53 protein-coding genes and 9 pseudogenes (1 of these 62 only partly in view) are annotated in these 55,422 nt (G+C 58.5%); 33 read left to right on the forward strand and 29 right to left on the reverse strand.

The annotated features are described in order from the left end of the window. Positions 1–155: 155 nt before the first annotated feature. A pseudogene (locus AB4Z43_RS29230) lies at positions 156–979 on the forward strand (IS5 family transposase). A gap of 231 nt (positions 980–1,210) precedes the next feature. Here AB4Z43_RS29230 and AB4Z43_RS29235 read toward each other — a convergent pair. Together AB4Z43_RS29235 and AB4Z43_RS29240 are read right to left on the reverse strand one after the other, a co-directional pair. Beyond that, entirely contained in the window at positions 1,211–2,230 is a 1,020-nt protein-coding gene (locus tag AB4Z43_RS29235) for a glycosyltransferase family 2 protein (protein ID WP_441940153.1), read from the reverse strand. After that, a complete protein-coding gene (locus AB4Z43_RS29240) occupies positions 2,227–3,537 on the reverse strand; it encodes an oligosaccharide flippase family protein (RefSeq protein ID WP_441940155.1) in 1,311 nt (436 codons plus the stop codon). The genes AB4Z43_RS29235 and AB4Z43_RS29240 overlap by 4 nt, the downstream gene beginning before the upstream one ends. Positions 3,538–3,882: 345 nt before the next feature. On the opposite strand from AB4Z43_RS29240, the gene AB4Z43_RS29245 reads away from it, so the two are divergent. From AB4Z43_RS29245 to AB4Z43_RS29255, 3 genes are all read left to right on the forward strand, one after another. Continuing rightward, complete coding sequence (locus tag AB4Z43_RS29245; RefSeq protein ID WP_441940157.1) at positions 3,883–4,734, forward strand: FkbM family methyltransferase; 852 nt, start codon at positions 3,883–3,885, stop codon at positions 4,732–4,734. 110 nt (positions 4,735–4,844) lie between these two features. Then, on the forward strand, positions 4,845–7,664 hold the full coding sequence (locus AB4Z43_RS29250) for an AMP-binding protein (protein ID WP_441940159.1): 2,820 nt from the start codon (positions 4,845–4,847) through the stop codon (positions 7,662–7,664). A gap of 390 nt (positions 7,665–8,054) precedes the next feature. After that, complete coding sequence (locus AB4Z43_RS29255) at positions 8,055–9,071, forward strand: aldo/keto reductase (RefSeq protein WP_441940161.1); 1,017 nt, start codon at positions 8,055–8,057, stop codon at positions 9,069–9,071. Between the two features lie 190 nt (positions 9,072–9,261). Here AB4Z43_RS29255 and AB4Z43_RS29260 read toward each other — a convergent pair whose 3' ends face one another. Further along, a complete protein-coding gene (locus tag AB4Z43_RS29260) occupies positions 9,262–10,140 on the reverse strand; it encodes an IS110 family transposase (protein ID WP_441940162.1) in 879 nt (292 codons plus the stop codon). Between the two features lie 423 nt (positions 10,141–10,563). On the opposite strand from AB4Z43_RS29260, the gene AB4Z43_RS29265 reads away from it, so the two are divergent. Further along, a complete protein-coding gene (locus AB4Z43_RS29265) occupies positions 10,564–11,865 on the forward strand; it encodes a calcium-binding protein (RefSeq protein WP_441940164.1) in 1,302 nt (433 codons plus the stop codon). A gap of 404 nt (positions 11,866–12,269) precedes the next feature. On the opposite strand, the gene AB4Z43_RS29270 is transcribed toward AB4Z43_RS29265, so the two are convergent. The 3 genes from AB4Z43_RS29270 to AB4Z43_RS29280 form a co-directional block, all read right to left on the reverse strand. Further along, positions 12,270–12,485, reverse strand: coding sequence for a hypothetical protein (locus tag AB4Z43_RS29270; protein WP_441940165.1), 216 nt, complete (start codon positions 12,483–12,485; stop codon positions 12,270–12,272). A gap of 403 nt (positions 12,486–12,888) precedes the next feature. Beyond that, positions 12,889–14,196: a hypothetical protein gene (locus AB4Z43_RS29275; RefSeq protein ID WP_441940167.1), complete on the reverse strand. Its 1,308-nt coding sequence runs from the start codon at positions 14,194–14,196 to the stop codon at positions 12,889–12,891. Between the two features lie 71 nt (positions 14,197–14,267). Further along, complete coding sequence (locus tag AB4Z43_RS29280) at positions 14,268–14,591, reverse strand: acyltransferase family protein (RefSeq protein WP_441940168.1); 324 nt, start codon at positions 14,589–14,591, stop codon at positions 14,268–14,270. 352 nt (positions 14,592–14,943) lie between these two features. Between AB4Z43_RS29280 and AB4Z43_RS29285 the strand changes: the two genes are divergently transcribed. Beyond that, positions 14,944–15,645 carry a metalloregulator ArsR/SmtB family transcription factor gene (locus tag AB4Z43_RS29285; protein WP_441940170.1) on the forward strand — a complete coding sequence of 234 codons (702 nt, stop codon included), beginning with the start codon at positions 14,944–14,946 and terminating at the stop codon, positions 15,643–15,645. A 122-nt stretch (positions 15,646–15,767) separates the two neighbouring features. On the opposite strand, the gene AB4Z43_RS29290 is transcribed toward AB4Z43_RS29285, so the two are convergent. After that, a complete protein-coding gene (locus tag AB4Z43_RS29290; protein ID WP_441940172.1) occupies positions 15,768–15,947 on the reverse strand; it encodes a hypothetical protein in 180 nt (59 codons plus the stop codon). Positions 15,948–15,996: 49 nt separating this feature from the next. On the opposite strand from AB4Z43_RS29290, the gene AB4Z43_RS29295 reads away from it, so the two are divergent. Then, the gene (locus AB4Z43_RS29295; RefSeq protein WP_441940345.1) at positions 15,997–16,248 is read left to right on the forward strand and encodes a MerR family transcriptional regulator; all 252 of its coding nucleotides are present in this window, start codon (positions 15,997–15,999) and stop codon (positions 16,246–16,248) included. An 86-nt stretch (positions 16,249–16,334) separates the two neighbouring features. On the opposite strand, the pseudogene AB4Z43_RS29300 reads toward AB4Z43_RS29295, so the two are convergent. The 3 genes and pseudogenes from AB4Z43_RS29300 to AB4Z43_RS29310 form a co-directional block, all read right to left on the reverse strand. Continuing rightward, positions 16,335–16,566, reverse strand: a pseudogene (locus AB4Z43_RS29300) (GlsB/YeaQ/YmgE family stress response membrane protein). 179 nt (positions 16,567–16,745) lie between these two features. Continuing rightward, positions 16,746–17,525, reverse strand: a complete 780-nt coding sequence (locus AB4Z43_RS29305; protein ID WP_441940174.1) for a PRC-barrel domain-containing protein — start codon at positions 17,523–17,525, stop codon at positions 16,746–16,748. Positions 17,526–17,762: 237 nt separating this feature from the next. Continuing rightward, positions 17,763–18,719 carry a magnesium transporter CorA family protein gene (locus tag AB4Z43_RS29310; protein ID WP_441940176.1) on the reverse strand — a complete coding sequence of 319 codons (957 nt, stop codon included), beginning with the start codon at positions 18,717–18,719 and terminating at the stop codon, positions 17,763–17,765. 377 nt (positions 18,720–19,096) lie between these two features. Here AB4Z43_RS29310 and AB4Z43_RS29315 point away from each other — a divergent pair. Beyond that, a pseudogene (locus tag AB4Z43_RS29315) lies at positions 19,097–19,296 on the forward strand (damage-inducible protein); the annotation flags it as partial. A gap of 413 nt (positions 19,297–19,709) precedes the next feature. Here the strand turns inward: AB4Z43_RS29315 and AB4Z43_RS29320 are convergent. Both AB4Z43_RS29320 and AB4Z43_RS29325 read right to left on the reverse strand, forming a co-directional pair. Further along, complete coding sequence (locus AB4Z43_RS29320; protein WP_441940177.1) at positions 19,710–20,108, reverse strand: type II toxin-antitoxin system VapC family toxin; 399 nt, start codon at positions 20,106–20,108, stop codon at positions 19,710–19,712. Continuing rightward, positions 20,105–20,371, reverse strand: a complete 267-nt coding sequence (locus tag AB4Z43_RS29325) for an AbrB/MazE/SpoVT family DNA-binding domain-containing protein (protein WP_441940179.1) — start codon at positions 20,369–20,371, stop codon at positions 20,105–20,107. The genes AB4Z43_RS29320 and AB4Z43_RS29325 overlap by 4 nt, the downstream gene beginning before the upstream one ends. Before the next feature lie 427 nt (positions 20,372–20,798). On the opposite strand from AB4Z43_RS29325, the gene AB4Z43_RS29330 reads away from it, so the two are divergent. Then, the gene (locus tag AB4Z43_RS29330; protein ID WP_441940181.1) at positions 20,799–21,104 is read left to right on the forward strand and encodes a hypothetical protein; all 306 of its coding nucleotides are present in this window, start codon (positions 20,799–20,801) and stop codon (positions 21,102–21,104) included. Between the two features lie 389 nt (positions 21,105–21,493). Here AB4Z43_RS29330 and AB4Z43_RS29335 read toward each other — a convergent pair whose 3' ends face one another. Continuing rightward, positions 21,494–22,012, reverse strand: coding sequence for a L,D-transpeptidase (locus tag AB4Z43_RS29335; RefSeq protein WP_441940183.1), 519 nt, complete (start codon positions 22,010–22,012; stop codon positions 21,494–21,496). Positions 22,013–22,118: 106 nt separating this feature from the next. Beyond that, positions 22,119–22,301 carry a hypothetical protein gene (locus tag AB4Z43_RS29340; protein WP_441940185.1) on the reverse strand — a complete coding sequence of 61 codons (183 nt, stop codon included), beginning with the start codon at positions 22,299–22,301 and terminating at the stop codon, positions 22,119–22,121. A 541-nt stretch (positions 22,302–22,842) separates the two neighbouring features. Between AB4Z43_RS29340 and AB4Z43_RS29345 the strand changes: the two genes are divergently transcribed. Beyond that, positions 22,843–23,166, forward strand: a complete 324-nt coding sequence (locus tag AB4Z43_RS29345) for a DUF427 domain-containing protein (RefSeq protein ID WP_441940347.1) — start codon at positions 22,843–22,845, stop codon at positions 23,164–23,166. On the opposite strand, the pseudogene AB4Z43_RS29350 reads toward AB4Z43_RS29345, so the two are convergent. Further along, a pseudogene (locus tag AB4Z43_RS29350) lies at positions 23,148–23,321 on the reverse strand (SMC-Scp complex subunit ScpB); the annotation flags it as partial. The gene AB4Z43_RS29345 and the pseudogene AB4Z43_RS29350 overlap by 19 nt on opposite strands. 397 nt (positions 23,322–23,718) lie before the next feature. Here AB4Z43_RS29350 and AB4Z43_RS29355 point away from each other — a divergent pair. The 3 genes from AB4Z43_RS29355 (at position 23,719) to AB4Z43_RS29365 (ending at position 27,058) form a co-directional block, all read left to right on the forward strand. Beyond that, the gene (locus AB4Z43_RS29355; RefSeq protein ID WP_441940187.1) at positions 23,719–24,027 is read left to right on the forward strand and encodes a hypothetical protein; all 309 of its coding nucleotides are present in this window, start codon (positions 23,719–23,721) and stop codon (positions 24,025–24,027) included. Positions 24,028–25,245: 1,218 nt separating this feature from the next. Beyond that, positions 25,246–25,836, forward strand: a complete 591-nt coding sequence (locus tag AB4Z43_RS29360; protein WP_441940189.1) for a helix-turn-helix domain-containing protein — start codon at positions 25,246–25,248, stop codon at positions 25,834–25,836. Beyond that, on the forward strand, positions 25,829–27,058 hold the full coding sequence (locus AB4Z43_RS29365) for a type II toxin-antitoxin system HipA family toxin (protein WP_441940191.1): 1,230 nt from the start codon (positions 25,829–25,831) through the stop codon (positions 27,056–27,058). The genes AB4Z43_RS29360 and AB4Z43_RS29365 overlap by 8 nt, the downstream gene beginning before the upstream one ends. 679 nt (positions 27,059–27,737) lie before the next feature. Here AB4Z43_RS29365 and AB4Z43_RS29370 read toward each other — a convergent pair. Next, positions 27,738–27,878, reverse strand: a complete 141-nt coding sequence (locus AB4Z43_RS29370) for a hypothetical protein (protein WP_441940193.1) — start codon at positions 27,876–27,878, stop codon at positions 27,738–27,740. Positions 27,879–28,073: 195 nt separating this feature from the next. After that, a pseudogene (locus AB4Z43_RS29375) lies at positions 28,074–28,181 on the reverse strand (MucR family transcriptional regulator); the annotation flags it as partial. Between the two features lie 201 nt (positions 28,182–28,382). Between AB4Z43_RS29375 and AB4Z43_RS29380 the strand changes: the two are divergent. Beyond that, positions 28,383–28,583, forward strand: a pseudogene (locus AB4Z43_RS29380) (hypothetical protein); the annotation flags it as partial. Between the two features lie 19 nt (positions 28,584–28,602). Here AB4Z43_RS29380 and AB4Z43_RS29385 read toward each other — a convergent pair. From AB4Z43_RS29385 to AB4Z43_RS29400, 4 genes are all read right to left on the reverse strand, one after another. After that, positions 28,603–29,124 (reverse strand): EF-hand domain-containing protein, encoded by a 522-nt coding sequence (locus AB4Z43_RS29385; protein WP_441940195.1) that lies wholly within the window; start codon positions 29,122–29,124, stop codon positions 28,603–28,605. Positions 29,125–29,550: 426 nt separating this feature from the next. Next, complete coding sequence (locus AB4Z43_RS29390) at positions 29,551–29,733, reverse strand: alpha/beta fold hydrolase (RefSeq protein ID WP_441940196.1); 183 nt, start codon at positions 29,731–29,733, stop codon at positions 29,551–29,553. Between the two features lie 18 nt (positions 29,734–29,751). After that, positions 29,752–30,561, reverse strand: coding sequence for an alpha/beta fold hydrolase (locus tag AB4Z43_RS29395; RefSeq protein ID WP_441940198.1), 810 nt, complete (start codon positions 30,559–30,561; stop codon positions 29,752–29,754). An 82-nt stretch (positions 30,562–30,643) separates the two neighbouring features. Beyond that, complete coding sequence (locus AB4Z43_RS29400; protein WP_441940199.1) at positions 30,644–31,051, reverse strand: hypothetical protein; 408 nt, start codon at positions 31,049–31,051, stop codon at positions 30,644–30,646. Between the two features lie 104 nt (positions 31,052–31,155). Here AB4Z43_RS29400 and AB4Z43_RS29405 point away from each other — a divergent pair. Beyond that, positions 31,156–31,364 (forward strand): annotated as a pseudogene (locus AB4Z43_RS29405) (Tn3 family transposase); the annotation flags it as partial. Here AB4Z43_RS29405 and AB4Z43_RS29410 read toward each other — a convergent pair. Beyond that, positions 31,339–32,115 carry a TetR family transcriptional regulator C-terminal domain-containing protein gene (locus AB4Z43_RS29410; protein ID WP_441940349.1) on the reverse strand — a complete coding sequence of 259 codons (777 nt, stop codon included), beginning with the start codon at positions 32,113–32,115 and terminating at the stop codon, positions 31,339–31,341. The pseudogene AB4Z43_RS29405 and the gene AB4Z43_RS29410 overlap by 26 nt on opposite strands. A 139-nt stretch (positions 32,116–32,254) precedes the next feature. Between AB4Z43_RS29410 and AB4Z43_RS29415 the strand changes: the two genes are divergently transcribed. From AB4Z43_RS29415 to AB4Z43_RS29435, 5 genes and pseudogenes are all read left to right on the forward strand, one after another. Next, positions 32,255–33,352 (forward strand): nucleotidyltransferase family protein, encoded by a 1,098-nt coding sequence (locus tag AB4Z43_RS29415; RefSeq protein WP_441940201.1) that lies wholly within the window; start codon positions 32,255–32,257, stop codon positions 33,350–33,352. Between the two features lie 30 nt (positions 33,353–33,382). Then, positions 33,383–33,566 (forward strand): annotated as a pseudogene (locus AB4Z43_RS29420) (alpha/beta fold hydrolase); the annotation flags it as partial. 238 nt (positions 33,567–33,804) lie between these two features. Then, positions 33,805–34,191 (forward strand): hypothetical protein, encoded by a 387-nt coding sequence (locus tag AB4Z43_RS29425; RefSeq protein ID WP_441940203.1) that lies wholly within the window; start codon positions 33,805–33,807, stop codon positions 34,189–34,191. Positions 34,192–34,613: 422 nt separating this feature from the next. Beyond that, entirely contained in the window at positions 34,614–35,000 is a 387-nt protein-coding gene (locus tag AB4Z43_RS29430) for an ArsR/SmtB family transcription factor (protein WP_441940205.1), read from the forward strand. Positions 35,001–35,436: 436 nt separating this feature from the next. Then, entirely contained in the window at positions 35,437–35,712 is a 276-nt protein-coding gene (locus AB4Z43_RS29435; protein ID WP_441940207.1) for an AraC family transcriptional regulator, read from the forward strand. 106 nt (positions 35,713–35,818) lie between these two features. On the opposite strand, the gene AB4Z43_RS29440 is transcribed toward AB4Z43_RS29435, so the two are convergent. Then, positions 35,819–37,621: a PAS domain S-box protein gene (locus AB4Z43_RS29440; protein ID WP_441940209.1), complete on the reverse strand. Its 1,803-nt coding sequence runs from the start codon at positions 37,619–37,621 to the stop codon at positions 35,819–35,821. Positions 37,622–38,110: 489 nt separating this feature from the next. Between AB4Z43_RS29440 and AB4Z43_RS29445 the strand changes: the two genes are divergently transcribed. Both AB4Z43_RS29445 and AB4Z43_RS29450 read left to right on the forward strand, forming a co-directional pair. Further along, the gene (locus tag AB4Z43_RS29445; protein ID WP_441940211.1) at positions 38,111–38,476 is read left to right on the forward strand and encodes a response regulator; all 366 of its coding nucleotides are present in this window, start codon (positions 38,111–38,113) and stop codon (positions 38,474–38,476) included. Between the two features lie 1,052 nt (positions 38,477–39,528). Beyond that, a complete protein-coding gene (locus tag AB4Z43_RS29450; protein WP_441940213.1) occupies positions 39,529–39,756 on the forward strand; it encodes a hypothetical protein in 228 nt (75 codons plus the stop codon). A 333-nt stretch (positions 39,757–40,089) separates the two neighbouring features. On the opposite strand, the gene AB4Z43_RS29455 is transcribed toward AB4Z43_RS29450, so the two are convergent. Then, positions 40,090–40,290, reverse strand: a complete 201-nt coding sequence (locus AB4Z43_RS29455) for a hypothetical protein (RefSeq protein WP_441940215.1) — start codon at positions 40,288–40,290, stop codon at positions 40,090–40,092. 87 nt (positions 40,291–40,377) lie between these two features. Continuing rightward, positions 40,378–40,623 (reverse strand): hypothetical protein, encoded by a 246-nt coding sequence (locus AB4Z43_RS29460; protein ID WP_441940217.1) that lies wholly within the window; start codon positions 40,621–40,623, stop codon positions 40,378–40,380. A 256-nt stretch (positions 40,624–40,879) separates the two neighbouring features. Here AB4Z43_RS29460 and AB4Z43_RS29465 point away from each other — a divergent pair, with 256 nt between their 5' ends. After that, the gene (locus tag AB4Z43_RS29465) at positions 40,880–41,173 is read left to right on the forward strand and encodes a hypothetical protein (protein WP_441940219.1); all 294 of its coding nucleotides are present in this window, start codon (positions 40,880–40,882) and stop codon (positions 41,171–41,173) included. Positions 41,174–41,579: 406 nt separating this feature from the next. After that, a complete protein-coding gene (locus AB4Z43_RS29470) occupies positions 41,580–41,825 on the forward strand; it encodes a hypothetical protein (protein ID WP_441940221.1) in 246 nt (81 codons plus the stop codon). 487 nt (positions 41,826–42,312) lie between these two features. Here the strand turns inward: AB4Z43_RS29470 and AB4Z43_RS29475 are convergent, their stop codons facing one another. Beyond that, a complete protein-coding gene (locus tag AB4Z43_RS29475) occupies positions 42,313–42,540 on the reverse strand; it encodes a hypothetical protein (RefSeq protein WP_441940223.1) in 228 nt (75 codons plus the stop codon). Positions 42,541–43,308: 768 nt separating this feature from the next. On the opposite strand from AB4Z43_RS29475, the gene AB4Z43_RS29480 reads away from it, so the two are divergent. Next, positions 43,309–43,701: a LysR family transcriptional regulator substrate-binding protein gene (locus AB4Z43_RS29480; RefSeq protein WP_441940225.1), complete on the forward strand. Its 393-nt coding sequence runs from the start codon at positions 43,309–43,311 to the stop codon at positions 43,699–43,701. A gap of 950 nt (positions 43,702–44,651) precedes the next feature. Here AB4Z43_RS29480 and ampH read toward each other — a convergent pair. Together ampH and AB4Z43_RS29490 are read right to left on the reverse strand one after the other, a co-directional pair. After that, on the reverse strand, positions 44,652–45,809 hold the full coding sequence (ampH, locus tag AB4Z43_RS29485; RefSeq protein WP_441940227.1) for a D-alanyl-D-alanine-carboxypeptidase/endopeptidase AmpH: 1,158 nt from the start codon (positions 45,807–45,809) through the stop codon (positions 44,652–44,654). Between the two features lie 150 nt (positions 45,810–45,959). Further along, positions 45,960–46,327, reverse strand: a pseudogene (locus tag AB4Z43_RS29490) (histidine kinase); the annotation flags it as partial. A 454-nt stretch (positions 46,328–46,781) separates the two neighbouring features. Between AB4Z43_RS29490 and AB4Z43_RS29495 the strand changes: the two are divergent. From AB4Z43_RS29495 to AB4Z43_RS29530, 8 genes are read left to right on the forward strand one after another with little or no spacing between them, the layout of a single operon-like run. Next, a complete protein-coding gene (locus tag AB4Z43_RS29495; RefSeq protein WP_441940229.1) occupies positions 46,782–49,175 on the forward strand; it encodes an FdhF/YdeP family oxidoreductase in 2,394 nt (797 codons plus the stop codon). Positions 49,176–49,231: 56 nt separating this feature from the next. After that, a complete protein-coding gene (locus AB4Z43_RS29500) occupies positions 49,232–49,792 on the forward strand; it encodes a c-type cytochrome (RefSeq protein WP_441940351.1) in 561 nt (186 codons plus the stop codon). Continuing rightward, on the forward strand, positions 49,789–50,781 hold the full coding sequence (gene coxB / locus AB4Z43_RS29505) for a cytochrome c oxidase subunit II (RefSeq protein WP_441940231.1): 993 nt from the start codon (positions 49,789–49,791) through the stop codon (positions 50,779–50,781). The genes AB4Z43_RS29500 and coxB overlap by 4 nt, the downstream gene beginning before the upstream one ends. Positions 50,782–50,819: 38 nt before the next feature. After that, entirely contained in the window at positions 50,820–52,691 is a 1,872-nt protein-coding gene (gene ctaD, locus AB4Z43_RS29510; RefSeq protein WP_441940352.1) for a cytochrome c oxidase subunit I, read from the forward strand. Further along, entirely contained in the window at positions 52,688–53,290 is a 603-nt protein-coding gene (locus AB4Z43_RS29515; protein ID WP_441940233.1) for a cytochrome c oxidase subunit 3, read from the forward strand. The genes ctaD and AB4Z43_RS29515 overlap by 4 nt, the downstream gene beginning before the upstream one ends. A gap of 20 nt (positions 53,291–53,310) precedes the next feature. Beyond that, positions 53,311–53,595 carry a hypothetical protein gene (locus AB4Z43_RS29520; protein WP_441940235.1) on the forward strand — a complete coding sequence of 95 codons (285 nt, stop codon included), beginning with the start codon at positions 53,311–53,313 and terminating at the stop codon, positions 53,593–53,595. Between the two features lie 38 nt (positions 53,596–53,633). After that, positions 53,634–54,461, forward strand: a complete 828-nt coding sequence (locus tag AB4Z43_RS29525; RefSeq protein WP_441940354.1) for a cytochrome c oxidase assembly protein — start codon at positions 53,634–53,636, stop codon at positions 54,459–54,461. Positions 54,462–54,495: 34 nt separating this feature from the next. Then, positions 54,496–54,870, forward strand: coding sequence for a c-type cytochrome (locus AB4Z43_RS29530; RefSeq protein WP_441940237.1), 375 nt, complete (start codon positions 54,496–54,498; stop codon positions 54,868–54,870). Between the two features lies 1 nt (position 54,871). Here the strand turns inward: AB4Z43_RS29530 and AB4Z43_RS29535 are convergent, their stop codons facing one another. Then, positions 54,872–55,422, reverse strand: partial view of a c-type cytochrome gene (locus AB4Z43_RS29535; RefSeq protein WP_441940239.1) — the 3' portion only. Its footprint extends 400 nt past the window's final position; 551 of the gene's 951 nt are visible here — the last part of the coding sequence; the start codon falls outside the window, past its right edge; it ends in the stop codon at positions 54,872–54,874.

A 55,422-nucleotide genomic window follows, 5' to 3' on the forward strand; every position in this document is an offset into this window, starting at 1 on the left:
CGCCGTGAACTTGAAAGACGTTCTTGGCGATATCCAATCCAATCGTGATAACTTGCATGCGGACGGTTCCTTCCCTCTGATGGTCCTTTGACAACGCCATCTTGGCACATTGCGATGCCGCTGGGTCGGGGGCCGTCCACCCCATCAAGCTCTAGATGTGGACAAAGCAGAGCCGTGGCCGGATGGCCAGATTGCCAAGAAGACAAAGCGCTACCCGTCTGATTTGACGGACGAGGAGTGGGAGCAATTCGCACCGCTCATGCCCAAGCCTGGGCGTCGGGGCCGTCCGCGCGAGGTTGATTTCCGTGAGGTGGTCAACGCCGTGCGCTACTTGGTCCGCTCCGGTTGCGGTTGGCCGATGCTGCCGATCCATTTCGGCCCCTGGCAGACGGTCTACGGCTGGTTCCGCGAGTTGGCGCGGCGCTTTCTGTTCCAGACTATTCACGACGTGGCGCTGATGCTGGATCGTGAGCGAGCCGGGCGCGAGGCCAGTCCCACGGCTGGCGTGATCGACAGCCAGTCGGTCAAAGCTCCACAAGCGCAAACAAGGGGTTACGATGCCGGTAAGAAGATTGTCGGCCGCAAGCGACACATTGCCGTCGATACGGATGGGCGGCTATTGATGGTCAACCTCACCAGCGCCGATATCTCCGACAGTGCCGGTGCTCAGGCGATCCTGGATGGCATCCGCAAGCGTTGGCCCTGGGTGAAGCATCTGTTCGCCGACGGCGCCTATGACCGGCTGAAGCTCATGGACAAAGCCACCTATCTCGACTTCGTTGTCGAGATCATCCGTCGATCCGACGACCAGAAGGGCTTCCAGATCCTGCCCCGCCGCTGGGTCGTCGAGCGGACCTTCGGCTGGATGACAAGATGGCGCCGCCTCGTGCGCGACTACGAGCAGCGCATCGACGTCTCGCAAGCCATGATCCTTGTCGCGATGGGCGGCAATCTCATCCGCCGAAACGCTCATCCGTGATTTCAAAACGGACGCTAAGAGCACCGGGCGCCATCGCGCCCTGCAACCTAACAATCCGAGGAGCCGAGGAACCCGACGAGATCCTGGTGGCGACAGTGGCGAGCCCAAAGACCACCTGGCAGCCGCTACCATTGTCATGGAAAATACCTGCCCGATGAAATTCGTCCGCTATCGGCGCATTAGGCCTTTTTGCTTGTGGACTGCGTGCCCGGGGATGTATGGCCGCCGCATTCACCAATTTGTCCGTCGAAGCCTGCGGCGCAAGACTGCGAAGACGCGGGCAAAGATGTCTTGGTTCACCGCTTTCGTGACCGATGGACGAAAAATTTGCATTGCGTGGCGGATCGTCGAGCCCCAAGGCTGGTGGCGGAATCGTCTCCGCAGACGAGCAATCTGCAGGGCGCGCGCTATCGTCTCCGGATCCGGAAGCTTGTGTTTATCCTCAATCAGGCTCCAAGTCAGCTGCTTGAGATCAATCGTTTCCCGGTCAACGTCATAAAACGTTGTAGAAGCAGTGACGCTCGAATGGTTCGTCGCATCGTAGAAGATTAGGCCATCTTCGATCATAACCATGTCTCCATGGCTGGCAAGATCTATGAAGAATAGTTGATCCACCCCGGCTGTAATAGACTTGTATCTTCGCATTAGACAGCCATTCTGAACGACGCTGCTATTGACCAACAAAGATGACGGGATAATCCCAAATGAGCGTGTCGCGCGGACCAAATAAAGATCCTTCAGGGTTTGCTGACTCGAACAGACTATGATGTGCTTGCAACCGGGCCGAGCCGAACGGAATTTTACCCCGTCATCTTCGACTCTGTTTGTGGCGCAGGTTATGAATGCTGCAGAGGGATACTGTTGGGCCACCTGTGCAAATGTCCCCAGCGCTTTTGGCGCCAGCCAATCGTCGTCATGCAACAACTTGATCCAGCTTCCACGGCAGGCGAGCATGACGTTATTGGTATTTTCCACTTGTCCCCGTCCCCGACGGTTTTCAACAATGCGGATGCGAGGGTCGGCCCGAGCGTAGTCAGTCAACATGGCCCATGTCTGTCCGTGTGGCCCCTCATCGTCGCTGACGACCAGCTCCCAGTTCGAAAAGTCCTGATGCAATACGCTGTCGATGGCCCGACGGATTGTGTCCGGCCGGCGGAAAGTCGGAATGGCCACCGAAATGAATCGGCTTTCCGCAACATCGGCGGGGTCGGATATGTGTAGCTGCGGTGGCTTCGTGCTGTCCTCACTCATTCAAGCAGCTCTATTGTCGCGCACGCTCCATTTGATTGCGCGTCGCGAGTTAAGAGAAGGAGAGAGGCGGCCGTGCTCAAAGCAAATCCGACCGCACCGCCGGCTGCCATCAGATAAATCACGTGCAACGGCTGCCAGCCAGCGTGAACACCGACCGCGAGCGGTCCAAACATAAGCAACGTCCGCGCCAGGTCGACCAGAAGCCGCACCTCCTGTCGCCGGAGGATGGTCGGGACCATTTGAAGCGGCGTCGCCAGTGCCTGCGCCGCCCCCATGCACGCAAGAGCGCTCATAATCTGTCCCGCGACCATCCAAGGCTCGCCCAAAAGTGGAACGACAAAATAAGGGGCGGCAAGGCCAAGCCCCAATATCGGCAGGGCAATCACGCTAGCCGCCAGAATCAGCAGGCCGCGGGCGGTGCCGAGCAGACTCCGGTCGTTACGCCCTTCATTCGCTATAGCAACAAAAACATTGCCGAGGGGATTTGCGATCAACGCGATTGGCGCAGTCACGAAGCGCGCGGCGACTCCGAAAAATCCCGCGAAATTGGCACCAAACAGCGACCCAATGAGAATTGCGGGAAGGTTGATGATTATAAAGCCCGCGAGGGCCGCGGGAAGGTCGAACAGAGGAAACTTGTACTCTCGTCTGGCCGCAGCGATTACGGTCAGCCACGGGGCTCGGACGATGCCAGACGCATCCTGCCAACTCAGGATGCGGGTGCCGATTACTAATATGAGCACTGCCTGGCTCAGGATATGTGCATAGGCCATCGCCTCACCTCCGAGTTGGGCGACGCCAAAGATCAATTGCAAAAATGCCATGGTCGCCGGTTGGATCACGCGTCCAATGGCGAAGTCGCGCACGTAACCAAAGCGCAGGCTCCAGCAGCTCATGGCTTCGGCGATGGCCGCGCCGGCCATCCCGATTGGAACGAGCCAGACAAGATGGGTGAGCCGCCCCGGGGCGATGTGCAACAGCAGATATCCAGCCGCCAGGGTCGTAACCGACGTCACGAAGACAGCCAGGAGAACGAGTTTAAAGGCCACCTGCCCTCGAACCTTGTTCTCAACGACGTAGATCGAGGATTCGAAGCGAAGCGCCGCGATGGAGCCGAGGATATTTACGATCGACAGGTAGATTGTGAAAATACCGAAATCGGCTGGCGAATAAAGTCGAGCCAGCAGAGGGATGGCAGCGACCAGAGTGAACTGGCCAATGATCGCCATGGCCGAGACGCCCCCCGCAACGCGAATAATGGTGCGGATCGGGCTTGGCGTTGCGCCGGCCATTGCTTTCGCGATCATAGTGAACGTCCCAGGAGTCGGAAAAGTCGTTTCTGGAGTTGTGCGATCGCGCCTATGCAAACGACCTCTCGCTTTTTCAGATTCTATGATCGGTTCCGGGCCTCACAATCATTCATTCGTATGATGTCGATCAGATCGGGAAGCTTCAGTACTGCCATGGTTTTCGTTCATATGTCCCGAGAGCTTGATCCAGAGAGGAAAAGACCTCCGGGCGCGACAAGGGTGGAGACAATATTGCGTGGCTTCTCCCGACATCCACTCAGCTTGGGCCATAGTCTTGATTAATTGTGACCGACGTTGGCCATACCAGCGTTGCCCCCACAATCGCACAATGGAGAAGATGAGGTGCGCAAGCTCCGCCATTTTGGCGACCGCCTCCGCGAAGAGCCCGACAAATTCAGGTTTGTGCTGTCTCGTGCGCTATGGGCGACCGGATTGTGTCGCTTGATTACTTTCAGTTTCCCCGAAGGCTACAGGATGCGCTTTTATCCCAGCGCGATCTCCGCGGGACTCTGGCGGGACCGGAATTTTCGTTCCGAAGACGTTGATTTCGTGGCAGGCTACCTTCGGCCGGGCGAAACCTTTGTCGACGTCGGTGCAAATGTAGGCCAGCTAAGCCTCGTGGCCGCGCGGCGTGTTACGTCGTCCGGACGAACCATCGCTATCGAAGCCCACCCGCGTACCTGCAATTTCCTGCGTGGCAACGTACGCCTCAATGGTTTTCCCATCGAGATCCACAATGTCGCCGTGGGCAGTGAATGCGGCGAGCTGTTCTTTACCAATTTTCGTAGCGATGACATGAACTTCGCCTATGCAGCCTCGCCGCGAAGCGGCTCTGCGCTACGTGTTCCGGTCGCTACCCTGGATTCCATCATCTGCGAACGGCCCGTGGATTTGCTGAAAGTCGATGTTGAGGGATTTGAGTGCGATCTTCTCCAGGGCGCCGCGCAAACACTCCACAACTGCCGCTGTCTATATATCGAAGATTCCGAGCCCAATTTGCGGCGAGCTGGCAGTTCGCGAGCAGAACTATACGATCGCCTGAGCGAGAGGGGATTCGAGCTGTTCCATGTCAGGGGGAAACAGCTGGAGCGGGTTTCGGTGCAAGCGGCAGGCCCACTTACAGAGAATTTGATTGCTGTTCGCGGTTCCGACCTGCCGGACGCGCTCGCCCGGACCGGTTTCTGCCTAGCGTAAACGTCGTTCGGTTGGTGACGTTGTCACGCATCAACATTTGGAAACGCGCAAGGTTGGACGGTCGCGCCAGGTTAGTGCGGTCATCATTCATTCTAACGATGCAGCGGCCATTGCAGTCCCGTACGACACGGCAAAAGCTGGTCAGCAAGAAGGGGGCCGTTTTGGAAGCGTTTCAGCGCCGGCGCTCTGAAGGCTCGCCTTTCCATGGCTTGCCGACCATTCCAGGAGGCCGGGGAGAACAGGAGGTGGCGACCGCCTGGAATAGCGACCTGGACCATTTGATTTGGAGAGAAGCGCCAGCGCGCGCCCTCGATACGGACGGCCCAACAAACCGTCCTTTTGAAAGAATGAGCGACGGTTTTTCAGATGCGCCGGCGTTCGAACATCTGCAGCGGGTTGTCCAAAAGCATCCGGACAAGATCGCACTCAGTGATGGCGTGACATCGCTGACTTTCTCGACATTGTTGCATGCTGTCCAGAACCTCGCCCGCGTGATCGCTGATGCGGTTCCACCCGGCGAGGCTGTCGGACTTCTTCTCGGCAACGCGATCTGGCACCCGGTGGCCATGCTTGCCGCCATGCATGCCGGCAGACCCGCGGTGCCACTCAATCCGAGGGATCCTTTGCCACGCCTTGCCGCCATCGCGACGGGCGCGCGCCTGAAGGCTATCGTAAGGGCCGGGCTAGGCCAACCAGATGGCTGGCCGGATGCCGTACCGCTGCAATGGATCGATCCGTCTCAAAGTCTCATCGAAACGGCTCCTGACAAATCCCCCCTTGTGTCATCGGGCGCGTCCGTCGATTCGCCGGCAATCGTTCTCTACACATCGGGCAGCACCGGAACACCGAAGGGGGTTGTAAACAGCCAGCGCGCGCTCCTTCAGCGCGTTCAACAATACATCAACGCAGGCCATATCAGTTCCGATGATGTATTCATGCCGCTGACCGGGCCTGCAACCATCGCGGGATGCCGCGAAATGATGACCCCGATGCTCTGCGGCGCCACATTATACCTGTTGGACGTCGAAAGGGCAGGCATTCGCGGTACTCGCGAGCATTTCCAGCAATGGCAAGTGACCGTTGCCTACATCGTACCGGCCTTGCTGCGCGTATTGCTGAACAACTCTGCGCCCGACGCGTTTTCTTCGCTGCGGATTGTCCGTGTTGGGGGAGAACGAGTCCTCTGGTCCGACATCGACCTCCTCCGCAACGCTGTTCCGGACTCCTGCTTCATCCAGATAAGCTATCTGTCGACCGAGACCACCGGAACCCAGTGGTTCCTGCCTCGACACTATCGGGAACAAGGTGCAAGCGTCCCGGTCGGCTTCATCCTGCCTGGCATTGAATACGCCGTCGTTGACGAGAACGGAGGCGAGGCTGCTCCAGGATTAGAGGGCGAGTTGCTGGTCAGGAGCAGATACACCGCCCTTGGATATTGGGATGGCGGGAGACATGTTCCTCTTCCGGCGAGCCTGTTCGCCCCGCGGACTCGCGTCTTCGCAACAGGCGACCTGGTCAAAGTGGACGATGCCGGTCTGATGTGGATCGTTGGACGCAAAGGGCGTCAGATAAAGATCAACGGGCGGCGCGTCGAGCCGGCCGAGCTGGAACTTGTTTTGCGGCGCGCTCCCCGCGTGCAGGATGCCGTCGCGGTTGTATCGGACACGAATGAACTGGTGGCCTTTGTCGTTCCAGCTGAAGACGCAGGCAGGGATCTCATCCCCGAATTGCGCGACTTGATCAGACAAGCGCTGCCCGCCGCCGTCCATCCGACACGACTGCATGGTCTTGCCGAAATCCCACGGCTCCAGGGAGGGAAGGTCGATGGAATCAGATTGCGGGAGCTGGATCGCGCGCTGCGTGAACGAAAAGGAAGCCAGGACGCTCCGAGCGCCCGGCTGCCAGCGGGTTCCGTTGCCGTCGAAGAGACGGTCGGGACCGTTTGGGAAAGGATACTCCAGGGCAAGGGAGTGGGAAGCAGCCGCTGGGATGAAGCCGGCGGCGACTCGCTGAAGCTGCTGCAACTTGTGATGGAACTTGAGACGGCCCTTGGCCGGGACCTCAGTTTGGACGCGTTCACCGTCGACATGAGTTTTGCCGACATCGTCAGGGCGGCATCCATAGATGAAACAGCGAGAGGTCCGCTTGTTGAAGCCTCCGATCCGCGTCCCGTTTTGTTCATTGTGCCGGGATCTATCGGCTACGGGCCCAGCCTCGCGGCCTTCGGGGTGGAGATGGGCAATGTCGCCAGGGTTGTTGCGGCGCGCTACGAAGATCTGAACGACCTGTTGAGCGGACAGGGGCCGATGGCCAGGATGGTCGATGCCGTTGTCGCCCAGATCAGCCAGGTCCAGCCTGAAGGCAATGTGAAGCTCATCGGCTATTCGCTTGGCGGCGGCGTCGCTTTCGATGTTGCCAGCAAGCTTGTCGCCGCGGGTCGATCGGTCACGTTCCTGGGAATCCTGGACACCAATATCGGACCTGGGCAACACAGCGTGCGTGAAACTCTTGCCCGTACCGCACAGCGCATTCGGACCCACAGAGTGACCATTGATCGCATGATGCTACGGGCGCTGGCGAAAATATTTGCCAATCTGGGTGCCGAAGCCTTGCTCGCTCGCGGCATTGATCGATTGAAATGGAAGTCCCTGGCCAGAATACGATTCATCCTGCGTCTCGAACTCGAGGAAATCCTGCGGATGCGCGCGTTCGGCCAGTGGCTCGGGCAACCGAAAACCGCGCTGCCAATAATCGCCACCTTGTTTCGGTGCCCGCGCACCGGCTTTCCATCAGATCTTGGCTGGAGCAAATTCTTTGCCGGTCTGAACGTGGTGCCAATCGTCGGCGGACATCTGGACATGCTGGTTGAGCCCCACCTCAGTCACAACCGCCCCTTGATAGAAAGCGCCTTCCTGGCGAGCGGCAGGTGAGGGCGGAGGATTTCTGGTTCATTCAAGCCTAGTCGTTATCGAATCAAAGAAGGAAACCCGGATAACGCTCCATTACGCATCAGGTGGATTAGCCGCAGAAGTCGCAACAGCCGGATTCAATCTGGTTGATGTTCAATCCGTCGACGAACTCAACGCTCTGCCAGCCGACGAAGAATTTGGGGCCAAGGTGAAAGAGCGAGCGTCTGATAGCCGTCGGCGGGACGTACCGTATCGAAACATGCCCCGGCAGGCGACCTCAAGAAACAATTTGCCCCGCCGGGTGCAACCGTTGTGCGGGATGCCTTGCCTTTCGTGACCCGTCACGGAAAGACAGAAAGATCATTCGCCTTAGACGGCCTCTGGTTTGATGCTTAGAAATGAGGCTTCGCGATGAAGCAGGTCTTTGTCGAAGCTATCGGCCGTGAGGTTTCAAGTATCGGCTTTGGCTGCGCTTCACTTGGTTCGCGCATCGGAGCGCGCCAGGGAATCGAGACGCTCGAACGCGCCTACGAAGCAGGGGTAACCTGGTACGACGTGGCGCCTTCATATGGCGACGGGATGGCTGAATCGATCTGGGGCAAATTTGCATCCAGAAAGCGCGATCGCGTCTGCGTCTGCACCAAGGTTGGCATGCGCCCGCCGAAGACCCCCACCGCAATGCGGCTGCTGAAGCCGTTGTCGCGGATCGCTATCGCGGTGGTTCCCGCGCTTAAGCAGTACGCTTCAAGAGTGCGCCCCACGCCTTTCAAGGTGCCGCTGTCCGCGGAGTTGATAAGATCAAGCGTCGAGGAGAGCCTAGGGCGTCTTCGCACGGACTATGTCGATGTCCTCGCACTGCATCGTCCGACCGCCGAAGAGCTTGTTCGCGAGGATATCATCCGGGCCGTGGAGCGCTTGGTTCAGGATGGGAAAGCCCGGGCCATTTCAGTCGCGGGAGATCTCGAGGCTGGAATGACGGCCCTCCAGGAATCGCTGCCTTATCGGTTCGTGCAGATTGCCAATACCCCGCTGGAGCCAAACCTCGCGAAGTTGAAGGCGCGCGCGCATCGGCACAGAACGTTCGTAACGCACGGGACGTTCTCAGGCCTCGACCGGATCGTCGCGAAATTCAATGCGCGGAAGGAAATACTGGTCGCTCTTGGTGATCTCGGATACCGCGGCAGTCCCAATGAAGTTGCTATCGCATTTCTCGCCGATTACGCATTCGCAACAAATTCGGCGGGCGTCACCCTGGTCTCCATGTTCAAAAAGGAACACCTCGATTTCAATCTGCGGCGATTGAAGAACAATCCAGCACCCGAGCGCCTGAATGCCATCGTTGCCGCACTCGAAATCGGTGTGACAGACCCATGCCGCGAACTACTGGATTCTCCAACGACAGTTTCCAAAATCGCTGACAGCTTTTAGAGACGTGACGTTCGATGCAGGTTCTTTGCTTTTGTTCGCGGTCGGCACGTAGCCGCCGGCATGATGGTGTTCGTGGGTCCGTTCGGTTCAAAGCTCTTCGGCGTGCTCGGAGGCCGGCAATGACAGATCATGCGAACTCGCTCGGACCGCGCCCTGCATCGAGCGCTCGCCAATCCGTGGACGGGCCTGCCTAAGCGACCGTCCAGCGGAAGTCTTGTTCGTCGATCCACATGCGATGAAGTGTGACCGCCATCCTTCGAGCAAGCGCTACCTTGGCGCGTCGAACACCCTGACGATCGGCAATCTTCATGGCCCAGGCTTTCATGCTCGACCAGCGGGTCGTCGGGCGAAGAATGACGTTAGCCGCCTCGAACAAGGCCGTTCGCGTCTCGCCGTCGCCAACCTTCGTGATGCGACCCACCCTGTCGACTTCTCCGGACTGACGTCGGCAGATTGGATCCGCACGAACTGCCCTGGGAACCAGGCGGTGCAGATCGGCCAGGCTCTCGCGCAGGCTCTTGTGTAGCCGCAGGAGAGGCTCAAAGATCGATAGCAACAACCTGTCCGTTCCGATCAGCTGGCGGACCCTGGCCTCGAACCGCACGCGCGTCACTGCTCCGATCTTAAGCCCCAACGGCCGCAATAGCCCGCGGATGACCTGCTCGTTGCCGGTCAATGCTCGCACGGCCGCCTTCCGCGCCGCCGTCAGGGTGCGCAGCCGCTGGCCGGCCGCGGACTTCAGATGAACGGCCCTGAACCAACGCGCGATGCCCTGCGCGTCATTCCGGTCCGTCTTCACCGTCATCGCCCTCAGCGCCACTTTGACATGCCGGCTCTCCAGGCAGACGATGGGGAAGCCTTCGTCGACCAGATGCCCGCCGATCCATTCCGACGTCGCACCGGCTTCCAAACCAACGCGAACGAGACCATCCCGCCATCGGTCAAGAGCAGCCTTCACGGCCTCGGGGTCACCGAGCACCTTCCCCGGCCACAGTATCTCGCCAGTCTCGCCAACGACGCAAATGGCTACTGCATCGAGAGAAATGTCCAGTCCTGCATAAACGCCCATGCCGATCTCCTCTTGCCAGGTCGGCTCAGAGCATGATGCGAACCCCGTCTTTCCGAAAGGGGTTGGGCATTCAGCGAGCTGAACCGAATACCCCATCTCTTCCGTAAACCGCTTTCTCTTCATCAGTCCGTCCTTCAATCAAGGCCCGGACTCTAATCTCAGATGGAGGAAATTCTCAGTAGCAGGTCAGCCCGGATGACGGAGAGCGCAACCATAACCTTCAAAAGCATAAGTATAGTATATAGTATCGATCACCGATACTTTAACGAAGCCAAGGTTATTCGTATAAATATTTCCAGCCGTGAGTCCGCACAGCTGCTGATCAAAGATTCTATCAATGAGTGCGGGTATTTGATTATGCGCTAATGTACGCCTTCCGCTAAGCATGCTCCGGGGCGTTATCGAATCAAGGAAGGAAGCCGGATGACACTCCATTACGCATCAGGTGGATCAGCCGCAGAAGTCGCAACAGCCGGATTCAATCTGGTTGATGTTCAATCCGTCGACGAACTCAACGCTCTGCCAGCCGGCATGAAGGGCTTGGTCTGGCTTAACGAGGTCGATGGAACTTCATCGTCCTTCATCCAGAAAGTCACGCCCTTCATCGGCAATCCGAACGTGTTTGGCTTTTTCCTCGCCGACGAGCCAGATCCCACTGGCAAATGGGGTGTCTACGCAACCGCCGAGAACCTGAAGGCGGAGTCCGATTGGATCCATTCCAATTTGCCAGGCGCCAAGACCTTTATCACCATGATGAACATGGGATCTGCCGCGAATCCGGACTTTTCGAACACCTTCAATCCTGCCAACACGCATATCGATTACTACGGAGTGGATCCCTATCCGGTGCAAACTGGAACAAGTGCGGTCGACTACAACATGATCGACAGAACCGTGGCGGCGGCTGTGGCATCGGGCGTCCCGACCAACCAGATCGTTCCCGTCTATCAGACGTTTGGAGGTGGCAACTGGACCACCGACACGGATGGAAAATTTGTCGTTCCCTCCACGTCCCAGATGCAGACAATGATGGATCATTGGGACAAGCTGGTTCCGTCACCCGCATTCGACTACGCTTATGCCTGGGGTTCGCAACAAGGCGACACAGCGCTTGGAAACTCGCCGGAACTGCAAGCCTTTTTCCTGCAACACAATCTAAGCAGTGCCGCAGGCACTCCTACCACGTCTGGTACCTCCAGTACTCCTAGCACCACTGTTGCCCCCGGCGCTCCTACTACCCCCGGCGCTCCTACTACCCCCAGTGCTCCTAGCACCCCCAGTGCACCGAGCGCTCCAGTTGGCGACAATCCCAGCGATGGTAGATATCATCACATTAATGGTGCCGATTTGACCCACAGAATCCACAGTGCCGATCATGTCGCCAATGCCAGCCAGGGGGTGACGGAATCGGCTGGCGGCCGAGGCCCGGTGAGCGTCGTCGACGGCAGCGATGCCTTCGTATTCAGCACCGCTCTCGCGGCCGAGCATGCGAACAGGACTCCGGACCTCAGCGTCTCCCACCACCAGCTTCACCTCGACCACGCCTTGGGGCTTCACACGGACGCCCCCGCAGCCACGCCTTTCGCCGGCCTGGGCGCGCAAGATGGTGGCGACCACATCATCTACAACAGTTCTACCGGTGCGCTCTCTTTCGATAGCCAGGGCAGCATTGGAGGCGAGCATCATATAGAGCTCGCCCATTCTCCAGGTCTCTTCGTGACTTGAAAGAGGTCTAGCGTCGTTGCGGCCCGGCAGCGGTCGTGGTGGGGGTGGAATGACTGCCGCCGGGCCTGGCCGGCTCATCCGCGGCGAGCCGACCAGCGTGATTAGCAGGTTAGCAACATAACCCTGCTGCGCGTCTTTCCCCCGGTATCGTCCCATTTTGGGACAGGCGTTCTGGCATTGCTCTTGCGTGGACAGTGTGCCGGTTGATCCCGGCCCTGGTCGCGTACCTGATCAGGTAGTAGGCTCGCCGGGCTTGAGGTTGTTGGGGTCTTCGTCCGGCGAGTTTCCATTCTCAGCGGTGAGAGCGCCCGGCACCTGCAGATAGGGATGTGAATAGGACGGCGGGCCAAGTGGGGTTCCTTCGGGGCAAGCCGGCTATTGCTTTCGTCGGCCCACGCTCATCGTTACGAGCGGCGTCGGCTCCCCAGGGAGTAGGGTGCTGATCCGTGTTGCCTGACATCACCTTTTAAACTCTGCGCAGCTTTGATCACGGCCTTGCGGCTGTTACCGTGTTTCAGGATCAACTCCCAGACCACGTCCGCAGTCAAACCGTTCTCCGAAGCGAAACTTTCGACCTGATGGTCGTGAATAGCATCACGCCAAGCCTTATAGCCGCCCATTTGGGCCTCCGCTCTAGGCGCCGCATGGCAAAGGTATGCGCTCTTGCTAATATAAGGTACATGCGAACGAAGGACGGTCCGTGCGAGTGCGAGGACGAGTGCCGACCCCGTTTAAACGCTGCCTGGTACAAAGCCGGGCTCACCACACGGTCACCGGCGGAATATGCGGGGTTTGAATGCTGAAAAGGACTGCGCGGGCATCCCAATGCTGCAATGCTGCGAGACAGGGTTAGCGTTCTTCTTTTGGCCACCCGGCGCTTGGGCGATTATCGGTTTGACAAACCCAATCGGCTATAAGGCAGGCTTTTCGGCTGGGAAGAAGAAAGTCGTGTCGATGAAGGTAGGCCAAAGTGGCTCGTGACCCTGCGGATCTGCTCGTCATTCATGCCGGTCCCGACGTTGGTCAAATGCAGAGCGGAATCCTGCGATCCTTTCCAGGGGAATCTACCCGACGCTTTTGCGTCTTTATGTATTTGCTACCGACCCGCTGGCCCATCCAAAACAGCCAGATATCATCACCTTGGGGACAGAGTTCGATGAACTTGTCTTCGTCGACCGCTTCTGGTGACAGCGACTCGGGACCATAAAGAACCCCTCCCACGCCGGTCGCAAAGAGCATATTGGCTGTGTCGGAGACGTCATATGACCGATTGCTATAAGGCGCGATTTGCCCAGCATCGTCGAATGCGACCGAGTGGCCCCGGTGACAAACGATGGTGCTTTCTCCAGCCTTTTCGACAAGCTCTTCGAGCCACCGATGACCATAGTAGACATCGTCATCTGCTGTCACGATGTAGGCTTTGGGAAACGCCAGCAACGCAGGAACAATCTTCTTGTAAGAACGAACATCCTTACAAAAACGGATCTCAAGGCCATGGGCTTTCAGGTCCGTAACTAAGGGTGGCAGCTGCGCCGCATGCTCAGAAGTAAGCCACAAGACGACGCGGTCTGGGACGACCGTCTGCGACAAGAGACAGCGCAGCGTCAGATGCAGCGTCTCGAAACGTTTAGGATATGAAGTTAGCGAGACGATCAAATCGCCAGGCAGCCCATGCGGCCGGCCCTGTCCTCGAAGCGGCCATCGCAAACCAATCAGAAATTGAGCGACGTATGGCTTGGCAAAGCAAATAGTGTCATCTCGATACTTTGCAACGCGCCAGCCAACCCCATTTTTGAGCCATGCAATTGCGCGACCCGGCGTGCCGGCTCCGGTCCCTAAGAACCACGGCGACAGCCGCGAGGATCGTTTCAAAATCAGGTAGATGGCGAAAGGACCGGAGACTGCGACCATAAAGATCGTCGCCTCGTTGGAAACACCAAGGTCACGAAGAGAAAAATGGAAAGATTGATGCAGGAACATGATCACCAGCGAGGCTTCACCCAGCTTCGCCATGGGCGCTGCAAACGTTTTGAATTTGGCTGCTTGCTGCACTGCCATGAGCAAGGCCAGGGACAGAGACAAAGCAATCAGAAGCCCCAGCACAGGCGGGCCGAAAATTGAATATTTCATGTTGAACTTGGCTCCGCGTCCCGCTGCGACCAAAGCCAGCGCTCCTACAATCGCAATGAAAATCAGCCGAGTTGCCGAGCGGAACTGATTGCAGCAAAGCGCGATCGGCACTGCTGCGACTGCCCAAGGCGAGCGATTCATTGGCCACTCGAATGCGATCGCGTAGCCTAGAGCGACACATAACGCGACGAATGCCAGCATCCGGGTCCTGCCAGGACTTCTCGCCCAATTCGCGAACTCATTGTAAATAAGCTGGGTAAAGAAGAGGCAAGTTACAACCAAAAAACGCCAAAGTCCCGCCAGAGGCGCATGCCTCCCAAGGCGTCGTTGACGGCCATTTCTCGTAGCTGCCAGCGGGAGGAAACATCGCCGAGCAGAATTCTCCTGGATATGACCGCAAACGTCAAAACCGTCAGGAACGCTACGTATGGTACAGCCAGACTTGAGATTTTCTTCCAAAATAGCTCGGCACTTGAGGCAGGTTTATAGACGTAGCCGGAGACGACGAAGAACAGAGGCATATGAAATAGCAGCACGCATTTGGCGAAAACGGCGTCCCAAGTACCGGTCCCCGCTCCGGCGATGTGGGCTGCCACCACAAGAGACTGCCAACGCCCTTGGCGGCATCAATCCATATTTCCCGGTTCGCCATAGCTAGCTTGCCCCAGACGCCCATCAGGACGAACTAATCAAAGGCAAGCTAAACTAAGCGCTTCGCACCTGCAACACGAAATTGTGCATCGCAGCATCTTGCGCTTGAGACAGCCACTAACAAGGCAAGGTCACAGGTGTGTTGCTCGGAGGGTGATTATCCAAGGACAGCCTTCTGATCGTTTCGGATGAGAGGTGCATTCACGGTCCCATCAAATCAGCGTTCTGGCGAATAGCTTGCGGCCAGCGCTGTTCCGGAGCTATGTTAGGGCGGGCTATATTAGGGGCCGTAGGCTAATGATCTCACAACAATTCAGGACCAAGGCCAAAGAGGCCGCGCAATTCCTGACGGTCTTGGGCAATGCGCGCCGGCTTACAATCATGGGCCTGCTGTCCGACCGTGAGCTTTCGGTTGAGGAGCTTAGACAACAGCTGGGGCTCAGCTCGTCAGCGCTCTCACAGCATATGACCAAGTTAAAGGCACTTGATTTGTTGAGTGTCCGTCGCGAGAAGAATTCAATTTTCTATTCCTCCACGGGGGACATGACGCGGGATTTGTTTGCCGCCGCGCTGCGCAGAGCAGATGGAAGCGGCCCTCCGGCTCAAAAGCATGACTTCAATCGCCGCCTCCCCGGAAGGCCGCCGAGGCTGGTTGTGGTCATGAAGGACCAGGCGCTAGAGATAGCCACCTACGCCCAGCCTGCGGCCGATCTCCTTTGGGGCATGAGCGGCGAAAATCGATTTTTGATTTTGCTCCATTTGACTGAAGGTGAGGTATCTGTCGGCGATCTGGCGGAGCGAGTGGGTATTCGCTCAAGCGCTCTATCACATCAGCTCAAGGATTTGCGCGCGCTCGGATTGGTCACTCGTCGGCGGGACAAACAAACCCTCTACTACTCTTGCCAGTCAGCCCCCGTGCTGCGGGTGATTCAATTTATGGAAACGCTCGTAGATAGCGACGACAAGCCGAGTTTGCTGCCGGCGCAGTTTGGGACCTAGTCGCCCCGGTGTCTAGGATACTACTTCGATCTTGCGACGATCTGCGTGAGTCGGAGCTCGAACTGGGTGAAGGCAAAATGCTGGAAGCGCCGCGGCGAAGTCTATTCCCCGCAGTTCTTGATCTAGGCAGAAAAATCCTTCAGGGACTTGGCATATTCGACCAAAGCGAATTGCGCGGAAACCCGCGCGTCAGCTACGTTGGCGGCCGTCGATTTGGCCTTCTCTGGCATATACGGTATTGCGCCGCGGAAGACGTCTCCGCTCAGACTCTTGATGACTTCATCAATTTTGGCGGCATCCACGATGACTTGAAAACCGGGTTCCAGGCCTCCTGGCGATCGATGACGCGGACTGGATTGCCCGTTCCGCTACTACGAGGAGATTGGCTTGCTGCCTCGCGCGCCGCGAACCGCCGGAGGTCAGCGAACCTATGATGATGATGATCGGGGACGTTTGACGTTCATCAAGCAGTGTCGAGATTTCGGCTTCGCGATCGACCAAGTGCGAGCTTTGCTGGACCAGTCGATTAGCAGCAGCCGTGATTGCGTGGAGACCCGCGACATAGCGCAAGCCCATCTCGACGAGGAGCATTGCGCGTATTGACCCGGCGGCTAAATGCTGGCTTTCGGCTGAGGCCCTGCAAAACCCGACTGCGGCCGTCCTTTTGGGACGATGGGTCAGAACTCCGGCTACCGCCACCGACCAGATCGCCCCCTCCATCCGCCACCAAAACGACCGCCACCAGCAACCAACCGCATGATTAGAAGAAGTACGATCGCGCCGACGGATGGCATTGATGATCAAGCTGACCGTTCCGCTCCCGAGATGGACGCCTAAGCGGGGCAGCAGCCAGTCCCTGATGATCGCGCCGATGATTCCGATTGCGATGTCCCCGATCAAACCAACGCCGGCGCCCCGCACGACAAGGCCGGCTAGGCCATTCGAACATCGATGCCGCGCCTTGGGTAGACGGCGGGGCCAATAGGAAGTTCGGCTAACCAAAGCTTTAGAAGTGCGATCTGTCCCGCTGCGCTTGCGTACCATTTCCGCAAGCTAGGCATGGCGACCAGAATATCACTGTTTCGAACTCTCACTGAACTTTAGTGTAGGTTGCTGCCCCGCCGGCGGGCCGAACCGGGGTCGGGGATCAACTTCTGGAAGATCGCGTCGTTCTTCGCTCGCCATGCTTCATCGGCGAGCCACAGATATTCCTGGTCGGGCATCAATGGAACGGCTTTCACATCGGCGCTGGAGATGCGCAGATAAAAGCTGTGTCGCTCCTCGTCGACTTGCATGTACCGAAGCGGGACGACGATGCTGTCTTTTCCGGCAATGAAAAAGCCGCCTGAGGCAATCAACGCGTAGTCCCATCGATCCTTGGTTCCAATTACCACGTTGCGAACTTCGCCAACGATCTTGTCGTCCGAACCGCGAACCTCTGAGCCGACGATCTCGTCGACACGCAGACCGGGTCCAAGGTCGTCGATATTGATGAGAGGACGTGCGCCTGGAGCACCGCGATTGCCCTGAACCTTGCCACCCTCATGGCGCTGGGGTTCTTCGGCGGCCACCTGTTCATCGGCCAGGTCCTCGTCGTTGCCCCCAAGCTTCGCCATTGATGGCGCGGCAACCAGTTGCCGGATGTTGGCGAGCAGGCGTTCGCAATCGTCCTGTAGGCCATACGACCACAGCAGGAACGCGGCATCCCTAAGGGTTCGCAGGTCACGCACGAGATAGCGATTTTCTGGATTGCGCAATTCCGGGCTCTTGAGGACAGCCTCTTCGAGCTTTGCATCGGAAATGTTACAGACGGCGAACGCCGGTTGGACGCCGAGCCCCAGCAACAACGCCAGCGGCGCCGCGATCCAGACCAATCTCATTGAAATCCCCCATGGGCAACCATTTCCTTTTGACTTCGGAGCACGCAACCAGGTGGAAATGTACCGCAACGCATTGTTGTTCAGCGTGAGACAACGGACCGGATGCAATTCTTTCCGGCAGCTATGATTGAGTGACAGGACATTTTCTGGCTCCGCCGTGTCACGCCGGGCGATTCTCAACCACGCTATATCGGGCCCGGTGCGAGCCTTGCCACCCCCTCGCATGAATGGACACCCCTAGAACCAACCCCGCCATTTGAACCACGCCAGTGGAACAATTGCGCTAAGAGCGATAATCCCCAAACCATAGGGATAGCCGAAGGCCCAGTCGTATTCAGGCATGTGCTTGAAATTCATGCCGTAGATGCTCGCCGCTAGGGTTGGAGGAATGCCGACGATCGAGACGATCGTGAGGATTTTGAAAATGTCGTTTTGCGCGATGCCGATTAATCCAACCATAGCGTCGAGCAGGAACTGCACCTTGTCGGAGAGATGAACCTCGTAATTGTCGAGCGACGCTACGTCGAGCTTGAGGCCGTCCATTCTTGACGCGAGTTCTCCATCGCCCCAGCCTTGGGTCATCCCGCATGCGAAATCGATGGCGCGTCCAAGGGCAAGTAACGCATCGCGCTTTTCCGAGAGAGTGTCACCCAGCCTGCCAACATGGCGGAGTTGGGCGCGAATGAGATTGTTGGAGCGGATAGCCTTACGCCCTTGGCTGTCCGGGACGTGGAAGGCGGTTGCCGAAAGGGAGCGTAGGTCCGTCGCGGCCTGTTCAAGGCCGTCGGCGAGGCGGTCGATAAGGTCATCGCAAAGATCGAGGAACACCTCAAGGCTTGAGGTCGGCGGCTCGCCGGAATCGGCAAAGCGACCAGTAACTGCTTCAAAGGCCGGCAAAGCCGAGAAGCGAACGGTGATCAAGCGGTCGCGCGACAGCACAAAGCCGAGGGGAGCAACCAGGGGCGGGCCTCCTTCGACATGGGTGATTATCGGAACGCTCATGGTAAGCACGCCGTCGCGGGCTTTTAGGCGGCTGGAGCTCTCGATCTCGCTGAGATTTTCCCGGCTTGGAAGGGCAACGCCGGCCACCCCCTCGACCTCTTTCACCTCGGCCGTATTTGGGTCGATAAGGTCCAGCCAGAGCGCCTTTGAGGTCGCTTTCGGGGAGCTTCGCTGCGGATAGATGCTCAACATTTCGGGGAGTGCCCTATAAGGGCGACCTGCGTGGACCGGTCTTTGGGCGAGTAATCCGTGCCCCCGGTAGGCTTGCGGCCCTATGCGTTCTGGCGACTACAAATTCCGTTAAGCCCTGCACCTACTTTGAACGAGCGGTTGTCGATTATGTTCCAGACCGCGAATTCCTCTCATCTCCGAAATGTGTAAGCACGGCCTAACTCGTCGTCAAAGGGACGCGTACATGCTCCGATGCTGCGCCTCCTCAATCCGTGATTACAGGTCCCGCCCGCGCACTCCCTGACCGCCGCTATGAGCGGCTATAAGGAACAATTGGCGTAAGTGCGTCTTTTGGCGGAGCCAGCAGGCCTCGGCTGTTGCTATCCCTGCTCGGAACCGCCGAAACCTCCGGCAACATCGGCATCGCCATCCGCCGCTGGCGCCGACAAACCGAGGCGACCGATTTTGGACAACCAACCGCCGCGTCACCCGCTGGCGCGTCACCGCGCTCCCCTCCAGTCCCTTGCCGGTCCCCGGTATCGGTCGCGCTCGCTGGCAGCTTGAGCTGATCCGAGTGCGAGCTGGAGAAAGCGCCGATTCCTATGGGTCCAGCCTCAATTGGGAGTTCCTCCCACGGGGTCACGAGGCCACGGGTGTTTGGCAAGGAAAGTATGGAGCCGGTGGCGGCAGCCGGCAAAGTCTCTCTCGAGAGCGTGGACATTTCCCCGACACGCTCAACGCTGACCCGCATAAGAGTTCCCGAAGGTCAACCTCATTTGTTAAATGGGCAGCAGAACGCCTTCCCGCCCCAGGAAGTCAAGCGCTGTTTCCGCTTCCGGTCCGTTCGAAACCATGGAGAGGATCACACCGTTCGCGACATCTATCTGGGGCGCCGATAAATGTAGATGACAGTTGATCTCGTGTGGCCAGTTGCGGACCCATCGTCTCTCACGGGCTTTATATCGCCAGCGGCGCCAGACAACACCAATCGATACGCGCGAAGACAGACAGCTATGAAAGAAGCTGGACGGAACGCCCTTGCGCTGACAGCAATTTAACCGCCTTACGGTCAAAAGAGACAAATGTCCCCCCGCCAAGCCATTCGCCGTCGAAGGCAATCACGCCGTCCGCAAAATCGCCGCCGGCCTCCAGCATTGCAAGTCCTGCGTCGACAGCGGGGCGGTTGACGGCGACATTTGCGGTGTTCGCCAAGGCTCGGATTGCCGCTACTATGTCTAAGCGTGCGGTTTCATACTGTCGGCCCAGAACCCATGCGAATTCGCAAAGGGCCTGAAGGCTAACGGCCACAATGTCCGCCTTTGCCAGGAGGTCGACGGCCGCCTCCGCCTGTCGGTTGTCGTCGGCGACACAGGCTCGCAGCAGAACGTTAGTGTCGGCTGCGACTTTCATTCCCTGCTCGATCCAGCTGCAGCACCCGCTTCCGCGATTGCCTCATTCATCTCATCGATGCTCAACACCCGCCCATTCGTCTTGCCCTTAAGAAACCCGTAGAGTTCCCGGAATGATCCCTTTGGCCGCGCCGCCTTCAATTCGGCTCGACCGTCGGGAAGCAAGTCAAGTTCGATTCTTTCGCCGGGCCTGATGCCCAGATGCTGAAGCACGTCCTTGCGGAAGGTCACCTGTCCCCGTGCCGTCACAGTCAGCGTCGTCATTTTGGCCGCTCCAATTTCATCCATTATGAGTAGATAATGCAGATTTGCATTATCTTCAATGGCAGGCCTTGCTTGTCGAGCGCCGCGATCGCATCCGCCACGGTGGCTTCGGTTCGTGGTCTTCGGCCGAGAGGAACGGTCGGCCACGCTGGCGTTCCTGAAACGGGTGCTGGAGGCGACCCGGCGCCGATTTCGACTTCAACGTTTTCGAGGTCGCCTGGGACCAATTTTGAAATGGCGCGAACCTAAGAAGGGAAGGCATCGCTCATTTAAACAGCATCGATTCAGCGCGAAAGGTAGTGGCGGATCTGGCGCCGGATCGCTCGCGATGTCCTCGGTGCCGTTGATCAGCCCTGTCGTTTGTTTCCATTTTCCCGCAACCAAGTTTGTTTGCCGGCATTATTCTTGGTAAGTGGCGGAGGAAGCCATGCTGCATCATAGCGTGCCTCGGAAATTTGAAATCGGTGACGAGGTTCAGCTGATCTCTACCGTCATCGAGGTTCTCCCTAGTGGGCGCGCCAGAGTAAGCATTCCGTCCTATGGTCAAGCCTATGCGGTCGATCCCCCACCCAGAACCCGCGCTGGCGACAAAGTTGTTCTCGTTGGAGATGTCATCGGCGTCGATTGCCAAGCCAATAGACTGAGGGTGCGTATCGATTGCGGTGGCGTGATAACCGTCGACCCTTCGTCCGTTAATAAGCTGAAAAAGCACCGTCAGCTTGGATGGGGCTGAAGAGAGGGGCGAACCTGCGGTGGACTGGGAGCAGGTAGGTCCCCGAGCACAAGGAGCCGTCGAGTCGACTTGAGCGCGAGAAGCGCAGGTAGCCGTGGCTCAGGCGGTTTGGCGCCAGTTGGGGGGCGCATGTTTTTGCCATCACTGAGCGGAAATCTTCAAAGGGTGCGGAATCGACGGCAATGGCGCGGTCAGCGATGACGTTGGGGTTTGCCCTGGCTTGATATTCCAAGCCATGCGACCCAGCCGGGTCAAAGTCCATTCGGGTGTTTCTGTCCACTTTGAAATAGACCGCTTCACAGCATGGCGAAGACGGTCTCCACGGTGCAGAGCAACGGCGCCGAACAGCATCTTGGTTCGTTGAGAGCGAATCGCCAAATGCGCGCAGTCTAATCGGCCAGCTTGACGCTTGCGTCCGTCATGTCGTCCTTGAAGTTAACTTTTGTGCCTTTCTGCACCATAGAGGCGAGGTCCTCGGCATCCCAGTTGGTCAGGCGGATGCAGCCGTGGGAGAAGGTCGCGCCGATCTTGCCAGGTTCGGGTGTGCCGTGGATGCCATAGCTCTCGATCGAGAGGTCGATCCACACCGACCCGACGGGATTGTTCGGCCCAGCAGCGATGGTGAAAGGCCGCTTGGTCTTCACTCCTTTGAAAGCGAAGCGCGGATCGTAGTGATAGGTTGGATTGTGCACCACGCGTTTGATCTCTGCCATGCCGCTCGGTGCCGGCTTGTCATCGCTCCCAATATGGAAGCGCTCCGCCAACCTTTCCACGGCGTTGCGATAGCCCAGCCGCGGCAGACGGCCCATCCTCTCCATGCGGGTCGGGATCCGCTTGGTGAAGGGTCCGCGCAAATCCTTGCGCGTTACCTCGTAAGTTACCAGAGCCAGACTGGCGGAGGTGGCCATCAGCCTGTCCCAGGTCTCCCGAGTAAGCTGCCATCGGACACGAATCCGTTCGCGATCTGAAAGGCGCTAACAGCCTTGGCGAAGTTCTCTGAAGGACGTCCATCGATCAGGCCCGGCGAGAATCACGATCCAGAAGGATCTGCGCTTTCAGCAAGGCTGGATTGATGCCCTTGAGTGGACCGACGCCTAATTGGGCCTGATTGACGGAGAGTTGGTCCAAACTGGCCGCCTCCGTCCCGCCGCATGCGAGGGCGAGTAGAGCGGCGACGACGGGAAGGAGCTTAAACATTGATGTCAACTCCGTGGCTGCACAGGAATCTGCGTCTATGACGGGGAAAGTTCTTTGTGGTTCCGCCCGCCAAAATCTGACTGACCGGTAGGTCAAGGGCCCGCCCGTCGATAGGCACTGCAAGGCCGGATCAGGACAAGGATTCTCAACGTGTCCGGATCGACGATGACTAATCCCACCGTCGCCAACATGGCGGCGATTCGTGGGAGGCTTCATCTGCTTCGAACGCAAGACGGGTAAAATGCTGTCGGTGCAAGCATATCCCGTTCGGTTTCTTTCGGAGGGCCTGCGTGGGTCCGCAGGCGATCGAGAAACCGAAGACCACAGCGTTGACAATCAGCGCAATCGCGGAACTCCTTAGTTTCGATTCCAGTCGCGAGTTCCGCATTGGGTCTGACCTGCGGCGGCGCTCTCAGGGATCACAGGTCCTTCTTCCGCTCGGATGTCCTGCGCTTTAAAGCTCCGCAGCAAGTTTGGCAGCTTTTGGCGAAGTTCTCGGGTGGCCAGGGTAAGCGTAAGGCGCCCGCTCATGACATTCTTGATGGGGCGGAACCTCATTCCTCCTGCATTTCATTTTGGCGGGTCGCAAAGCTGGAACGCCGTCAGGCCATCCATCCCGTACTGGGAGAATTCAGATGCGATTTTCCGACGCCATCGTCGTGGCCAGCACCGGGCGAAAGTGCTGGGGGAAGAAGGACGCGAGCCAGTTTTCTACATCCCTTCTGAGGACATCTATTTCGACCTGCTCGAAAGAACGAATACGACAATGGAGAGCCCTGCCAAGGGCAATGCGAGCTATTGGCGTGTCCATTCCGTTGGCAGTTCGGCTGACGATTTCATGTGGACCGTGATCGGCTGGAAATAGGCAATGCACATCAAGACCAGCGCCTCTGACTGCGACAGTTCTTTTGTCCCCTTCCCGGCCGTGCCGAAGGCGGCGTGGATGATGTCTCCAAAGGCCTTCTTCCGGTGCTGCCAGCCGCCGGCGACGGACACTAGCTCGTAGGGGCGGCCTGCGAGCGTTGGTTACTTTGATTCTCATCGTCGTGACTGGCCGGGCAGCCATCCACTGAAGCGTTGCGGACCCGGGTTGCCGCGTATCGTCTGGAGCGACACTGCCGAGCGTGTTGGGCTCCGATTTCGAATCCACCAGAAGCAACGGATGTTAAGGTCGGACGAACCATGGGGCAATTCTGCGCCAGGTTTCAAACTGGTTCACCACGAACGCAGTAAGCCCGGGTCGGACACGATAGCCTGACCAGTAGGGAACGCGGCAGAATCAAGTGGATATGGGATGGTGGGCAATTTCGAGGCACATGTGGAGACGAACCCGATGCTGATGCCCCTCCTACGCGAATCCCAAGGAACCTCCCCATTCCAACTTCATTATTGAAGCACTGACGCAAAGGGTTTCCTAATGGTTTTGGTTGAGATGCTTCTCCCGTTAAAAGACAATTCCGGAACGCCGTTCGCAACGCAGCTTTACAGGGAACTTCAGGAGGAGCTCGCCGAGAGATTCGGTGGTGTGACGGCTTACATGCGTTCGCCAGCCAATGGCTTGTGGAACGACGGCGTCGGCGGTAGTCGGCACGACGATGTCGTGCTGTTTGAGATCATGGCCGAGACGCTGGAGGCCCCGTATTGGCAAACGCTGAAAGGAAAGTTGGCCGATGATTTCCGTCAGAATGACATTGTCATAAGGGTGACCGAGATTACCCGATTGTAAGGCAGTTGGGCGTAGCGACTCTCCGTCGAACGGGCTGCCATGCCAAAATGAGGCGGCAGCGCCAGTTGGCTCGGTCGCGGAATGATCGAGAGCCGCGACCCACCGCGCATTGAGCGAGCCTGCCGAACGCCTGACATCGGCAAGAGCAACGGTGATGCGTTCGCTTAACCTATGCCGTCACCATGGGGCCGTGCCGCTTGTCCTCCGCCGGTTCGACATCGATGCGCGCCTTTTTCGGATCGAATGCACCATGACGCGCGAGGTCTCGCGCTGCGGGTGTTCCGGCGTCTCGTTCGCCGTTGCCACCGCGGGCCTCCTGTCGGCGCCAGGGGATGATCCGGACAAGGCTAAACCCCCGGGTTGATCTTGGTCGGAGCGGCGTCTTTGCTGGATAAGTAATTGGTTTAGCTCCATTTCAGCAATACATGCGAAAATTCGTGATGATTGCTGAAAAGATTACATGGTGAATGAGGCCTCCGCTGACCCGGGCACCTCGAAGAGCGGTTTGGCCCTTCCACGACGCTCTTGGGAAAGCTCTTGAGGACTTCGGGATCGAAGGGATGTGGGTGGCAACAAGAGCCGCCACCCAACGGGCCTTAAAATTATCGGGTGAATTGAGCATTCTCGATGTCGTGCCTTTCTCTTAGATGTKGGCTAGCACCTACGTTGGTTTGAGCATTATGAAGAAAAGTCCTGAATCATCGCGAACAGCGGAAAGCCAAGCGCGGTTTCTAGATCACACGCAGGTGCGTAGCGCGGTCCAGGCGGTTGTTGCTGGTTACGACGTCAGATGCGCCGTCGCGTTCTGGGTGATTGAGCGCTTAAGGCCCTTTTCGGTTCAAAGAAGCGAGTGTCCAAGGCGCGAATTATCTGCGACCTCTCGATTGGGGCACCAATCCTGAAGAATTGATGCTGCTCGGCGCGCCCGGCAATCCCAGCCTCACTCATTTGCTTTGGCCGCTGCGCGGTGGGGCTGACGCCGGAACGGATGGAGACTTCCCCGTGAGGAAAAGGGAAGCGTCGACATCGCGAAAGTGTTGCTGAAGGCTGACAGAATTTGTTGCGGGGCAAGCGCAACCCGATAGGATCCTATACAGTATTATATATCAGTGCGACTATATGATCATTATGCTGTATCAATGACTAGACGGGGTACGTGCGACATGGTAGATATAATATCCTGATCACTTTGCCCTTTTTGATCCGGATTTCGATATCATGGCATACCAAAGCGAAAACCTGATCGCGCAAGTACGCGAGGTTCGCGAGGCTTCCGGCGTTAGTCAACGTGCGCTCAGCGAGCGCGCCGGGCTGACGCAGAGCCATATCTCGCAAATCGAGAGCGGCAAGATGGAGCCGGGACTTTCCAGTTTCATAGACCTGACACGGGCGCTCGATCTCGAGGTCATGCTCGTGCCGAAAAAGCTCGTGTCGGCGGTGCTCGGCCTGGTCAAGGCTCAAGCGACGCCGGACATGCATATTCATGCCGGTCAGCTAAACGACAAGCGTTTTGTCCGTGCCGAGCGCCTAGTCAAGAAAATGAAGCACCTTTACGGCAGCTCAGCGGACCTCGATMGTATCGAGGATACGCTACGCTTTCTGCGGCGGGCGAATCTCAGCGATCAAGAGATGCAGCTCGTGCGCGAACTGATCGCCCGCCTCGAGCGCTATCAGTCGAGCGTCCAAGCAGCACCCATCTTGCACGACATCGCGCAGAACCTGCAGCGCCTTCGCAACTCGATCGCCCATCCCGTTCCGTCGGAACCGCGAGCTGCCTATTCCCTGGACGATGGAGATGCGGATGCCTGATGTCTCGGTTTTGGATGTACGGCTCTACGACGAGCCTATTGGCACGCTAACCCACCTTCAGGGCGATCGGACGATATTTGCGTTCAACGAAGACTACGTCGATAACCCGGATCGGCCGACCCTCAGCCTGTCGTTCAAGGACGACCTGGGCGGCCTCATCACCAGAATCCGTCCGACACAAAGGGTCGTGCCGCCATTCTTCTCGAACCTGTTGCCGGAGGGTGGCTTGCGTCGCTATCTTGCCGAGCGGGCCGGGGTCAATCAGCAGCGCGAATTCTTCCTGCTCTGGGTGCTGGGGCTCGACCTGCCCGGAGCACTCTCGATCCATCCTGCGGTGGGTGACGGCCTTCCTCCTGGTGATCACGAGGATCTTCCGAAGAACGCCAAACTCAATGCGCTACGCTTCTCGCTCGCCGGTGTGCAACTCAAGTTCTCTGCGTTTCAGAACGCAGGGAAGGGCGGCGGCCTGACCATTCCCGCCAAGGGCGTCGGGGGATCTTGGATTGTGAAGCTCCCGTCCCAGCAGTTCACTGGCGTTCCGGAAAACGAGTTTTCGATGATGACGATCGCCCGGATGATCGGCATGGAGGTACCCATCATCAACCTGGTCGATCTCGATGCAATCGCCGGTATTCCCGAAGGAGTGGGTGAATTAAAAGGGCAGGCGCTTGCTGTCGCCCGCTTCGACCGAACCCTTGACGGTCCTGTCCACACCGAAGATTTCGCGCAGGTGTTCGGGGTATTCCCGGACGACAAGTACAAGCGTGCAAGTTACGCCAACATCGCGCGCGTGATCGGCACCGAGACGGGCCATGTTGGCGCGGCCGAGTTCATTCGCCGCCTCGTCTTCAGCGCGCTGATCGGCAATGGCGACATGCACCTCAAGAACTGGTCGCTGATCTATCCGGACCGGCGCTCGGCCGCGCTCTCGCCGGCCTACGACCTGGTGTCGACCATCCCCTATATGAAGGGCGAGGATACGGCTGCGCTTAATTACTCTCGCACGAAAAAGATGGCCAAACTTGATACCGATGAGCTTCGGCATCTGGCGGCCAAGGCACTTCTACCGGAAAAGCTTGCCGTCGACACTGCCGCGGAAACCGTCCAAAGATTTCGGCAAGTATGGGCGGCTGAGACAACGCATCTTCCCCTGGCCGCCACCGTCGTGAAGGCAATCGACGCGCACGCTCCGACCGTGCCACTATTTAGCGAACTCGCATGATCAAGGCTCGCCCATGCACATTAGATCTGGCGAAACTGATCGGGTTTAGGCCTTTGGTATAGCCTCTGCTATTTGCACGTCTCGAGTGTAGAATTTGCCGCGGATTTCAGTCTCGACGATGCGCATCATGGCGAATGCGCACCGTCAAATAGAACGCCGCAGGATAACGCTGTCTCACAAGGCCGAAACGCCGGGCTCGAATTATTCCGCATCATCCGACGTTTCTCCGAGGACATCGATTTATCCTTCCCGCCTTGCTGAGGATCATGGACCATCATATCGGGATCCCTCGGTTGCCGAACTTTCAAGCTGCATGAAACTTTCCCGTATTTCAGATACGCGATAGTTTCATGCAGCGGCATTGCCAAAAGCATCCCCGCATAATTCGTAATGAATTCCATCTTCGATTCCCATAATTCCAAGCAGAAGGGAGAACAGGCGCTCCAGCAAATGCCCGGACTAAACAGCTAGCCTTGTCAGTTCCGAATGGCTCTCGCGGCTGGCACAAGGCGCCCGTCTAATGGTCGAGACGGCGGAGGACATTTTCGGGATCGAGGTTGGGACCGGAAGGAAAAAAGATCTCGAAACAATACGCCGATCCTCCGACATCATGGGTTGAAATCGGTGGTCACTGCCGCTCCAGCCTAGCGTAGCGTCGGTATGCCAATGCATCTGCACTTCAATCGCCAAAATCCTGGATGGCGAACAATCGATCTGCCAGCGAGCCGAGTTCTTCGATGGTATCCGCGCCAACTGCCGACACTGTCGATAGGCCGAAAAGCTGGCGTTCACGCGCTGGTCGACATGACGGCTTGAACATTCAGTGCTGCCCAAGCGCAGGAAGGTGCGGCAAACCTTGCCGAAAGGCGAGAATTCGCCGCGTTCAGACCCGCGATAGGCTGGCACCTCGACTACATGCAGCCCGTCAGGCTCTGGCAGGTGCCTTGCGGACTTTCTTCGGGGTGACTTGATTGACACCGCAGTCGTCGTCGCGTTCACCGCACGAGCAGCCCGTTTTGGTTTTTCTTCCGCAGCGGGGTGTAGGCGATGCCGCCTTGCGCCCGAGCCCTATTGATTTCGCCAGGGCCGATCGGGTCGCCGCGCAGTTCGGGGCGACCATCGGACAGATGCCGCCAAGCAAGGCGCGGGATGCGTTCATCATCGCGGCCCAGGGCAAAGATGTTGCTGAGTTGCGATAACCCGGCCAAAAGTCCGTATGGGACTGGAAAGAGACGATCGTTCATTGTGGGCCTCCTATTCGACGATAGTTGGTCCCACCTACTTCCGGCTTGATCCGGCAGAAAGCGTATCAGGCGCTTGAGCAATCACAGATACACCCCGTCAGGCGATGTCGAGCAGCGAACGTCTTGAGCGTTGGGCCGAACTCCCTCGAACGGGATCCGAACCGGCGCCTGCCGACGCTGCTCCAGACCGAGTATCCGCTGTTAGAGCACGCGCGGTCATGCGCGGCGACAGCTCGCCGATCACGGTCGCTTTCGAGGATCCTGTCCTCCGCGCCGCCGGTCCGGGACACCGGCAATGGATTATTCGGGTGGCTGATCGGACGCGCCATGGAAGAAAGTTTGAATTTCTTCCATGTCGATATTGCCATCGCCATTGTTGTCGACAGCGTTGAATATCCGCCCAACCAAATCTTGAACCTCGTTCTGCGACAGCGCGCCATCGCCGTTGGCGTCCATTATCGCAAACATCATGCGCATCCCTGCGCCATGCATCATCCTGGCTCCCATACCATGGCGGCCTTCCCTCATGCTGCGCCCTTCAGGCGGACCCTCTCGGAAGTCGCGGTGCCATCGGCCGCCGCCGCTCCGTTCTGCCTGGGGGTTGCGGTCCTCTTGCATTCTTTCCTGCATCATTTCACGCATCATCTGACGCATCATTTCGCGCATGGAGCCCTGGGTCTGGGCGTTTCCGGGAGATTGTTCGGCTCCCTGCTGCTGTGCCGGTGCTGCTGGTGTGGGTGTCCCGTTCATCTGTGCCAGCGCTGGCGAGGCCAACAGTGTCACCATCACGCTAGCGGCCATAGTTGCGGTTGCTGGTCTCATTATGTCCTCCCTTGGACGATGGATACGCCGAACGTGTCGGCATCAATCCAAACCCGCTGCTCTTCTCATGGTTCCTCTGAGGTCAGCCGATGACTGTCGCGAATTACAAGCATGTGCAATTAGGCGCGCCGGCGCGAAGCCGGGCGCGGAACGGACCATTCCCAGTGAGCGACCTCTTGAAAGTACGGCGGCGAATTAGTCGTCGCCTATCTGTGTCGGCTGGCCCGCCATTGGGCTGGAAGCCGCGACACGTTGATGATGCGGGTCCGCCGCTGATATCGAGTAGCACCAGCGACATTGATGTCGTTGTTGCGAATATTGAAGCTGGAGTGCGATCTTTGCTTTTGGCGGGGCGAGGGCCCTCAGGAGAGTGGCTCGATATTGTGTCACCGACTCGGGCTATCGGATGACGGGGTCAGCACCGCGCTAGCCAAAAACGTGCGAACCTCCTGCACTTGTCCAACCAAAAGATGTCTGCCAAGTGTTGTAGATGACCAGCTTGGCACCGGGAATATTGCCTGCCGCGAACTCAGCTGCCGGCAGCGTGTTGAACAGGTCGTCGCGCGCGGAGATGATCATTGTCGGCGCTGTGATTTCTTCCAACGGCATTCATGTAACTCGGGGGCGCTATCGATATTGAAAAAAGCGCAGCGACAACGGCCCAACGCTCCTGACGAAGTTCATGATGCGGTGCCGCTCGGCCTGAGGCGCAGCCGCTACCAGCGCCGGTCGAACGCCGACGAAGCGAACAAGCACTGAAGGCGCGGTCTTCTCGGTCGCCCACCAAGCGAAATCGCCGCCGGCGTTGATGGCCCAGAATGCGAACCTGTTGCCGCGGCCCACTTCGATCGAGATCGGACTGGTGGGCGAATAAAGGGCTGGAATGATCAGGATGAGAGCGGCGACCTTGCCCGGGTGCCGGAGTGTCAGCTCGACAGCGGAACGCGCACCCGCCGAAACGCCGACAACCACCGCTTTGGGAACATTCAGTTTGGAAAGCAACGCCGCGTGCGCATCAGCCTGCGCGGCTGGCGAGGGGTCTTGCGGAACGGGCGTGCGCAGATAGCCCAAGCGTGACGGCGCGATGACCCGAAAGCCCTCACCCACAAGATCGGCAGCAAGGGCAAGGCCTTGGTCAAAGCCGCCGCCTGCGCCGTGGATCGATAGGAGCGGAATGCCCGCACCGCCATCGGCGTATTCGATCCGACCCATGTCGAGGTTGGCGACAAGACTGCCTCGGCTGGCGGCGTCGCGCATAGGACCAAGCGCAGTCCTGTAAAGCAAGAAAACCACACCGGCGGCCGCCGCCATGGTGATGAACATGGTCAGCAGGAAACCTCCCGTACGACTCATTGCAAAAAAGCCCACAAAAGGACGGGTGAATATTGACCTGTCTTGCTTGGAAACAAGTTGATTTGCCTCAATTCCCTTGAGCACGCGCTCGTGAAAGGCGCCGCTGCGGGACGAGATCGGCGCCGGTTACGGCAACTATCTCTCCCGGTCAGGTCCAGTGACCTAGTTAGATCAACCGATGCCGCGCCTTAGATTCGTTTGCCCGTCGCTTCGTGCCATTGGTGTCGTCGGTTTTAGCTCGCTGCGACGCGTCGCTTTGAGCCCGATCTGAGTTCTTCTTCCTTCCGCTAGCGTCGCCTTCATTCTCCCATCGTTCGATTGCCCTCCGTTCGAGCACCTTTCGCGTCTTAAGCACGTCGAACTCAATGCCGACGCCAGCCGATAGAGCTTCACTCGCGATGGCGTCGGCAAGATCGGCGTCGGAGATTTCCAGTTCAGGAAAGATCTGTCTTATTGCTGCTAGGGCCTCTGAGAGAGCAATTGGTTTCAGGTCTCTTTGGACCTGGTTGAGGAAGGCGCTAATTGCAACGAGCACTTCAGGCTGAATCCGGAGGGTCGGGTCCGCGCTATTCATGACGATTCTCCCTGGCAATCGTCTTAACGGTGCATATGCGTCGAGAGTTGCCCCACGCGCGCAGGCACCAGCTTTGGCGGGCATGAGTGATTGACCGCATTCACCGCCCGCGCTGCCAAGCCGGCCTCAACAAGAGCGAGGCAGCGCACAAACTCAAACGCGCAGCTTCTTCTATGAGCGTGGCGAAATCGGCGACCGGTCGTTCGAAAGTCAGGCATTCCGCGCATCGGGCCCCAGCGCGATCGTCCACTGGAACACGGTCTATCTCGACCGGGCGGTCACAGAGCTCAAACGAGCGAGAAGGAACATCCCAGGCGGAGACGAACGCAAACGGTGCCAGCACCTGCCGGCCTTCGGGTGTCGCCAGTGCCTGCTCGGCACAGATCTGGCGAAACAAGCTGTCGAACGCTATGCCGATTAGCTCCGTCGCGGTGATCGGTAATCAGACCGACACGCACATCCGCAATGTCGACCCGAAGACCCTCCGCGATTGACCGTTCGTGCGCAAACTCCTCTGGGACGTGCCGTGATCGTGCAACGGTTGGAAATCCTGTTGAACATGCCAGAAGGCTGACATCTTCCCTCCCGCGCGCATCGTCCATCGTAAAGCTCTCTGGATCGATGAGCTGCGGGATCCAGAACCCGTCCACCAAGGCGTACAGCCCAAGATAGACTTCCTCGGCCTCGTTCCTTGGAAGAATCTGCCGAAGGGCGTGCAGAGTATTGGACCGAAACCGTCGTTGTTCGCTGCAAGGTGCCGAGCTTGGGATGCCCGGGAATGTGGGACCAAAACGCGCGCCACGCCAAGGTTGAACCTGGTCTGAGCTGCTCCTTTGCAGGCTTCCGTCGCAAGCTTCTAGGCGACGCGGACACCAGTCGCGACTGGCAATAAGGGCGCGAAAGTCAGCCGGTTGAAAGTCACAAAAATCCAGGATTCGCGGCGCGATGGCTCCGAAAAACCAGAGTAGTAATGTACCCCCAAACCAACAAATATCTAAGGAGACAATTCCCGTGAAAGCGATCGTAGTGACGGACCAAGCTGCAGGAACAGCCGGGATGCTCAGACAGGCCGCGGAGGCTGCTTGAACGCTGGATCATGAGACGGTGTTATAAGATCTCTGCAGCTTTCTTATAACTCGCTTGCGCCGCTTGAGCTCATGCCGTTATAAGAGAAACTCATTTTTCTTATAACGGAGCCGGCGCATGAGGACGGTCGATCTGGTTTATCGCACTATGTATGCGGAACTCGTACAACGATGCCTTGATGCATCCTTCGAAACCGACTTCTCAACGGCGGGAAATTTCGTCCGGGTTCCGGTGAAGGGGCGGGATTATTGGTATTTTGAGGAAACCCAACCCAAGAAAACGCGGAAGTATGTCGGCCCGTCCGACGATCCCGAGATCGCGAAACGCGTTGAAGCCTTCCAAGAGATCAAGGAAGACCTCCGCAGCCGAAGGAAACTCGTCTCCACGCTGACTCGCGAAGCAGGACTGACTGCACCGGACCGGTTCACTGGCGATGTCGTTGAAGCCATGGGAGTAGCAGGAATCTTCCGTCTAAGAGGCGTGCTCGTCGGTACGGTTGCCTTCCAGACGTATGCGGGACATCTCGGCGTAAGATTGCCCGGTGCTTCATTGCAAACCGGCGATGCCGATTTCGCGCAGCACTACTCGATCTCGTCGTCAGTCGAAGACAGCCTGCCGCCGATCCTGGAAATCTTGAGAGAGATTGACCCAACCTTCAGGGAGATCCCCCACAGATTGGATCCCGGACACGCGACGCAATTCGAGAATGCAACGAGATACAAGGTCGAGTTCCTTACGCCGAACCGGGGATCCGATGACTATATCGACCACGCCAGCCCGATGCCAGCACTGGGCGGGGCTTCAGCGCAGCCCTTGCGTTTCCTCGATTTCCTAATCCACGAGCCCATCCGGGCTGTGTTGCTGCATCGGTCGGGAGTGCCAGTAACCGTGCCGTCGCCGGAACGCTATGCAGTTCACAAGCTCATCGTCGCGTCTCGCAGAAAATCAGACGCAAACGGCGTCGCCAAGCGCGAAAAAGACGTCTATCAGGCCAGCCTCCTTGTCGAGGCACTGGAGGCCACCCGTCGCAAGGACGACCTTGCAACAGCGTTCTCGGAAGCGTGGGGCAGGGGGCAGCACTGGCGCGAGGCGATTCTGAAGGGCCTCGGCCTGATACCGCCGAAGAAACGACGGGAAGTTGAAGAGACAGTCAGAAAGGCCCTTGTCGAGATCGGCGAGGAGCTGGACGGCTTCAACTTGGCAGTGAAGTCGTAGAGCCAGCAAAAGGGCGACCCGAAAGCCGCCCTGTCGGTGCCGGTGCTGGTGATGCATGGCGAGGCTGATCAAGTCGTTCGCAAGTTCCGTGCCGCGTGCGGTCGACCTGCTTAAGCAGGGGTCGCTGAAGACTTATCCCGGCTACCCCCATGGCATGCTAACCACGCATGCGGATGTCCTCAACCCCGACCTGCTCTCTTTCATCAGGTCTTGACGACATCTCTGATCCATCATCGTCTTTAGTAGCATGTCGGTTTATAAATTGAGGAGGGTTCGGGTTTCCGTCGTAGTGACGAAGGAACGAAAAGGAAGCTCGAACCCTCCTCGAAAATTTGTCGGCCAAGGCCCCTGTCGAAGCCGTGGCCTTGGCAGCATTGCTCGGCCTTGACGGAGGTCCACCGTCGGCTTCGCGCCTCGCTCCCTGCCCGCCCAGGGGCGCTTGAAGGGCGGCCGTGGCGCCGCCCAACGACTGGGATCGTGATCAAGTCCATGATGAGGGCGAAACCATCGGCTCGAAACCGAAAGCGAAAACAATCTCGCAACAGCCGAAACGAATACGGGTAATTCAAATTGATGGCGAAGTTGTAGAGAAAGACGATGACAACGCATATCAAACAGCGACGAAGCATTACCTGACGATGAAGAAGAGGCGCGCCATCGCGCGTCATCCTACCCGCGAAGGTCGGTTTGACGGGAGTTGGATGAGGTACCAGAAACGTGCCGCAAACTTAGGGAAAGAGGCCCACGCAAGCGGGCTGGGCCTTTTTTCACGGAACAATTTGCGTCTCGCGAAGTTTGGAGGGCGCACTGCCCATTCAGTGCCTCACATTCCCACCTAAGACTATGCCCGCTGCTGTAGCGGGCTTTTTAGAACCGGCAGCTTCGTGCGATGTGGCTGGTTCAGGGAGCGGTGACAGCCAACCCGCAACGGTGCTTGGCCCTGGCCTCGCGGGCAGCTTTGGCCGGTCCGCCACTGCCCCTTGGTGGCGGGCTTTCATTTTTCAGTGCGAAACGACCCCCATTTTCGCGCGCCCATGGAACATCCCGACGACGCGGAAACGATCAGTGCACTGTCGCAGTGCATGGTAGTCCCAACTGCCCGCTGGCTCCGTCGGCGCTCTTTTTTTTTCGGGGAACCGATTTACGTGCTTGAAGTTCTGGATATGCTCGGGCATTCCTCGACCGAGCGCACAAACAAAAAGCCCGCCCCTGCTTTCAGCGTAGTGGCGGGCTTTTCCGGTGCCAGGTCTACAAGATTGAGATGGTAGCTTACGTCAGACAGAGGCTAGCAGAAATCAAGGCCAATCCTCCATTGATACGCAGACCAGTGAAGGTCCTCAGCTTCCGCAACCAAGCGGTTGAGGTGGCGCGGTGGCTCGCCATTCTTGGTAACCGCAACCGTTTCTTGGCCGTTGTTCACTTGATAGACGGCGAACAAACAGTGGGAGAATTGGCCGCGCTGATCGGCCTCTCCTCTTCGGCCACATCTCAGCATCTGGCGCTTCTCGGTGAGGAAGGGATCGTGAAATCACGCTCGGATGGAGTGCGCCGCTACTATTCCTGCAAATCAGAAGCGGCGAAAGCAGTCGCCATGCTTTTCGATGGTCTGGCCAAGGATGCGAAGCTTCCCAATGCACTTCGAAAATAAGAATGACCTAGGAAAGACCTGCACTGAAAAAGCCATCAAGGAGGTCCTGCCGCATCGATCATCCCGCCATGTCTGCGACTGTTACTCTATCGCCTTGGCGGTCGTGCTCGATGCCCTTCTCTGCCGCTCGTTGACCTATGCTGGTTGATCCCAGCCGCCCTCCAGAACCTGCCCTTTGCTCCCCCCAAGGACAGCGGGCCTTTTTTGTTCAGTAAGGCAGGTCACCATACTCATAAACCGGCACGGGGCCCGTTGCTTCATTTTGGTAGGTTAGAGCATCTGCGACCGAACTGTCGTGTTTGCCGTGTGCAGTCCGGCCGAGTTTGCCGGCAAGGGCAGTTCGATCAATCACGAATCGTTTTATGAGGAACGGCGGGCGCATCTCAGGGTTGAATTCCGTTTGGGCATGTTAGGAGGCCGAAGATGAGGCACGATCATGTTTACCCGCTGGCGGTTGCCGAGATCGCCGCGGTATTCGGGCTGTCGACCTACCATTTACACGCGCCTTCTCGAAGACGTTCGGGGTGCCACCACACCAATACGTTCTCGATCAACGGGGGACTTCGCGGAAAATCTGTTTCTCGACGGCCGATTGTCGATCGCAGAAGTCGCCCATTTGGCCGGATTTTCAAGCCAGAGTCATTTTACCACTGTGATGAAGAAACACCGGGGTGTGACCCCATCGCAGCGCGACCGGGTGGGGTTGTCATAGACCTGCATGACTAGCTCGGTCGCGCCCCGGTTCGAACGTGACCTTCACCAGAAAAGCCAACTATCGGCTTCACAGGGACACGACAGGCGACTACAAGGCAAAAGCTTCAGAGGACGGAAACGCTAGCAACGGACGCCTCCACGGTGGTCAACGGGGCCTCCAAGCTCCAGGTGACCCCCTGCGGGCCGTACTCGAGATTTCCCTGCCCTCCAACCGCTGCGGGCGCGACCCGCTTCAGGACCACCGTTCCAAAGCCGCCGCCCTGGCCGATGTTCTGGACTTCCGGGCCATCGCTTTCGGCCCAGGTGAGGTGAAAGAGCCTAGAAGCAACGGAACCGTTGATGCCCCAAGTGACCGAAATCCGACCGACGTCACCTGAGAGCACTCCGTATTTGGCCGAGTTGGTCGCCAGTTCGTGGAAGGCGATCCCCAGATACTGCACCGCATTGGGACTAAGGACCAAGGATGGGCCTGACATCTCGATAACGTCACCCCGTGGGAAAGGCTGCGCCTGGGCGACCAAGACTTCACTAATGGTGGCTCCAACCCAGTCGGCTGATACCAGAAGGTCGTGGGATCGCGAAAGCGCCATGATGCGCTCGCGCACCTGGGATTCAAACTGCCTGGGCGTCTCCGATCGCTTGTTGGTCTCCCGGATCATCGACAGAATGACGGAGTACTGGTTTTTCACCCGATGGTTGACCTCGCGCATCAACATACGGATGCGTTGCTCGCTCTCCTTCGCCGACGTGATGTCCCGGGCAATCTTCGATGCGCCTACGATCTGCCCCGTTGCATTACGCACTGGTGATATCGTCAGCGAAACCGGAACCAGGCTCCCATCCTTGCGCTGGCGGGTCGTTTCGAACGGTTCGACGCGTTCGCCAAGGCGGATGCGTTGGAGAATGCGGGGTTCTTCGTCCTGACGATCATCTGGGATCAGCATGGTCACGGACTGACCGATCGCTTCGTCGGCGGTGTAGCCGAACAGTCGCTCGGCACCACGGTTCCAGCTCTTGATGATGGTGTTGAGATCCTTGCTGACGATTGCATCGAACGAGGATTCCACGATCGCCGACAGGTGCTGCCTGGCTTCTTCCGCACGCTGGCGGTCGGTCAGATCGAGCAGCATATTGACCGCACCAATGAGGTTGCCGTGATCATCCTGGAGCGGCGTGGGGTAGGGTAGGAACGGAAAGAAGGATCCGTCCGGACGCTGCGCCACCGCCTCCTGATTGCGGACCGGCCGGTTTTCCTTGAGCGCGATCGCCATCGGGCACTCGTCATGCGGCAGTTCCTGGCCGTCGGCAGTGAACAGCTTGAACGTCACACACCATTTGTCCTTGCCGACGCTGGGCTCCCTGCCTGCCAGATCGGCAGCAGCGCGATTGTAATAGGTAATGATGCCGTCCTGGTCAGTCGTATAGATAGCGACGGGAAGGCTATCGAGAATCTGGCGATAGGTATTGTCGTGCTGCCTGAGCTGCGTGCGTGTCCGTTCAAGGTCGGTTACATCGACAGTAAAGCATCTTGTGTTGATCAGCTTGCCGTCGCGGAACTGCCCGCTCGAAGTGATTTCCACATGTTTGATGGATCCGTCGCGCGCTCTCAAACGCGCCGGATATCTCGCGATCCGCTCGCCCCTGGCGAGACGTTCCAGAATGTCCTCTATGACGTCCCGATCGGGATAGAATTCCGCAACGTGGCGGCCGACATAGTTCTCCGCCGGATAACCAAGGAGGTCCAGCTCAGCCTTGTTGGCTTGCAGAATTATGCCATCTGCACTCACCAGGTGGAGCGCGACCGCGCCATTCACGAAAAAATCCTGATAATCAAAATTCAGGCTGTCGTCACTGGAGGGTTCCGGGTTCTTGAAGGCGACATCGCTAGTCTTTAGTAGTTCATCCATCCCGGCCCCCGATCTCGGTCAAACGTCCCACAACGCGGCTCGTACCAGTTCGTTCCAAGATGGCCGCTTTAAAGTTGCCAGGCTGACTTGCCATCCCGCTGCCATCGCAGATAACTGGCCGAGCTATGACTCGTCTTTTAGCCCAAATTTGTGGACGTGCCCAGTAAGAGAGCCCTTCGATCTTGGTCTGAGCGCGGTCAACGACCAAGCATCGCGCCTTCTCCGGTGCATCCGCCAGCGGCTCATCCACCTGGATTTTCGTGATGGCGGCGCAAATCCCGCGGTCCGGCCCACTGTCACAGCGCTGCCCGGAGACGGTCAGAGGAAAGACGTCATTTGCCGAAATCTTGAGATTGCCGCCTGCGCCTCTAAGCGCTTTGGCGGTCAAAAGGCTGGGGCTCCTTCGTAAACACTTGCAGATGGGGTAAGTTCATACGATGCTCCGGTTTGTGGAAAGCCAGAACCACGCACACATGCCGAACAGGTCGAATGATGCTGGACGGGCCAACTAAGACGATCTTGGTCCTTGAAGATGAAATGCTGATTGGTCTCGATCTCGAGACCTCCCTTGTGGATGCAGGGTTTCGTGTCACTTTGGCCCGGTCATGTCTGGAGGCGGAAGACTTCCTTGCCGATCACCAGCCGGATTTGGCCGTCCTGGACGTTCGGCTGAGCGACGGCGAGTGCGTGGTTGCTGCGCGGATGCTCGTCGAGCACGGCGTTCCGTTCATAGTTCATACTGGCATGCTCCAGGCCGCCCAGGACCCGATTTTCATGCTTGGCACGCCAGTGACCAAACCGGCCGAAACTCCCGCAATAGTCGACCTGGCACGTTCGATCCTGGCACGAGCCTGATATCCCCGAATTTTGCCGGCACCAAGGACCGGCGCCTATACGGACGTAGGGACCCCACAGGACGGATGCGATTTGGGTAGCGCCGCTAAAAAATGGACGGTGTACCGCCAGCCGATATATTAACTTTGACTAATATAATGGAACATCCAACGGACAAGAGCGGAACCAAAGCAGTAACGCCGGACTTTGGTTCGCAACGTGCAAGACTTTAGTCCCTTCAACTCATAGTTTACAAATCGCTCGACTCAAGGTTGTGCTGCTGAGCGCGCCCGGCAAATCCCGCTCATCCGTAGCGGCGCCCGCGCCGTATGGCGGGCGGGGTTCTACTTTCTTTTCGGGAATTGGAGAATCATCGCAGCGGCCTCCGGCTCCAGCGGTTGGTGTCCCGGCTCTTCGTCCCAGAAAACCTGGCGCAAATCTCTCTGGTCGACCTTCTGCCCGCAGCTCGGGCAGCCGGGCGAAGCAAAGGCGATTTTCCATCTGCTCGACAAGGCCGGCCTCGAGGGGATGGTATCGAAGCGCCGCGACAGCAAATACCGGAGCGGCCCGTCGACGAACTGGTTGAAGGCGAAATGCTATTCGGTCGACGAATACGAGCTGCTTGGTGTCGAGCGTCAGGTGGCAAGCCGGCCTTTGCCCTGATGGCCGATCGCAAGAGAGGCCGCTATGTCGGTTCGGCCTTCATCAATTCCAGCCGGGCCATCCGCGAGCAGCTGTGGAAGCGGGCGCAGGAGCATGCCGGGCCTGCACCAAAGGGGATTTCGAAGCGGCCGGCGACTAGCGTGGCGAAGAGGATTTGCGTCACGCTTCGCTCCAGGATTTCTGGGAGGTGAATCATGCCAATACGGAGGTGAGCAGTTGAGAGCTGACAACAGCTCACGCACGTAGGGCGATCGCCTCTCGGATCATGGTCAAACGCCACTTCCGGGAGCCGCAAAACGGCCCGGTCTCCTCCAGGGAGCAGCGTGACGCGTACATCGAAAATCAACTTGATCAGCCGATGCTGAGGCCAATAAACGCGCAATGGTCTTTTATTGATCGGGGGTCAACTCATGCAAACAGCAGCCGGTTTGCTTGCAGCGCTTGGCGACAGCATCGAGGCTATCAAGGCCCATCTCGCAACAATGGATGAAGACAAGCTTGAAGCACTCTTGGGGGTCATGCCCTCTAAATCGATAGCCGGCAGTGCCGAGATGGTAATGCTCATTCATCTCTATCGGGAGCTCCAAAATCGCCAGCGCCACAGTAACGTGTTGCCATTCCCGACTGCAAAGCCATAGGGAGTTGGCGCTAAACGGCCGTCGCGAGAACCCAATCAAACCGGGAAGAGAGAGGGCAAATATATCGGCAAGTCCACGATCGCCACGACGCGGGCGATAAGGAGCGGCGGTGACACGGATATGCCAGGGCCACGCCGACCAGCGGGCCGACTTGCCGAAGCGGGTCATCAATGGCGACGCAGTGGGTTAACCGGCATCATTAACCTCTGCTGTAGTGGAACGCCTCATTGCCGAAACCGGCATCACCGAAGCGCAAGCCATCGAGCTTCTCGCCTTCCTGGGGCCTAACTGGTCGTCGCTGGTGCGAGAGGCCAAACTGTTGAATCCGAAGCACTAGAGTCGCACGAAATGATCCAGCCCTAGGCGCATCCGCTGGCCTTCTGCATAGGCGGGAGCAATCGATTCCAGTTCGAAATTCAGGGTTTTCTCTCGGTCGTCACCATCGACGACGCGGACGTGCCACTCGCCGCAGCCTTCGACCACTTCAACGCAAGGGTGAACTTCACCATTCAGGAGTACGGTCACGCTGTCCACCGCAATTCTCCTCCGAGAGCAATGGGAACGCCGATTTTTATATGATTGCTGAAACCGGCCCTTCAAGCGGAAATTTTCGCACCGGGGCTAGAGCGTCCTGCCCGCCCGGATCATGGCGCGGGTGATCGCCAACTGCGCCTCGGTCTTGGCGTTCTCTTTCTGGGTCATTTTGTCCGCCGCAATCAGCCGCTTTAAAGACCGCAGCGTTTCGCCGCGTGTCCATCCCACCTCAAGCATGCAATCGACGATGGCTTGAAAACCGGGCTCCATGGCCTCCTGGCAGTCGATGACACGGTCTGGATATTCGCCAATTCGTTTTGGTTGATAGATCATCTTACCCCCGCCAAATGCCTGTCACCGTGTTCGCGATGCTCGAAACAGAACCAGTGCGATAGCTGTCTCGGCTTTGCAAATCCGAACGGCGCGCGCTTCATGCATCCCTCGAACTCACAGACGTGGTTTTCGATCCGCGCCGGTGGGCGCGGGACCGCTGTCATCCCCTCGGCAAGCCTGGCGGGTTGATCACTCATGGCTAAAAGATTCCATAAGCTGCCTTGACGTTCAAGGAAAATGTTCTCTTTTTGTTCTCATGGCGCACGATCCAATCGACACGCTGGGCAAGGCGACCCGGCACAATATGCTCGTCAAGGCGGAATGCAGCTGCGGCAATGTCCGCTACTGCCGTTCGGCCGATCTGATGATGGTCTACGGTGGAGGCGTCGATCCCCTGAAGCTGAAGTTCGACTGCAACCGCTGCAAGCCCGACATTAAGATCACGTTGCTCGAGGTGCACCCCGAGCACCTTCCCAAGCGCCTCATGATCCATAAGCCGATGAAGGTCGACGGCAAGATCACCTGGTACACCGAGCGATTCCGGGGATGACCAAGACCTTGGCTGACACGTTGGCTGTCCGTGAAAGCCTCTATGTCAACTGCCTTTCACCCAATGTGCGGCAGATCGGACAAGCTCGATATTCAGGCCCTCAAGACCGTCTCGGGCCGGATCACGGTTCAATGCCCCAGGATCTGATCGGGCTTTTCGGCGCTCGCACTGCAAGACTGCCGGCCGGGATCGGCGGCCCGTGTTCTTCACCTGCATCCCTGACTATGAAGGCCAAAATCGGGATCGCAATCGCGACTGGTAGCCGGCTTTCGATCGCAAAAGCCCAGGTGCCCCATAACGGGTCAATCGGGTTGGCACCTAAATTGCATCGACAGATGTGGGGTTGGGTGAGGACCCGTCGCTTCGCAAATGGGGCGGCGGGCTCTTTTAATGGGTGCGGGCAACCATGTATTTTCCGCAATTTTTAGTGGGTATGTTCGCGACGTCGTTCATCGGGGCGATCTGGGCCGACGACATAGAAACCGGTTCCGTGTGGACGGCGCTTGGATGGGCAATCCTTGCCTTGGTTATTCTGCAGTCTGGATATATCGGTCTGGTCATCAGCTTGATCTATAAACGCGCATCGAAAGGAGCCGAGGCAAGCCCGGCATCCGCAGCAGCGAATGATCTAAACCCTACAGGTCCAGTTTAGCGGCCCGACAGGCCGTTGGGGTATGTTCGACTAACCGCCGGGCCTAGCCGGCTTGGGGCTTCTGGGGGCGAGCCGGCTAAACGCGACCATAATATTAGCAACTCCGCAACAGAACCCAATACGGACGTTTTCCCCCGGTATTGTTCCATTTCGGGACGGTGGTGCTGGCACTCCTTTTGCGGCGGACAGCGTGCCGGTTGATCCCGGTCCTGATCGCGTACTCTGATCAGGTTGCAGGCTCGCCGGGCTTGAGGTTGTTGGGTCTTCGTCCGGCGAGCTTGCGGCGTGCCAGTTCGTCAAGGAGTTACGCATGCAACCTGAAGCTGGTGGCAAGCGAGGCCAAGACAGGACTATATTCCTCTCCGTTGCGGCGACCCCCTTGGAGATCGAATATGGCCATGACCAGACCTTCAAAGCATCTCTCATGGGAAGAAATCGAACCTTCCTGCCTAAGCGGGAGGCTCCTCACTGAACCGCCACGGCTGGGTCAGCTAGGTAGCCTTATGAATTGAACGCTGTTCCCACGGACGGCGGCTAGTAATTCTGCATCCTCAACAATGCCGCTTTGAAAGGCAGTCAGCACGGTTAACGCCAGAAGCTCGCCATCCACCCATTTTCGATCCAACCTAGCATCGGCGCATATCTGGTCGAAAATGCGCTGACAGGTCGCTAAATCATCCGGGCTAAGGAAACGGCTTTGCGGGATACGTAGCATCTCTACCTCCCTCAAAAATGGGCGAGCGTGCAGTCGAGTCTCCCAAGCGGCGATGCCCCGCACTAGCGCCGACGTAAGTTAGAATACCCACATATTGTGCAGTTTCCCTTGCGCCTAGCCGCCGCTGTTTATCCCGCCACTATATTTTGAATTGTACGGAACCGACGGTTCCGCGGTAGGTTCGGTGTACTAAGGCGGCTTTATGATGCCAATCACCCTTCGAACCACATTATGCGAGACGCGAGACGCGCTCCATATCCTCCGACGAAATGTCAGCGCAAGGGGTCACATCGATGGAATGTTGGAGATCGATTGCCTGATAGGTCTGGCTGAAGACAAGGCAGGGCGCGCGATTGCCTCGATTGACGCCGCGCCTGATGAGCAACCTTCGCCTTACCGACGCTAGCGGGGCGGCCTCAGCCCGCCAGCGCGCGACCGACGTCGATGCCGGAGGCGTTCCGAGCTTCCCGGCCCGTCTCGTGAGTTTGGGGCAGGAGGTGGTGAAGGAACCTAAGCGCTGTAATGGACTCTATGCGGCATGAGCACGCGCGGACAGCTTGAGGCCGTGCTCGGCTTCGCGCTTTTCAAAGATCAGCCAACCGCATCCTCCCGTTGCAGGAAGCCTGGGAGCTCCTGCGAAACGTGGAACCGGCCCTGACAGTCGCTCGATCGGCTTGAAGCGTCGATCTTCGCAATGAAGAACGACGACAAGCAACGCGTCTCGATTGCCGCGCCGGCTGTCTTCAGTTTCGTGACCTTGCCCAGGTTGTGGCGATCATCCGTTCCAAAACCGCCTCAAGCGTCAGATCGATTTCGGGAAGCTACGAACAGATCGACGAGTACATCCTGTCCGGCCGCGCGGATCTCGGAATCTCAAGACTGCCTTTGAATCCGCGCCTGTTTGAATGGGCGCCGCTTGGATCGGCGCGCAACGTCTCCATTTTTCACCCCGAGCATCGCTTCTCCAAACTCTCTTGCATCGAGGCACGCGACCTAGCCGGCGAAACGATCGTCGATATCGACCCTCAATTTGCTTCCCATCAAATGAACTTCAATGCCTTGCGCTTCGCCGGCATCGAGCCCGACATGGTCGTCGAATACGATTCCAACGCACGAGGCGGGATTCGTTTCGGCGGGCCTGGGCGTTTCGATCACCAATGAAATCGTCGCGCGCGAATACAAGGCGTTCGAGCTCGGAATAAAGCCGGTCGAGCCCTCGGCGCTCTATCACTACGTTGCGGTCTGGCAGAAGGGCAGGACGTTTCTAATGCATTAAGGGTTTCGCTGGAGGCTGTCCTGTCAGCATTTGCTCCCATGAGATCGGCTGGATGATCGCGCAAAGCCTCCGACGAGACGTTCCTGAGAATGTGAGGTTTTTCGTCCGCTTCTTGTAACGCCTCGCCTTCGCCGCGGTCATTCGGGCTCAGCGATGAACGCGAAGATGCGACGCGTTTCCCGCGCCCGAGTGTGACCACCTCCTGGGTCTGCGGTCTTGATCGTCCGAATGGCCCCGACAGCTCCCATGGGAGTTAGCGAGGTCGGCCAATGCGCGACGCGGTACGATGAAGTGCCGTGCGCGGCTCGGGTCGCCTGCGAATACGCGGCGAATAACTTGCGCCTCGCCCGCCGAATAAACCCGTCGGGTTCCTGAGGAGCCGGCCCTTGCGGGAAGCACGTGCCGATTTTTATGAAGCTTCTGCGGGTAAGTGATTCTGATCCTGTCACCGCATTTTCACACCGAAAATGGGAAACACCTTGAACCATGAACCTTTCCTGACGATTGGATGGAACCAGTTGGTGCAATCGGGTGAGGCTCGCGTCGCGTGGTTCATCGGTTTGGGCATGGTGGTGCGCGCTTTCTGCTACGCTGAGGGCCTGGCTGGGGCTCAGGCCAGCACAACAAGAAGTTTCGCCTACCGTCTCAGTTCGTCGACGACAGATTGAGAACCCCTTGGGCCTGCCAAAGCTTGCTCCTGGCCTCAGCTCCGACCGTAGCGCGGATGCGATGTACAGCCCGCTTGCGCACCTGCGGCGCGCCTTGGCCGCTGTAGTAGGGTTGGGTGCGCTCCGGGCCTCGTGGCGGCGTCCCTCGCAGGGGCTACTCTCTGCTCCTAGCGTGGCGCCAGGTCCATGACGAAATCGTTGGTCATCTTGACGGCGGCTTCGAACGCCGCTGGATTGAACTCGTTCATCACGAAAAAGGCGCCCACGCTGCGGGTCGGCGCTATAGCGACATAGCTGAACGTCCCTTGTAAGCCGCCGCTCTTCTCGAGGATCAAAGGACGGTCGCCATCAGGCAAGGTAATCACCCATCCTAGCCCCATCGCGTCCATCGGCCCGCCATCGTCAAGCCCTACGACCGACTTCAGCCCGTCTCGATAGAGGAAGGCGGCGTGATTTATGAGGCGCAGTTCCGCGTTGGCTGCCGAGGGCTTGGTGTCTACATGCCAAGCGATCCAACGCAGCATGTCGTTCGCAGTCGAGTAGAGGCCGCCCGCGCATTCGATGCTCACCGGCGTCGGCGCCGTCGGCATGGCGCTCCCATCGAAAAAGTGGCCTTGCATCAGCCTCGCCTTGTCACCGGGCCGGGGGTTGAAGACGGTGTCCTTCATACCGATAGGGTCGAGTATGCGCTCCTTTAGCAGCTCGGCATAGGGCTTGCCCGCAACGTTGGCGAGTGCGGCGCCGAGCAGGTCGTAGCCGAAGTTGGAATAGAGCACGGAGGTGCCGGGCGCAAAGAGTAGTGGGTTCTCTTTCAGAGCCGCGATCTGCGCCTCCCGAGTGTTTAGCGAGAAAGGATCCTCGGGTGGCGCGGGCGGCGCCGGTACCTCGCGCGGCAGGCCGGACGATTGTGTGACTAGATCGACGATCCGCAGCTCTCGCGCGTCTTTTCGTGGCAGCTCGACGTCATAGCCCAGCCGATCTTGCAGCGCGTCGGTGAGCTTGAGCTTGCCCTCGATGGCGAGGGAGGAAAGTACCCCGCCGCAGAAGACCTTGCTCACCGAGCCGATGCGGAACATCGTGTCGCGGTCCGGCTCCTTGCCGGTTCCATCGGCGATCTCGCCAAAACCGGCGAAAGCGCTCTCGCCGTTGCGCACGGCGCCCACTACCAAGCCGGGGACCTTGGCGCTGAGATGGAGAATCGTACCGTGAAACTGAAGGGCCTCTTCAAGCAGTCGATCCTCGGCCCGTGTCGGGAAGGAAAGTATGATCGCCGCAAGGGCTGGCACGGCCGAGGCTATCGGTCGGCATAAACGAGACAGGCGCATCAGTCTTATCCTTCTACTGAGACGCCATGAAACCTAGCACAGTATAACGACAGCAAACCACCCGGACACCTTCGGGAAATGCCCGCGACGGCCCTGTGGAAGCTCTGGCGGTATCATCATGGGGCGCCGCCGCCTTGATGTGGGCGTCTATGCCTCGGTGACGTCTGTTACAGCCAGGAGGAGGCGGACTCGGTCAGGACCGCCGTCTCCTAGTACACACGCATTCACGACCAACTGGCGGGTCCTGGCCCGCCTGCCACAGGTCGATCTCATAGGCCACGATCTTGGCACTGCCGGCAGCGATTGCCTTGAGAATGAGTTCAGCTTCGGGATGTCCCAATCGCCCGTGCCGATCTCCGAGAGCAATTTGCATGAGACCGTTGCGGGATCGATCTGAAAGGTCCGGCACTGACAGCAATGATCCTGAGATCATCGGTCAGGAATAGACGCGGCTCGTTCGATGAAACGACCTCTGCGAGCGTGCTCGCGGCCTCTTTCTCTGCATCGAAGGGCGTCATTTCAACTACGCCCTGCTTGCCGTACCAAATCACTGTGTAGACCATTGCTACAACGCTCCCAGTCCGCCGAACGCCAAACTATGCGCCCTGTCGCTGGGCCGGTCTATAGCGGGCCGCTGTCAGTTGGGATCCGTTTCGCTCTGGCGGAGCCTGGGACGAAGCCCCCGCATCCGATCGCCCGGTCGTCCTCGAGGTCAAAACCGATCCCGAAGTGCCGCCACCCCCTCCGCACTTCACTTTTGAGCAGATCAGGAACCTGGCCTGATCCCTCGCCAAGGACGGCGCTGAAGAGATGGGCGTCATCCGTGGAACCGTCCGACAGGTGCCAAGTTCTATATTGCCGGGGCAAGACTGAATGGTCGGCGATTGGACGTTCGGCACGTCCACGAATGAGGTCGTGACGCGCCAGTGAAACGAGACCGGACGCGGCCTCGGCTACGCGAGCGAGGCTGAAATGACGACAAAGACACGGTCCCCAACCATCCGACCATATGAGGGACCCGCTGGCGGCTGGGGGTCGGCGAAATCCGTCGCAGCGATTATCGCGAGAGAGCATGTCCTCTTGCGGGACCCAAAGCTCCTTTCGACCCAGAACAAGCCTGAAGGGTATATGTGCGTCAGCTGCGCCTGGGCAAAGCCTGCTCAGCCACATCCGCTTGAGTTCTGTGAAAATGGCGCCAAGGCCACAGCGTGGGAGACGACGTCGCGTCGAGCCGGTCCGGCATTTTTTGCCAATCACACGCTGAGCGAACTGGAGACCTGGTCCGATCACGACCTGGAGGAACAAGGCCGCTTGACGCATCCCATGCGTTGGGATGCAGCCAGCGACAAATACATTCCGGTCGCCTGGTCCGATGCCTTTGATGAGATTGGGAGAGAGTTGCGTTCTCTCGATCCTCATCAGGTTGATCTCTACACGTCCGGCCGTGCCTCGCTTGAGACCAGCTACATGTACCAGCTGTTCGCACGCATGTACGGCAGCAACAATTTGCCTGACAGCTCCAACATGTGTCACGAGAGTTCCTCCGTGGCGCTCCCGGAAAGCATCGGTTCATCCGTCGGGACGGCGATCCTGTCCGATTTCGAGAACACCGACTGTATTTTCTACATCGCGCAGAACGTTGGAACCTCATCGCCTCGGATGCTTCATGATCTCCAGGACGCAGTCAACCGGGGCGTCAAGATCGTCACCTTCAACCTGCTGCGCGAACGGGGGTTGGAGCGCTTTGTCAATCCGCAGTCGCCACAGATGCTGACCGGGAAAGAGACAAAGATCTCATCAGAATATTATCAGGTCAGGAATGGCGGCGATATCGCGGCAATGTTCGGGGTATGCAAGGCGCTGATTGAAGCTGACGACGCCCTCAAGGCATCAGGCGCAAGCCGCGTGGCGGGGCAGGATGGGAAGCCGAAGGACCAGGACAATGCGGCGATGGTCGCCTTTGCCGCCTCGATGGCCTCGGCGGACAACAAGCACGTGCTCGATCACGACTTTATCCAGGAACACACTACTGGTTTTGAGGAATTTGCTCAGGCCGCGCGAGCCCATCAGTGGGACGAACTCGAACGCGTCTCGGGGCTGAGCCGCGCGGAGATGATGCAGGCTGCTAACACCTACGCGAACGCCAGCGCCGTGATGATGATTTACGGCATGGGCCTGACGCAGCACCTCATGGGCGTCGAGAACGTTCACATGGTCTGCAACCTGGCGCTGCTGCGCGGCAATATCGGCAAGCCCGGAGCAAATATCTGCGCCGTGCGGGGCCATTCCAACGTGCAGGGCCAGCGCACCGTCGGGATCACCGAGAAACCCGGGCTGGCGCCGCTGGACAAGCTTTCCCAGCTCTACGGCTTTGAGCCGCCGACATGGACGGGCCGCTCGACGGTCGAAACCTGCGAAGCGATTATCAACGGCCAGTGCCGCGCGTTCATCAGCCTGGGCGGGAACTTCCTGAAAGCAATACCTGACACGGCCGCCATGGAAGAGGGATGGCGCAAGCTGCATCTGAGCGTGCAGATCGCGACAAAGCTCAATCGCAGCCATGTTCTGCACGGAGAGGTCGCCTATCTGCTGCCGTGCCTGGGGCGCATTGAAGTCGACCAGCAGGCAAGCGGTCCCCAGGCGGTGTCAATTGAAAGTTCCATTGCTCATTTCCATGGCTCTCGCGGCAGGGCAAAACCGGCCAGCTCCGAGCTTCTCTCCGAACCTGCCATCGTTGCTGGCATCGCGAAGTCTACGCTCGGAGAAACGAAGGTTCCGTGGGACGCCTGGGTCGGGAACTATGCGCAGATACGAGACGCCATCGAGCGCACTTACCCGGAGACGTTCAAGGACTTCAACAAGCGGCTTTTTCAACCTGGCGGATTTGCCAGGCCAGTGCCAGCGCGAGAACGCAAGTGGGTGACGAAAACGGGAAAGGCCAACTTCATCACGCCGCACAGATTGTTTCCCGAGTTCTCCACATCGGGGAGAACCGACGTCCTGCATCTTTCGACACTGCGATCCAACGACCAGTTCAACACCACGATCTACGGATACAGCGATCGATTTCGTGGCGTTGAAGGCACCCGTCGGGTCGTGTTCATGAACGGCGAGGATATTAGCCGGCTGGGCTTCGTCGATGGCGAGCACATCGATGTGACGACGGCGATCGACGATAACTACATTCGCAAAGTCACTGGCCTGAGGATCGTTCAGTACAACATTCCGAAGGGATGCTGTGCGGCGTATTACCCCGAGGCAAACCCGCTTTTCCCTTTGGCTCACCATGACCCGAAGGCAAAAACACCTTCCTATAAACTTCTGCCAGTGCGCCTTACCCGATCGAGCTTTAATCCCGATGGCTAACCAACTTATGGGCTGAGGGCCCCTTGATAGACACAAGAAACCCAAACCGGGCATTCATGGCGGCCGCGTTTTTGCTGGTCGGTGTCGGTGCCTGGTTGGGCTGGTTTCGGCAGGCCAGGGAGCTTCGCACGGATCCCCCCGTTGCGGCCGATCTCGATCAATTCCGGCTCATGCCCAATGCGATTAGCGGAACACCGCCAGAGAGTTATTTTGCGCAGGGCAAGCTTTATGAAACGGACGCTTATAATCTGAGCCAAGGCAAGCGCCTTTACGCCTGGTTCGGGTGCTCGACATGCCATGGAGATGGGCGCGGCGGTGTCGGCCCCTCCTTCCTTGACGGCTGGTGGCTGTATGGTCCTGAAATGGTCTCCATCGTCGCCTCGATCCGTGATGGCCGCCCGCATGGCATGCCCGCCTTTCACGACCGCATGACCATCGAGCAGATCTGGCAGCTTGCGGGTTATGTCCAGACGATCGGCTCCTATACCCCGAAGACAGCGGCGCCTAGCCGCAACGATGACAAGCAGACCCGCCCGGCCGAGAACCGCGGCCCTGCGAAGATTCTCTTCGATGAGGGCCCGGCGGGTGTCCATCCAGATCAGGGACCTTCGCCGTGAGAGCCCCTCGCATTGGTCTGTTGTCGACTGGTGTTCTGGTGTCAGGCTGCAGTGGTAGCCAGTCTGCGCTTAACCCCTACGGGGCTCCCGCCATTCATGTCGAGCATCTGATCGTCGGGATAGTTGTCCTGTCCGGAGTGATCTGGTTGCTGGTAATGGTCATGCTTGCCCTGGCGCTCAGGCGGGGGCGTCGGGCCGAGACGGAAGGCCAGACATTCGAAGGTCGGCTCACAATGGCAGTCTCGGCCGCAGTCGCGCTGACGGTGGCCATTATCGCCGGCATGACAATCGCCAGCTTCTACACCACCCGCAGCATCGGGGTCCCGCAAAGTGCTGCCGTGACGATCACCGTGAGAGCACAGCAATGGTGGTGGCAGGTCATCTACGCCGGTTCCGACGGCACGCCCACCTTCCAGACCGCCAACGAAATCCATATCCCGGTCGGTCAGGATGTCCGGCTTCAGCTTGAAAGCGCGGATGTCGTCCATTCGTTCTGGGTTCCCAGTCTGGCCGGGAAGCAGGACCTCGTTCCGGGTCGCTCAAACGATTTGCTGCTTCGGGCGGAAAAGCCTGGCATCTACCGCGGGCAATGCGCCGAATTCTGCGGCCTGCAGCATAGCCATATGGCGGTTATGGTCATCGCGGAGGCTCCGTCCGATTACGCGCGCTGGATCACATCACAGCGCGCCGATGCGATGATGCCGGCCGATCCCGATGCCGCCTCGGGGCAGGCGGCCTTTCTGGCAAAGCCCTGTGCGGCCTGCCATACGATCCGAGGAACGCAAGCCACCGGTACGACGGGACCCGACCTGACGCATATCGGCAGTCGCCAGACAATCGCCGCCGGATTGCTGGAGACCACGCGCGGTTCGCTGGCGGCCTGGATTGCAGACCCGCAGACGCTGAAGCCGGGGAACAATATGCCGATGGTTCCGCTGACCAGCATCGAGCTCCAGAATATCTCCGCCTATATGGACAGTCTCAAATGAGCGCAGCAGCGGATCGCGAAGGCGTTCGGGACACCGGGATGGAAGCCGGCGAACTCGATGGTCGACTTGCCGCGACCTGGTCAACACCCCCTGGCCTGTGGGGTGCCCTCTCGACGGTCGATCATAAGATTATCGGCCGCCGCTACATCGTCACGGCGTTTGTCTTCCTGGCACTTGGCGGAGTGCTGTCTTTGCTGATGCGGCTGCAGCTGGCGCAACCCGAAGCCCGGTTCATCGGGCCCGATCGCTACAACCAGATTTTCACCACGCACGGCTCGAACATGATGTTCCTGTTCGCCGTGCCCGTCATGCAGGCGATGGCCATCTACCTCGTGCCCTTGATGGTGGGGACCCGAAACATCGCATTCCCGCGCCTCAACGCGTTTTCCTACTGGATGTACCTTGCTGGCGGTCTGCTGTTGTGGATCGCCTTCGCCGTCGATACCGGTCCGGATGTTGGATGGTTCGCCTACGTACCGCTGTCGGGGCCTCAATACGCGGCCGGCAAGCGGGCCGACATATGGGCCCAGATGATCACCTTTACCGAGGTTTCCGCTCTCGCCATCGCCGTCGAAATCGTCGTCACCGTATTCAAGCAACGCGCCCCGGGAATGTCACTGGACAGGATCCCGCTGTTCGTCTGGTCGATGCTGGTCACGTCCTTCCTGGTCATCCTCGCCATGCCGGCGATCATGATCGCCAGCACCAGCCTGATCCTCGATCGGCTCGTGGGGACGCATTTCTTCAACCCGGCCGAAGGCGGTGACGTGCTGCTGTGGCAGCATCTGTTCTGGTTCTTCGGCCACCCTGAGGTCTATATCATCTTCCTGCCGGCGGTGGGCATGGTCTCGAGCATCGTCGCCACATTCACGCAGCGGCCGGTGTTCGGCTATCTGGCCATGGTGATGGCCTTGATCGCGACGGGCGTTCTGGCCTTCGGGCTGTGGGTGCATCATATGTTCGTGGCCGGCCTGCCGCGGCTGGGCGAAAGCTTCTTCACCGCCTCAAGCATGGCGATCGCCGTTCCCGCAGGCCTGCAGATCTTCTGCTGGCTGGCGACGATCTGGGCCGGACGGCCAATCTTCAAGACGCCGTTTTTGTTCGTCATCGGGTTCATCGTGGTGTTCGTCATTGGTGGGCTGACCGGTGTGATGGTGGCATCGGTTCCGTTCGATACCCAGGTTCACGACACCTATTTCGTCGTCGCGCATTTCCACTATGTCCTGGTCGGTGGCGCCGTGTTTCCCCTGCTGGGCGCGATCTATTACTGGTTTCCGAAACTGACGGGCCGAATGATGAGCGAGACGCTTGGCCGCTGGTCGTTTGGCCTCATCTTCTCGGGTTTCAATCTGACTTTCTTCCCCATGCACATTCTCGGCCTGCAAGGCATGCCGCGGCGCATCTACACCTATCAGCCGGAGATGCCGTGGTCCGGCCTGAACATGTTCGTCAGTCTCAGCGGGATCGTTCTGGCCGCCGGTTTCCTGCTGTTCTTCATCGACGCCATACGCAGCGCCAGATCAGGTCCCATCGCACCAGCCAATCCGTGGGGGGCCTCGACGCTGGAGTGGGCGACGTCTTCGCCACCGCCGTCCTATAATTTCGCGCGGCTGCCTGTCGTCGAAAGCCTAGAGCCCTTGTCGGACAGATCGGACCCACTTGGTATCGTCGAGGGTCTGCACACGGACCGGCGCGAACTGCTTATCACCAGTGTCGTGGAAGCGCGTGCGGAAGCGCGTGAATCATCGGTCGGGAATTCGATTTGGCCGCTCCTGGCGGCGCTCGCTACGTCAGCAATGCTGATTTGGTCGATCTTTAGCCCATGGGCCGTGGTCTGGGGCTCCATACCGATTGCAGTCGCACTCATTGGCTGGTTCTGGCCAAAGGGCGACCCGGAGGACGAGTCATGAAGCCCGGTGTCGTCCTCGACGTGACGGAGCTTCCCGCGCATGGCCTTGGCACCGCCAGCCTGTCCTGGTGGGGAACGCTCGCCTTCATGCTCATCGAAGGCACCGGATTTGTCCTCTCGATCGTGATCTATCTCTATCTGATGAGCTTGGCACCGCGGTGGCCGCTGGATGCCGCGCCGCCTGATCTGCTTGCAGGCACGACCCTGACGGTCGTTCTGCTTGTAAGCCTCATACCCAATGTCTTTGTCACACGCTGGGCGCGCAGCCAAGACTTACGGAAGGTCCGAATTGGCCTCATTGTCATGTCGCTGTTCGGCGTCTTGCCGCTTATCCTGCGTGTTTTCGAGTTTCCCGCCATGCACATCAAGTGGGATCAAAACGCCTATGGATCGATTGTATGGGTGATGCTCGGGCTCCATACGACACACATCCTGACCGACCTGGGTGAGACTGTCGTGCTGACCAGCCTGATGTTCACGCGCCATGGCGACAATGCACGGCGGTTTGGCGATGTGGCCGACAATGCGATGTACTGGAACTTTGTGGTGCTGACGTGGTTGCCGATGTACGTCTGCCTTTATTGGGTTCCACGACTTTGACCAGACGCTGGCTGCGATACATGGGATTGGTCGTGCCGCCTGTCGCTTGGGCGGTCACCACCCAGCTTGGACAAATCACGCCGTACATGGATTGCCGGCAGAATTTTCCGTGGACGGTTACTCTTTGTGCCGCGCTTCTAGCGGCTTCGATCGCTGGTGTCGTCGCATCACGTACCGGCTCCGCCGGATTGGCCAGATCCGAGCGATTTATCACCGATGCGGGTTTCCTGATCGCGCTGGCGTTTGTGTTGGCGCTGTCGTTGCAGGGGGCGGCTACAATGCTGCTGGATCCGTGCCAACGCTGATCCGTACGCTTGTCTTTTTGATCATCGCCAGCCCGGCTATGGCGCATGGGAACGAGACACACGGTTCGACATACCCTTGGACGTTTGACCCGTGGATCGTCGTGCCGCTTGCTGTACTTGCCATACTGTACGGCGTGGGTGTCATAAGGTTGACCTGGCGGATCAGGAGACCGGGCATCATGTTGATCCGGGTCTTGCCGTACTGCGCCGGCATGCTGGCGTTGGCAGGTGCGCTGCTTTCGCCGCTTCATTGGCTTGGCGAACACCTCTTTACCTTCCATATGATCGAGCACGAGATTGTCTTGGCCGTGTCGGCCCCCTTGATCGTGCTGGCGCGGCCGGTGGGTCTCCTGCTTTGGGGATTGCCCGGGAGAACACGTTACGCCGCTGGCCGGGTGATGCGTATGGCCGTTGTCCGCAGGGCATGGGACTGGTGTACTGGCGCCACCAACGCGACCATCATTCACGGCGTCGCCATCTGGGCCTGGCACGTGCCCGTGCTGTTCGACGCCGCCGTGACCGACACGTCCCTGCACCGCCTCCAGCATCTGAGCTTCTTCGCGACGGCGATACTGTTCTGGTGGGCAATTGTCTGGCGAAGTGATTATGGCGCCTCGGCATGGCATTTGTTTCTGACCATGATCCACACCAGCATCCTGGGCGTCCTGATGGCGCTCGCCCCGCGCGTGCTCTATGTCGCGCAGACCCAAACCGCGATGGACTGGGGACTGTCGCCGCTGGAGGACCAGCAATTGGCGGGCATGATCATGTGGGTGCCGGCAGGAACGGTCTATGCGGCCGCGGCAATGACCATGCTGGCGCTCTGGATCCGGCACTCGAGCGGAAGAAAGGCGCAAAATGTCTAGCTTGCTGGCGTCTGTTCCCGGTCGAGCAGCCTTAATGGCCGGCGGCCTTATCGTGGCTTCATCTGCGTTCGTCACGGCCAACATCGCGCGTGACAATCATACCCGGGCCGCCACCGCGAAAACGATGACCGGTGGCGATCCCGATCGCGCTCCTGCAATCTTTCGGCGCTATGGTTGCTCCGGATGTCACACGATTCCCGGAATCCCCGGGGCGGACGGTCAGACGGCCGCTCCGCTCACCGGATTATCAAAGCGCGTCTACATTGCCGGCGTGGTGGAAAACCGCTCCGACAATCTCGTCGCCTGGATCGTTTCGCCGCGGAGTTTTTCCCCGCGGACGGCGATGCCGTCCACCGGAATCTCCGAACAGGAAGCACGGGACCTTGCAGCCTATCTCTATGCGCAATGAGCTATGGGTGCGGCGTTGCAATCGCAGGAAGCGCCTTGACGTAGCGGGCGATCGCCTGGCGGTCGCTATCAGGCAGCATCGCAGTGTTCGTTACCACATCGGCCATGGATGATCCCACGCGGCCATGATTAGGCGTCTCGCCCGTCCTGAGCATCGTTGCGATATCCACCTCGCCCCAGCCGCGCAATCTCTGCTGAGTTATGTTGGGCACGAAACCCGTACCCTGCGGATCGATGCCACCTGCAAAAAGGGTGGTGGACTTGATCGCTCCGAACGCGTTGCGGCTCGAGTGGCACTCTGCGCAGTGCAATACCGTTTCAACGAGATAAGCCCCGCGATCACGCGTTGATATTTCGCCGCTGTCCGCGGCCGGTCGACCTTGCCGAAAGAACAGAAGTTTCCAGAACCCGATTGACCGGCGGACCATAAACAGAATTTTGGGATCGTGGGGCGGCGCCCGGCCTGAAACCGCCGGAAGCGTCCGCAGGTAAGCATACAAATCCTTGATGTCCCCAACCGTCATTCCCGTAAAGCTCGTGTAGGGAAAGGACG

Origin of the sequence: Mesorhizobium sp. 2RAF45 (genome assembly GCF_052115225.1) — a bacterium.
GTDB classification, from domain to species: Bacteria; Pseudomonadota; Alphaproteobacteria; order Rhizobiales; family Rhizobiaceae; genus Mesorhizobium; species Mesorhizobium jarvisii.

Coding starts and splice junctions, on each gene's coding strand:
- AB4Z43_RS29495 (WP_441940229.1), top strand. CDS start 46,782: ATGACGACAAAGACACGGTCCCCAACCATCCGACCATATGAGGGACCC.
- AB4Z43_RS29440 (WP_441940209.1), bottom strand. CDS start 37,621: ATGGATGAACTACTAAAGACTAGCGATGTCGCCTTCAAGAACCCGGAA.
- AB4Z43_RS29460 (WP_441940217.1), bottom strand. CDS start 40,623: ATGATCTATCAACCAAAACGAATTGGCGAATATCCAGACCGTGTCATC.
- AB4Z43_RS29310 (WP_441940176.1), bottom strand. CDS start 18,719: ATGTTGAGCATCTATCCGCAGCGAAGCTCCCCGAAAGCGACCTCAAAG.
- AB4Z43_RS29530 (WP_441940237.1), top strand. CDS start 54,496: ATGGCCGGCGGCCTTATCGTGGCTTCATCTGCGTTCGTCACGGCCAAC.
- ampH (WP_441940227.1), bottom strand. CDS start 45,809: ATGCGCCTGTCTCGTTTATGCCGACCGATAGCCTCGGCCGTGCCAGCC.
- AB4Z43_RS29365 (WP_441940191.1), top strand. CDS start 25,829: ATGCCTGATGTCTCGGTTTTGGATGTACGGCTCTACGACGAGCCTATT.
- AB4Z43_RS29390 (WP_441940196.1), bottom strand. CDS start 29,733: ATGCCGTTGGAAGAAATCACAGCGCCGACAATGATCATCTCCGCGCGC.
- AB4Z43_RS29235 (WP_441940153.1), bottom strand. CDS start 2,230: ATGAGTGAGGACAGCACGAAGCCACCGCAGCTACACATATCCGACCCC.
- ctaD (WP_441940352.1), top strand. CDS start 50,820: ATGGAAGCCGGCGAACTCGATGGTCGACTTGCCGCGACCTGGTCAACA.
- AB4Z43_RS29445 (WP_441940211.1), top strand. CDS start 38,111: ATGATGCTGGACGGGCCAACTAAGACGATCTTGGTCCTTGAAGATGAA.
- AB4Z43_RS29515 (WP_441940233.1), top strand. CDS start 52,688: ATGAAGCCCGGTGTCGTCCTCGACGTGACGGAGCTTCCCGCGCATGGC.
- AB4Z43_RS29265 (WP_441940164.1), top strand. CDS start 10,564: ATGACACTCCATTACGCATCAGGTGGATCAGCCGCAGAAGTCGCAACA.
- AB4Z43_RS29305 (WP_441940174.1), bottom strand. CDS start 17,525: ATGAGATTGGTCTGGATCGCGGCGCCGCTGGCGTTGTTGCTGGGGCTC.
- AB4Z43_RS29285 (WP_441940170.1), top strand. CDS start 14,944: ATGATCTCACAACAATTCAGGACCAAGGCCAAAGAGGCCGCGCAATTC.
- AB4Z43_RS29320 (WP_441940177.1), bottom strand. CDS start 20,108: ATGAAAGTCGCAGCCGACACTAACGTTCTGCTGCGAGCCTGTGTCGCC.
- AB4Z43_RS29525 (WP_441940354.1), top strand. CDS start 53,634: ATGGCGCATGGGAACGAGACACACGGTTCGACATACCCTTGGACGTTT.
- AB4Z43_RS29385 (WP_441940195.1), bottom strand. CDS start 29,124: ATGAGACCAGCAACCGCAACTATGGCCGCTAGCGTGATGGTGACACTG.
- AB4Z43_RS29330 (WP_441940181.1), top strand. CDS start 20,799: ATGCTGCATCATAGCGTGCCTCGGAAATTTGAAATCGGTGACGAGGTT.
- AB4Z43_RS29260 (WP_441940162.1), bottom strand. CDS start 10,140: ATGGGCGTTTATGCAGGACTGGACATTTCTCTCGATGCAGTAGCCATT.
- AB4Z43_RS29255 (WP_441940161.1), top strand. CDS start 8,055: ATGAAGCAGGTCTTTGTCGAAGCTATCGGCCGTGAGGTTTCAAGTATC.
- AB4Z43_RS29475 (WP_441940223.1), bottom strand. CDS start 42,540: ATGCTACGTATCCCGCAAAGCCGTTTCCTTAGCCCGGATGATTTAGCG.
- AB4Z43_RS29400 (WP_441940199.1), bottom strand. CDS start 31,051: ATGAATAGCGCGGACCCGACCCTCCGGATTCAGCCTGAAGTGCTCGTT.
- AB4Z43_RS29270 (WP_441940165.1), bottom strand. CDS start 12,485: ATGGGCGGCTATAAGGCTTGGCGTGATGCTATTCACGACCATCAGGTC.
- AB4Z43_RS29340 (WP_441940185.1), bottom strand. CDS start 22,301: ATGTTTAAGCTCCTTCCCGTCGTCGCCGCTCTACTCGCCCTCGCATGC.
- AB4Z43_RS29435 (WP_441940207.1), top strand. CDS start 35,437: ATGTTTACCCGCTGGCGGTTGCCGAGATCGCCGCGGTATTCGGGCTGT.
- AB4Z43_RS29345 (WP_441940347.1), top strand. CDS start 22,843: ATGGGGCGGAACCTCATTCCTCCTGCATTTCATTTTGGCGGGTCGCAA.
- AB4Z43_RS29500 (WP_441940351.1), top strand. CDS start 49,232: ATGGCGGCCGCGTTTTTGCTGGTCGGTGTCGGTGCCTGGTTGGGCTGG.
- AB4Z43_RS29430 (WP_441940205.1), top strand. CDS start 34,614: ATGGTAGCTTACGTCAGACAGAGGCTAGCAGAAATCAAGGCCAATCCT.
- AB4Z43_RS29335 (WP_441940183.1), bottom strand. CDS start 22,012: ATGGCCACCTCCGCCAGTCTGGCTCTGGTAACTTACGAGGTAACGCGC.
- AB4Z43_RS29450 (WP_441940213.1), top strand. CDS start 39,529: ATGCAAACAGCAGCCGGTTTGCTTGCAGCGCTTGGCGACAGCATCGAG.
- AB4Z43_RS29355 (WP_441940187.1), top strand. CDS start 23,719: ATGGTTTTGGTTGAGATGCTTCTCCCGTTAAAAGACAATTCCGGAACG.
- AB4Z43_RS29275 (WP_441940167.1), bottom strand. CDS start 14,196: ATGCTGGCATTCGTCGCGTTATGTGTCGCTCTAGGCTACGCGATCGCA.
- AB4Z43_RS29325 (WP_441940179.1), bottom strand. CDS start 20,371: ATGACGACGCTGACTGTGACGGCACGGGGACAGGTGACCTTCCGCAAG.
- AB4Z43_RS29470 (WP_441940221.1), top strand. CDS start 41,580: ATGTATTTTCCGCAATTTTTAGTGGGTATGTTCGCGACGTCGTTCATC.
- AB4Z43_RS29465 (WP_441940219.1), top strand. CDS start 40,880: ATGGCGCACGATCCAATCGACACGCTGGGCAAGGCGACCCGGCACAAT.
- AB4Z43_RS29240 (WP_441940155.1), bottom strand. CDS start 3,537: ATGATCGCGAAAGCAATGGCCGGCGCAACGCCAAGCCCGATCCGCACC.
- AB4Z43_RS29520 (WP_441940235.1), top strand. CDS start 53,311: ATGGGATTGGTCGTGCCGCCTGTCGCTTGGGCGGTCACCACCCAGCTT.
- AB4Z43_RS29370 (WP_441940193.1), bottom strand. CDS start 27,878: ATGTTCAAGCCGTCATGTCGACCAGCGCGTGAACGCCAGCTTTTCGGC.
- AB4Z43_RS29415 (WP_441940201.1), top strand. CDS start 32,255: ATGAGGACGGTCGATCTGGTTTATCGCACTATGTATGCGGAACTCGTA.